The 55,627-nt window shown below is 73.3% G+C and carries 54 protein-coding genes and 1 pseudogene (2 of these 55 running past the window's edge); 32 read left to right on the forward strand and 23 right to left on the reverse strand.

The window, feature by feature from the left end; genetic code table 11:
- Positions 1-1,119, reverse strand: partial view of a GAF domain-containing protein gene (locus ACIQZN_RS20300; RefSeq protein WP_403995652.1) — the 5' portion only. Its footprint begins 96 nt before the window's first position; the window shows 1,119 of its 1,215 coding nt (coding positions 1-1,119); it begins with the start codon at positions 1,117-1,119; the stop codon falls past the left edge of the window.
- Positions 1,120-1,456: 337 nt separating this feature from the next.
- Entirely contained in the window at positions 1,457-3,097 is a 1,641-nt protein-coding gene (locus ACIQZN_RS20305; protein WP_403995496.1) for an acyl-CoA dehydrogenase family protein, read from the reverse strand.
- A gap of 74 nt (positions 3,098-3,171) precedes the next feature.
- Here ACIQZN_RS20305 and ACIQZN_RS20310 point away from each other — a divergent pair, with 74 nt between their 5' ends.
- Positions 3,172-4,299 (forward strand): YihY/virulence factor BrkB family protein, encoded by a 1,128-nt coding sequence (locus ACIQZN_RS20310; protein ID WP_403995655.1) that lies wholly within the window; start codon positions 3,172-3,174, stop codon positions 4,297-4,299.
- Between the two features lie 4 nt (positions 4,300-4,303).
- Here ACIQZN_RS20310 and ACIQZN_RS20315 read toward each other — a convergent pair whose 3' ends face one another.
- Positions 4,304-4,648 carry a CU044_2847 family protein gene (locus ACIQZN_RS20315; RefSeq protein ID WP_403995499.1) on the reverse strand — a complete coding sequence of 115 codons (345 nt, stop codon included), beginning with the start codon at positions 4,646-4,648 and terminating at the stop codon, positions 4,304-4,306.
- Positions 4,649-4,704: 56 nt separating this feature from the next.
- Here ACIQZN_RS20315 and ACIQZN_RS20320 point away from each other — a divergent pair, with 56 nt between their 5' ends.
- Positions 4,705-5,400 carry a helix-turn-helix domain-containing protein gene (locus ACIQZN_RS20320; RefSeq protein ID WP_403995501.1) on the forward strand — a complete coding sequence of 232 codons (696 nt, stop codon included), beginning with the start codon at positions 4,705-4,707 and terminating at the stop codon, positions 5,398-5,400.
- Here the strand turns inward: ACIQZN_RS20320 and ACIQZN_RS20325 are convergent.
- Positions 5,397-5,792 carry a VOC family protein gene (locus tag ACIQZN_RS20325; RefSeq protein ID WP_403995504.1) on the reverse strand — a complete coding sequence of 132 codons (396 nt, stop codon included), beginning with the start codon at positions 5,790-5,792 and terminating at the stop codon, positions 5,397-5,399. The genes ACIQZN_RS20320 and ACIQZN_RS20325 overlap by 4 nt on opposite strands.
- Before the next feature lie 80 nt (positions 5,793-5,872).
- Positions 5,873-7,426: a 3-hydroxyacyl-CoA dehydrogenase gene (locus ACIQZN_RS20330; protein ID WP_403995507.1), complete on the reverse strand. Its 1,554-nt coding sequence runs from the start codon at positions 7,424-7,426 to the stop codon at positions 5,873-5,875.
- Between the two features lie 146 nt (positions 7,427-7,572).
- Here ACIQZN_RS20330 and ACIQZN_RS20335 point away from each other — a divergent pair, with 146 nt between their 5' ends.
- The gene (locus ACIQZN_RS20335) at positions 7,573-8,511 is read left to right on the forward strand and encodes a LysR family transcriptional regulator (protein WP_403995510.1); all 939 of its coding nucleotides are present in this window, start codon (positions 7,573-7,575) and stop codon (positions 8,509-8,511) included.
- On the opposite strand, the gene ACIQZN_RS20340 is transcribed toward ACIQZN_RS20335, so the two are convergent.
- The 6 genes and pseudogenes from ACIQZN_RS20340 to ACIQZN_RS20365 all read right to left on the reverse strand — a co-directional run.
- Positions 8,471-9,457, reverse strand: coding sequence for a hypothetical protein (locus ACIQZN_RS20340; RefSeq protein WP_403995513.1), 987 nt, complete (start codon positions 9,455-9,457; stop codon positions 8,471-8,473). The genes ACIQZN_RS20335 and ACIQZN_RS20340 overlap by 41 nt on opposite strands.
- Entirely contained in the window at positions 9,450-9,974 is a 525-nt protein-coding gene (locus ACIQZN_RS20345) for a GAF domain-containing protein (RefSeq protein ID WP_403995658.1), read from the reverse strand. The genes ACIQZN_RS20340 and ACIQZN_RS20345 overlap by 8 nt, the downstream gene beginning before the upstream one ends.
- A 13-nt stretch (positions 9,975-9,987) precedes the next feature.
- The gene (locus ACIQZN_RS20350; protein WP_403995516.1) at positions 9,988-10,863 is read right to left on the reverse strand and encodes a S8 family serine peptidase; all 876 of its coding nucleotides are present in this window, start codon (positions 10,861-10,863) and stop codon (positions 9,988-9,990) included.
- Positions 10,860-13,973 (reverse strand): AAA family ATPase, encoded by a 3,114-nt coding sequence (locus tag ACIQZN_RS20355; RefSeq protein WP_403995519.1) that lies wholly within the window; start codon positions 13,971-13,973, stop codon positions 10,860-10,862. Before ACIQZN_RS20355 ends, ACIQZN_RS20350 begins: the two co-directional genes overlap by 4 nt.
- Positions 13,970-14,344, reverse strand: coding sequence for an aroma-sacti cluster domain-containing protein (locus ACIQZN_RS20360; protein ID WP_403995661.1), 375 nt, complete (start codon positions 14,342-14,344; stop codon positions 13,970-13,972). Before ACIQZN_RS20360 ends, ACIQZN_RS20355 begins: the two co-directional genes overlap by 4 nt.
- 6 nt (positions 14,345-14,350) lie before the next feature.
- A pseudogene (locus ACIQZN_RS20365) lies at positions 14,351-14,494 on the reverse strand (helix-turn-helix transcriptional regulator); the annotation flags it as partial.
- 221 nt (positions 14,495-14,715) lie between these two features.
- Here ACIQZN_RS20365 and ACIQZN_RS20370 point away from each other — a divergent pair.
- The 6 genes from ACIQZN_RS20370 to ACIQZN_RS20395 all read left to right on the forward strand — a co-directional run bounded on the left by ACIQZN_RS20370 (position 14,716) and on the right by ACIQZN_RS20395 (position 21,887).
- Positions 14,716-14,913, forward strand: coding sequence for an aroma-sacti cluster domain-containing protein (locus ACIQZN_RS20370; RefSeq protein WP_164403485.1), 198 nt, complete (start codon positions 14,716-14,718; stop codon positions 14,911-14,913).
- A 94-nt stretch (positions 14,914-15,007) separates the two neighbouring features.
- On the forward strand, positions 15,008-16,375 hold the full coding sequence (locus ACIQZN_RS20375; RefSeq protein WP_403995522.1) for a radical SAM protein: 1,368 nt from the start codon (positions 15,008-15,010) through the stop codon (positions 16,373-16,375).
- Positions 16,375-16,968, forward strand: coding sequence for a flavoprotein (locus ACIQZN_RS20380; protein ID WP_403995525.1), 594 nt, complete (start codon positions 16,375-16,377; stop codon positions 16,966-16,968). Before ACIQZN_RS20375 ends, ACIQZN_RS20380 begins: the two co-directional genes overlap by 1 nt.
- A gap of 27 nt (positions 16,969-16,995) precedes the next feature.
- On the forward strand, positions 16,996-18,336 hold the full coding sequence (locus ACIQZN_RS20385) for an MFS transporter (protein WP_403995528.1): 1,341 nt from the start codon (positions 16,996-16,998) through the stop codon (positions 18,334-18,336).
- Entirely contained in the window at positions 18,333-20,531 is a 2,199-nt protein-coding gene (locus ACIQZN_RS20390; RefSeq protein ID WP_403995531.1) for a B12-binding domain-containing radical SAM protein, read from the forward strand. The genes ACIQZN_RS20385 and ACIQZN_RS20390 overlap by 4 nt, the downstream gene beginning before the upstream one ends.
- Before the next feature lie 129 nt (positions 20,532-20,660).
- Positions 20,661-21,887, forward strand: coding sequence for an acetyl-CoA C-acetyltransferase (locus tag ACIQZN_RS20395; protein WP_403995664.1), 1,227 nt, complete (start codon positions 20,661-20,663; stop codon positions 21,885-21,887).
- An 8-nt stretch (positions 21,888-21,895) separates the two neighbouring features.
- Here the strand turns inward: ACIQZN_RS20395 and ACIQZN_RS20400 are convergent, their stop codons facing one another.
- Positions 21,896-22,417 carry a cupin domain-containing protein gene (locus tag ACIQZN_RS20400; RefSeq protein WP_403995534.1) on the reverse strand — a complete coding sequence of 174 codons (522 nt, stop codon included), beginning with the start codon at positions 22,415-22,417 and terminating at the stop codon, positions 21,896-21,898.
- A 224-nt stretch (positions 22,418-22,641) separates the two neighbouring features.
- Positions 22,642-23,571: a chaplin gene (locus ACIQZN_RS20405; RefSeq protein ID WP_403995667.1), complete on the reverse strand. Its 930-nt coding sequence runs from the start codon at positions 23,569-23,571 to the stop codon at positions 22,642-22,644.
- Positions 23,572-23,953: 382 nt separating this feature from the next.
- On the opposite strand from ACIQZN_RS20405, the gene ACIQZN_RS20410 reads away from it, so the two are divergent.
- From ACIQZN_RS20410 to ACIQZN_RS20435, 6 genes are all read left to right on the forward strand, one after another.
- Positions 23,954-24,355 (forward strand): rodlin, encoded by a 402-nt coding sequence (locus ACIQZN_RS20410; RefSeq protein ID WP_403995537.1) that lies wholly within the window; start codon positions 23,954-23,956, stop codon positions 24,353-24,355.
- Positions 24,356-24,623: 268 nt separating this feature from the next.
- A complete protein-coding gene (locus tag ACIQZN_RS20415; protein ID WP_403995540.1) occupies positions 24,624-24,857 on the forward strand; it encodes a chaplin in 234 nt (77 codons plus the stop codon).
- Positions 24,858-25,111: 254 nt separating this feature from the next.
- A complete protein-coding gene (locus ACIQZN_RS20420) occupies positions 25,112-25,402 on the forward strand; it encodes a hypothetical protein (protein ID WP_403995543.1) in 291 nt (96 codons plus the stop codon).
- 103 nt (positions 25,403-25,505) lie between these two features.
- Entirely contained in the window at positions 25,506-25,916 is a 411-nt protein-coding gene (locus ACIQZN_RS20425; RefSeq protein ID WP_018100605.1) for a rodlin, read from the forward strand.
- Between the two features lie 114 nt (positions 25,917-26,030).
- Positions 26,031-26,201, forward strand: a complete 171-nt coding sequence (locus ACIQZN_RS20430; RefSeq protein WP_403995547.1) for a hypothetical protein — start codon at positions 26,031-26,033, stop codon at positions 26,199-26,201.
- A gap of 118 nt (positions 26,202-26,319) precedes the next feature.
- Positions 26,320-26,730: a rodlin gene (locus ACIQZN_RS20435; protein WP_018100603.1), complete on the forward strand. Its 411-nt coding sequence runs from the start codon at positions 26,320-26,322 to the stop codon at positions 26,728-26,730.
- 104 nt (positions 26,731-26,834) lie between these two features.
- On the opposite strand, the gene ACIQZN_RS20440 is transcribed toward ACIQZN_RS20435, so the two are convergent.
- Positions 26,835-27,335, reverse strand: a complete 501-nt coding sequence (locus ACIQZN_RS20440) for a DUF5949 family protein (RefSeq protein WP_403995551.1) — start codon at positions 27,333-27,335, stop codon at positions 26,835-26,837.
- A gap of 315 nt (positions 27,336-27,650) precedes the next feature.
- On the opposite strand from ACIQZN_RS20440, the gene rsgA reads away from it, so the two are divergent.
- Together rsgA and ACIQZN_RS20450 are read left to right on the forward strand one after the other, a co-directional pair.
- Positions 27,651-28,820, forward strand: coding sequence for a ribosome small subunit-dependent GTPase A (gene rsgA / locus ACIQZN_RS20445; RefSeq protein WP_403995554.1), 1,170 nt, complete (start codon positions 27,651-27,653; stop codon positions 28,818-28,820).
- 70 nt (positions 28,821-28,890) lie between these two features.
- Positions 28,891-30,318, forward strand: coding sequence for a DNA-3-methyladenine glycosylase 2 family protein (locus ACIQZN_RS20450; RefSeq protein ID WP_403995670.1), 1,428 nt, complete (start codon positions 28,891-28,893; stop codon positions 30,316-30,318).
- Here ACIQZN_RS20450 and ACIQZN_RS20455 read toward each other — a convergent pair.
- Both ACIQZN_RS20455 and ACIQZN_RS20460 read right to left on the reverse strand, forming a co-directional pair.
- A complete protein-coding gene (locus ACIQZN_RS20455) occupies positions 30,243-30,725 on the reverse strand; it encodes a DUF456 domain-containing protein (RefSeq protein ID WP_403995557.1) in 483 nt (160 codons plus the stop codon). The genes ACIQZN_RS20450 and ACIQZN_RS20455 overlap by 76 nt on opposite strands.
- Positions 30,726-30,775: 50 nt before the next feature.
- Entirely contained in the window at positions 30,776-31,753 is a 978-nt protein-coding gene (locus tag ACIQZN_RS20460) for a helix-turn-helix domain-containing protein (protein WP_403995560.1), read from the reverse strand.
- A 268-nt stretch (positions 31,754-32,021) separates the two neighbouring features.
- Between ACIQZN_RS20460 and ACIQZN_RS20465 the strand changes: the two genes are divergently transcribed.
- The 9 genes from ACIQZN_RS20465 (at position 32,022) to ACIQZN_RS20505 (ending at position 43,804) form a co-directional block, all read left to right on the forward strand.
- A complete protein-coding gene (locus ACIQZN_RS20465) occupies positions 32,022-33,554 on the forward strand; it encodes a protein phosphatase 2C domain-containing protein (RefSeq protein WP_403995563.1) in 1,533 nt (510 codons plus the stop codon).
- A 114-nt stretch (positions 33,555-33,668) separates the two neighbouring features.
- Positions 33,669-35,411, forward strand: coding sequence for a pyruvate dehydrogenase (locus tag ACIQZN_RS20470; RefSeq protein WP_403995566.1), 1,743 nt, complete (start codon positions 33,669-33,671; stop codon positions 35,409-35,411).
- A gap of 72 nt (positions 35,412-35,483) precedes the next feature.
- Positions 35,484-36,650, forward strand: coding sequence for an NAD(P)/FAD-dependent oxidoreductase (locus tag ACIQZN_RS20475; protein ID WP_403995569.1), 1,167 nt, complete (start codon positions 35,484-35,486; stop codon positions 36,648-36,650).
- Positions 36,651-36,706: 56 nt separating this feature from the next.
- Positions 36,707-37,045 (forward strand): (2Fe-2S)-binding protein, encoded by a 339-nt coding sequence (locus tag ACIQZN_RS20480; protein WP_403995572.1) that lies wholly within the window; start codon positions 36,707-36,709, stop codon positions 37,043-37,045.
- Positions 37,026-38,480, forward strand: a complete 1,455-nt coding sequence (locus ACIQZN_RS20485) for an NAD(P)/FAD-dependent oxidoreductase (RefSeq protein ID WP_403995575.1) — start codon at positions 37,026-37,028, stop codon at positions 38,478-38,480. Before ACIQZN_RS20480 ends, ACIQZN_RS20485 begins: the two co-directional genes overlap by 20 nt.
- A 50-nt stretch (positions 38,481-38,530) precedes the next feature.
- Entirely contained in the window at positions 38,531-39,439 is a 909-nt protein-coding gene (locus ACIQZN_RS20490) for a dihydrodipicolinate synthase family protein (RefSeq protein ID WP_403995578.1), read from the forward strand.
- Between the two features lie 14 nt (positions 39,440-39,453).
- Positions 39,454-40,455: a proline racemase family protein gene (locus ACIQZN_RS20495; RefSeq protein ID WP_403995580.1), complete on the forward strand. Its 1,002-nt coding sequence runs from the start codon at positions 39,454-39,456 to the stop codon at positions 40,453-40,455.
- A gap of 69 nt (positions 40,456-40,524) precedes the next feature.
- On the forward strand, positions 40,525-41,214 hold the full coding sequence (locus ACIQZN_RS20500; RefSeq protein ID WP_403995583.1) for a GntR family transcriptional regulator: 690 nt from the start codon (positions 40,525-40,527) through the stop codon (positions 41,212-41,214).
- A 232-nt stretch (positions 41,215-41,446) separates the two neighbouring features.
- Positions 41,447-43,804, forward strand: a complete 2,358-nt coding sequence (locus ACIQZN_RS20505; RefSeq protein ID WP_403995586.1) for a M9 family metallopeptidase — start codon at positions 41,447-41,449, stop codon at positions 43,802-43,804.
- Positions 43,805-43,816: 12 nt separating this feature from the next.
- On the opposite strand, the gene ACIQZN_RS20510 is transcribed toward ACIQZN_RS20505, so the two are convergent.
- The 3 genes from ACIQZN_RS20510 to ACIQZN_RS20520 all read right to left on the reverse strand — a co-directional run bounded on the left by ACIQZN_RS20510 (position 43,817) and on the right by ACIQZN_RS20520 (position 45,363).
- The gene (locus tag ACIQZN_RS20510) at positions 43,817-44,206 is read right to left on the reverse strand and encodes a barstar family protein (RefSeq protein ID WP_403995589.1); all 390 of its coding nucleotides are present in this window, start codon (positions 44,204-44,206) and stop codon (positions 43,817-43,819) included.
- A 23-nt stretch (positions 44,207-44,229) separates the two neighbouring features.
- The gene (locus ACIQZN_RS20515; protein ID WP_403995592.1) at positions 44,230-44,622 is read right to left on the reverse strand and encodes a ribonuclease domain-containing protein; all 393 of its coding nucleotides are present in this window, start codon (positions 44,620-44,622) and stop codon (positions 44,230-44,232) included.
- Positions 44,623-44,772: 150 nt separating this feature from the next.
- Positions 44,773-45,363, reverse strand: coding sequence for a TetR/AcrR family transcriptional regulator (locus ACIQZN_RS20520; RefSeq protein WP_403995595.1), 591 nt, complete (start codon positions 45,361-45,363; stop codon positions 44,773-44,775).
- Positions 45,364-45,537: 174 nt separating this feature from the next.
- Between ACIQZN_RS20520 and ACIQZN_RS20525 the strand changes: the two genes are divergently transcribed.
- Positions 45,538-47,415, forward strand: a complete 1,878-nt coding sequence (locus tag ACIQZN_RS20525) for a serine/threonine-protein kinase (RefSeq protein WP_403995598.1) — start codon at positions 45,538-45,540, stop codon at positions 47,413-47,415.
- A gap of 156 nt (positions 47,416-47,571) precedes the next feature.
- A complete protein-coding gene (locus ACIQZN_RS20530) occupies positions 47,572-47,937 on the forward strand; it encodes an ATP-binding protein (protein WP_328904513.1) in 366 nt (121 codons plus the stop codon).
- Positions 47,938-47,986: 49 nt separating this feature from the next.
- On the opposite strand, the gene ACIQZN_RS20535 is transcribed toward ACIQZN_RS20530, so the two are convergent.
- The gene (locus ACIQZN_RS20535; protein ID WP_403995601.1) at positions 47,987-49,066 is read right to left on the reverse strand and encodes a DUF2637 domain-containing protein; all 1,080 of its coding nucleotides are present in this window, start codon (positions 49,064-49,066) and stop codon (positions 47,987-47,989) included.
- Positions 49,067-49,270: 204 nt separating this feature from the next.
- A complete protein-coding gene (locus ACIQZN_RS20540) occupies positions 49,271-50,119 on the reverse strand; it encodes a (2Fe-2S)-binding protein (protein WP_403995604.1) in 849 nt (282 codons plus the stop codon).
- A gap of 145 nt (positions 50,120-50,264) precedes the next feature.
- Here ACIQZN_RS20540 and ACIQZN_RS20545 point away from each other — a divergent pair, with 145 nt between their 5' ends.
- Positions 50,265-51,014: a GntR family transcriptional regulator gene (locus ACIQZN_RS20545; RefSeq protein WP_403995607.1), complete on the forward strand. Its 750-nt coding sequence runs from the start codon at positions 50,265-50,267 to the stop codon at positions 51,012-51,014.
- Positions 51,015-51,059: 45 nt separating this feature from the next.
- On the opposite strand, the gene ACIQZN_RS20550 is transcribed toward ACIQZN_RS20545, so the two are convergent.
- Both ACIQZN_RS20550 and ACIQZN_RS20555 read right to left on the reverse strand, forming a co-directional pair.
- Positions 51,060-51,845 (reverse strand): hypothetical protein, encoded by a 786-nt coding sequence (locus ACIQZN_RS20550; RefSeq protein WP_403995610.1) that lies wholly within the window; start codon positions 51,843-51,845, stop codon positions 51,060-51,062.
- Positions 51,846-52,020: 175 nt separating this feature from the next.
- Positions 52,021-53,739 carry a PucR family transcriptional regulator gene (locus ACIQZN_RS20555; RefSeq protein ID WP_403995613.1) on the reverse strand — a complete coding sequence of 573 codons (1,719 nt, stop codon included), beginning with the start codon at positions 53,737-53,739 and terminating at the stop codon, positions 52,021-52,023.
- A gap of 257 nt (positions 53,740-53,996) precedes the next feature.
- On the opposite strand from ACIQZN_RS20555, the gene ACIQZN_RS20560 reads away from it, so the two are divergent.
- The 3 genes in view from ACIQZN_RS20560 to ACIQZN_RS20570 are tightly spaced (at most 3 nt apart) and all read left to right on the forward strand, a layout consistent with a single transcriptional unit that may run on beyond the window.
- A complete protein-coding gene (locus ACIQZN_RS20560) occupies positions 53,997-54,887 on the forward strand; it encodes an FAD binding domain-containing protein (protein WP_403995616.1) in 891 nt (296 codons plus the stop codon).
- 2 nt (positions 54,888-54,889) lie between these two features.
- Complete coding sequence (locus tag ACIQZN_RS20565; RefSeq protein WP_403995619.1) at positions 54,890-55,486, forward strand: (2Fe-2S)-binding protein; 597 nt, start codon at positions 54,890-54,892, stop codon at positions 55,484-55,486.
- Between the two features lie 3 nt (positions 55,487-55,489).
- On the forward strand, positions 55,490-55,627 hold the 5' portion of the coding sequence (locus tag ACIQZN_RS20570) for a xanthine dehydrogenase family protein molybdopterin-binding subunit (protein ID WP_403995622.1). Its footprint extends 2,247 nt past the window's final position; 138 of the gene's 2,385 nt are visible here — the first part of the coding sequence; the start codon lies at positions 55,490-55,492; its stop codon lies off the right edge, out of view.

A 55,627-nucleotide genomic window follows, 5' to 3' on the forward strand; every position in this document is an offset into this window, starting at 1 on the left:
GTGGATCACCTCCACCTCCACGCCCTCGCCGAACCGGTACGGGCGGTGCGCGAGGACCTCGGCCAGATGGCGCCGCAGCCGCGATATCTCCGCCCGCACCGTCACCGTCCTGGTCGCGTCACCGAACAGGTCCTGCGCGAGCTCGGAGGCCGTCCGCCCCTCGCGGTGCAGTGCCAGCGCGTACAGCAGCTCGGCGTGGCGCGGGGAGAGGCGCTGGGTCCAGGTGCCCACCGGGCTCACCACGTTCACCGCGAGCGCGCGCGGCCGGGTCAGATCGAGGACCACCCGGCGCGGCGGGCTGTCCATCGTCCCGTCCGCGACCTGGACCAGCCAGCCGCCCGGCAGCGGTTCCACCCGGCACATCCCCAGCGACGGCAGCCACACCCGGCCCGGCCCCACCGACTTCGGCAGCGGCAGCCGGTCCACCGGGGGCATCCCCGTCACCGCCGCCGTCCAGCCGTGGCCGTCCACCGCCACCGCCCGGCCGCCGATCCGGCTCAGGACCGGGGCGGCGACCGCCCGCAGTCGGTCCACCGCCTCCAGGTGCCGCACCCGGATCTCGCTCTCCGCCAGCCGCGCCACCGACCGCACCAGGGCCAGCGTCGTCGGGTGGAAGGTGGACGCGGGTCCGCTGATGTCCACGATCCCCATCAGCCGGCCGTCCCGGGGATCGCGCACCGGGGCCGCCGCGCACGTCCAGCCGTGCAGCGTGCGCACGAAGTGCTCCGCCGAGTGCACCTGGACCGGGGCGCGCGAGGCGAGCGCCGTACCGATCGCGTTGGTGCCGGTGATCTCCTCGGACCAGGCCGCGCCCTCCGCGAGGCAGATGTCGTCGGCGCGGCGCAGCACCCCCGTGTTGCCCTCGCGCCACAGCACCCGGCCCTCGACATCGGTGACGACCATGATCTGCTGCGAGGCGTCCGCGATGCTCGTCAGCCCGTCACTGAGCAGCGGCATCACCTCGCCCAGCGCCGAGCTGCGGCGCCGGTGCTCGATCTCGTCCGCCTCCAGCAGCCTGCTGTGCGTCGTCTGCTCGGGATCGATGCCGCTGCGCAGCACCCGGTCCCAGGAGGCGCCGATCTCCGCCCGGGGCACGGCGGGCATCCGGTCGCCCGCCATCCGCGCCTCCCGGGACCGGTGCACCTGCCGTCTGGCCTGCGGGCTCTCCTGAACAATCGGCCGCAGCACGTCCGCCGGAGTCGTCTCCACGCCGGTTCCCCCTCACCCCACTGCCGGCCCGGTGCGCGGGCCGGTCCCCCATCCTGCCGCCGCCCGGGCCGCGATGTCGCAACTCCACACAATGGTTGCAACCCTCTGCAACTCTGGCGAGGGCCCCCGGACCGTACAAGAGTGGCGGCACACCGCACCGCGGGGCCCCCGGCCCCCACGTGCGGTGTGTACAGCATGGGGGGTGGTGCCGTGTCGGCGCAGCACCACCCCCCGTCGCTGCGCCCGGTCAGGAATCCTCCACCGGCCGGGCCCGGGCCACGACCGACGCCAGATCCAGGGTGTGCGGAAGGGTCCCGAAGGCCGCGCCCCCGTCCCCGCCCAGGCGCGAAGAGCAGAAGGCGTCCGCCACCTCGGGCGGCGCCCAGCGCACCAGCAGCGAGCCCTGGAGCACCAGCGCGATGCGCTCCACGACCCGGCGCGCCCGCGCCTCGATCCCTTCCAGGTCGGCCAGCTCCGTCAGCATGTCCCTGATCGCCGCGTCCAGCCGGTGATCGGCGCCCCGGGCCCGCCCGACCTCCTGGAGGAACGCGTTGAGCGCGAGCGGTTCGCGCCGCAGCACCCGCAGCACGTCCAGCGCCTGGACGTTCCCGGACCCCTCCCAGATGGAGTTGAGCGGCGCCTCCCGCAGCAGCCGGGGCATCCCCGACTCCTCCACATAGCCGTTGCCGCCCAGGCACTCCAGGGCCTCGCCCACCAGCGGCGTGCACCGCTTGGTCACCCAGTACTTCGCCGCCGGAACCGCGATCCGCAGGAACGCCGCCTCGCTCTCGCCGCCGTCGTCGTACGCCGCCGCCAGCCGCATCGCCAGCACGGTCGCAGCCTCCGACTCCACCGCCAGATCGGCCAGCACATTGCGCATCAGCGGCTTGTCCACGAGCGGCCCGCCGAACGCGGAGCGGTGCGTCGTGTGGTGGACCGCCTGCGCCACCGCCTGCCGCATCAGCGCCGCCGAACCGGTCACGCAGTCCAGCCGGGTCGCCGCCACCATCCCCATGATCGTGCGGACGCCCTGCCCCTCCGCACCGATCCGGCGCGCCCACGTCCCGTCGAACTCGACCTCCGCCGAGGCGTTGGACCGGTTGCCCAGCTTGTCCTTGAGCCGCTGGATCGCGAACGGGTTGCGGCTGCCGTCCGGCAGCACCCGGGGCAGCAGGAAGCAGGTGAGACCGTCCGGGGCCTGCGCGAGGACCAGGAAGCCGTCGGACATCGGCGCCGAGCAGAACCACTTGTGCCCGGTCAGCACATACGCGCCGTCCTCGGACAGCGGCTCGGCGCGCGTGGTGTTCGCGCGTACGTCCGAGCCGCCCTGCTTCTCCGTCATGCCCATCCCGAGCAGCGCACCGGCCTTCCGCCCGGGCGGCCGCAGCCCCTGCTCGTACACCCGCGAGGTCAGCAGCGGCTCCCACGCGGCGGCCACCTCCGGCTCGGCGCGCAGGGCCGGCACCGCCGCGTGCGTCATGGAGAGCGGGCAGCCGTGCCCCGCCTCCGCCTGCGTCCACACCAGGAAGCCCGCCGCCCGGCGCACATGGCCGCCCGGCCGGTCCCAGGCGCCGGTCAGCCCCGCGCCGACGGCGTGCCCGAGCAGCCGGTGCCAGGCCGGGTGGAAGTCGACCTCGTCGAGGCGGTGCCCGTAGCGGTCATGGGTGCGCAGCCTCGGCGGGTGCGCGTTCGCCTCGGTGCCCCAGGACGCGGCCTGCGCGGAGCCGGCCGACCGGCCGAGCGCGGTGAGCCCCTCCCGGGCCTCCTCCAGCACCTCCGCCGGAAGATGGCGTTCCACGGCCTCGCCGAGGACCCGGTCCGCGCCGAAGACGTCATAGCCGAGCAGGGGAGGGGCCTGGTTGGACACGGTGTGGGTGGTGGTCGCCATGCCGATACGGTAAGGACGTGCAGGCAGCAAATGAAACACCCGAGCGGCCACCGGGCCGGCTCCACCGGGCCCGAGTGCTCTACCGCAACGTCTCCAAACGGCAGCTCGCCTGGCAACTGCTCAAGGACACGGTCAACTCGTGCATGGAGTACCGCATCCTGGGACTCGCCGCCGAGGCCGCGTTCTTCACCCTGCTGTCCCTGCCCCCGCTGCTCCTCGGCCTGATCGGCCTGCTCGGCTACGTGGACGAGTGGACCAGCACCGCCACGGTCGCGTCCATCGAGCGCAACATCCTCAGCGCCGCCCACACCATGCTCTCCGAGCGCGGCGTCAACGACTTCGCGAAGCCGCTCCTGGCCGACGTCACGACCGGCGCCCGGCCCGACGTCATCTCCCTCGGCTTCGCGATCGCCCTGTGGTCCGGCTCCCGCGCGGTCAACGTCTTCATCGACACGATCACCGTCATGTACGGGCTCGACGGCCAGCGCGGCATCGTCAAGACCCGGATGCTCGCCTTCCTGCTGTACGTCGTGGCGCTCCTGCTCGGCGCGGTCGTGCTGCCGCTGCTCGTCGTCGGCCCGGACCGGGTCGTGGAGCTCATACCGTGGGGCACCGAGGTCATAAGCGTCCTGTACTGGCCGCTCGTCATCGTGCTCTCGGTCGCCTTCCTGACGACCCTCTACCACGTGTCCGTGCCGGTCCGTTCGCCGTGGATCGAGGACATGCCGGGCGCCCTGGTGGCCCTGGCGATGTGGGTGTTCGGCAGCTTCCTGCTCCGGATCTATCTGACCAGTACGGTCGAGGGCCCCACGATCTACGGATCGCTGGCCGCCCCCATCGCGGTGCTGCTGTGGATCGGCGTCTCCGCCTTCGCGGTGCTGGTGGGCGCCGCCGTCAACGCGGCCATCGACCGGGTCTGGCCCTCGGTGGCGACGGCCGCCGCCCGCGCCGCGAACGACCGGGTGCGCGCCGCCCAGGCCGCCGAGTTCGTGGCCCGCACCCAGGCGGAGAGCTGGCACGGCGGCCCGCCGGCCGACGAGGACGACGACGATGACGAGGGCGACGAGGGCGACAGCCCGTACATGCCCTCCGAGTTCCCCGAGCGCTGGTCGCGGTTCCTGCCCCCGGACGACGTGAAGTCCCGGCTCCAGAAGCCCGGCCGCGAGAAGGACCCGGACCGGTCCAACCCGTACGACGAGTGAGCGCTCAGTCGGCGGCCGGTACGCTCTCCGACCCCGGCGACCAGGACAGCTTCACCGTCAGATGACCCTCCAGCGCGCTCTTCGCGATCACCGCGCCCGCCTCCGAGGTGATCTTCACGCCGAATTCCAGCTCCACCCCGTCCGGCTTCAGCCGTCCGTCCCGGAACACGGCGAGCGCCGACTCGGCCGCCGACCGGATGCCTTCGAGCGCGCTGTCGAAGGTGCGCCCCGCGCGCGCCAGGGCGTGCTGCCCGTCCCGCGAGACCAGTTGTGCGCCCGGCGCGTGACGGTCGACCTCCACGGTCACCGTCGCCCCGTTGTCCGTGGTGAACTCCATCAGTGCCGCCATGACCGCCCCCGTAGCCGAGTACGTACGCTGCCGTGTCCGTCGACGACACTAGTGGCATGGGCGACAGCTATGCAGAGCGCACGTCGCGATTGGACGGCGCGAAGGTGTGGACCCTGACCGCCGAGCCGGGCACGGACCACCCGGTGCTGCCCGACGGCTGCATGGACCTGCTGTGGAACGGGGACCGGCTGCTCGTCGCCGGGCCGGACACCCACACCGCGCCGTCCACCGGAACCGGCGGCAGCTGGGCCGGAATCCGCTTCGCCCCCGGCACCGCCCCCGCCCTGCTCGGCGTCCCCGCCGACGAACTGCGCGACCTCCGGGTCCCGCTCGCGGCGCTGTGGCCCGGCGCCCCGGTCCGCCGCCTCACCGAACGCCTCGCCGAAGCGGCCGACCCGGCCGCCGCGCTGGAGGACATCGCTCTGGACCGGGCGGCCCGCACCGGGCCCCCGGACCTCGTGATGCGCGCGGTCGCCGCGCGCCTTGAGGCGGGCGGCAGCGTCGCGGAGGCCGCCCGGAGCGCCGGGCTCGGCCCCCGCCAGCTGCACCGGCGCTCGCTGACCGCGTTCGGCTACGGGCCCAAGACTCTGGCCCGGGTGCTGCGCCTCCAGCGGGCGCTGGCGCTCGTACGCGCGGGGCTGCCGTACGCCGACGCGGCACTCGCGGCGGGCTGCGCCGACCAGGCCCATCTGGCGCGGGACATGCGCGACCTGGCCGGCACCACCCTGACCGCGTACTTCGGCCGCCCCTAGGAAGCGAGCGGCGCGAACAGCGAGACCGCGCAGCCGTCCGGGTCGAGGACGACGGCGTACCGCTGCCCCCACACCGCGTCCCACGGCTTCAGGTGGCCCCGGTGGCCGGCGCCGGTCAGGTCCGCGTAGACCGCGTCGACCTCCGCCGGGCTGTCGCACAGGAACGCGAGGCCGAGCCGGTCCCCGCCGGCCGGCGGGTTCCAGTCGGGGTCGAAGGAGCGGACGACGTCCTCCGTGTCCCACATCAGGCGCCCGCCGCCCGGCAGGGTCACCTCCACATGGGGCGCGGACTCCGCACCGGCCGGGATGTCGAGCCCCAGCCGGCGGTAGAAGGCGAGGGATGCGGGCAGATCGGCGGCGGTGAGGGAGATCGCGTCGAGTCGTGGAGTCATGGACCGACCGTAGGCGGGACACGCGGCCGGGGTCTTGTACGAATCGGTCACGGTCCGGCCCGCGCCCGGGCGGACCTCCGTCACGAGGTCCCGAGTACGTCCCCCGGCGACGTCCCCGGGTCCGTCAGCGCGAGCCCCAGCGCCGCGCGCTCCGTGACCCAGCGCGTCGGGCGGTGGCGCGGGTCGCCCGTCGACGCGTGCAGCGCCCGGTGCAGCTCCAGCATCCGGACCGCGCCGATCCGGTCGCCCCAGGCCAGCGGGCCCACCGGATAGCCGAGCCCCGTCGTGACGGCGATGTCGATGTCGGCCGGGGCGGCGAGCGCGCGCTCCGCGATGGACGCCGCGACCGACACGACGGAGGCCAGCAGCCGCTGCGCGACCGAGCCCGCCGTGTCCCGGACCACCGACACCGCGAACGGCTCACCGCCGTCCGCCGCCCGGGCCAGCACCGCGCGGGCGTCCCGCGCCGCCCCCGCGTCCGCCGCCGGGGTCACCGCGAGCACGCGTCGCCGCCCCGCCGCAGGCAGCGGGTCGACGCCGAAGGTGCGCCCGGCGGGCAGCCCGTGCGCGGCGACCGCCGAGGAGACCGGGGTGCCCCAGACCGGGACCAGGACGACCGCCGCGTCCGACGGCCGGTCCCCGCTCTCCACGGCGGCGCCCGCCGAGGCCAGCGCCTCCCGGAGCGCGGCCGCTTCGGCCTCCCGCGCGGGGTCCGGGGCGAAGACGTGCACCGGGCGGGAGGCGTCCCCGGTGACCGGCGGCTCCGGCGCGGGCCCGGTCGCCTCGGGGCCGTACGCGTACCAGCCGCGTCCGGTCTTGCGGCCGTGCAGCCCGGCCGCCACCCGGTTCGGGGTGAGGAAGGAGGGGCGGAGCCGGTCCTCGTAACGGAAGCCCTCCCAGATGGAGTCGATGACGGCGGCGGTCACATCGAGCCCGGTGAGGTCCATCAGCTCGAACGGGCCCATCCGCAGGCCCAGCACATCGCGCGCGATCCGGTCGATGTCCGCGGGCTCCCCGACGTTCTCCTCCAGCAGCGCGAGCGCCTCCGTGACCAGGCCGCGCCCGGCGTGGTTGACCAGGAAGCCCGGGGTGTCCGCGACCGTCACCGCGCGGTGGCCGCAGCCCTCCACGAGCGAGGTGAGCAGCGGCGGGATCTCCGGCCGGGTCGCCGCGCCGGGCACCACCTCCACGATCCGCATCAGCGGCACCGGGTTGAAGAAGTGCAGCCCGGCCAGGCGCGTCGGGTCCTTCAGCGCGGCGGCGATCCGGGTCACCGACAGCGAGGAGGTGTTGGTCGCGAAGACGGCCGAGTCGGGCAGCGCCTGCTCCAGCCGCCCGAACACCTCGGTCTTGGTCGCCAGGTCCTCGCGTACGGCCTCGATCACCAGCTCCACGCCGGGGCCCGCCGCCCACGGATCGTCCAGCGGGACCAGCCGCTCCGCCGCCGACTCCGCGTCCGCCGCCGCCATCCGCCCCTTGGCCACGGCCCGGTCCAGCATGGAGCGTACGAAGGCGACGGCGTCCGCCACCGCCTCGGCGCGTACGTCGCACAGCTCGACGGTGTGTCCGGCCGATGCCGCCCACTGGGCGATGCCGCGGCCCATGGCTCCGGCGCCGACGATCCTGATACGCATGCGGGTCACGGTCCTCTCACTGGGCGGGCCGGGTGCCCGCGCTGCCGACGCTTTCAGTGGCTTTGATCGCCGTCCAATACCGAATTACGCTCGGACCGAGACGCCCGACGACTCAATGATGAGGGTGGGCCCGGGGGAGGAACGGTATGGAGTTGCGGTATCTGTCCGCGTTCCTCGCCGTGGCGGAGGAACTGCACTTCGGCCGCGCCGCCAGACGGCTCCGGATGGCGCAGCCGCCGCTGAGCCAGCAGATCCGCCGCCTGGAGAAGGAGCTCGGCGTCCAGCTCTTCGAGCGCAACACCCGCTCGGTGCGGCTGACCAGCGCCGGGGAGTCCTTCCTCCAACCGGTGCGGACCGTGCTGGACGATCTGGACACGGCGGTACGGGCCGCGAGGGCGGCCGGACAGGGCGCGTACGGGAGGGTCCGCATCGGATTCGCGGGCGCGTCCAGCCACGAGACGCTGCCGCTGCTGACCCGGGCGGTGCGGGCCGCCCACCCGGGCATCGAGCTGGTCATGACCGGCCAGACGTACGCCGATGTGGCGCTCGCCCGGGTCGCGGACGGCTCGCTCGACCTGGGGTTCGTCCGGCTGCCGGTGACCGCGCCGGGCGTGAGCTGCCGGGTGATCGACGAGGAGGAGCTGGTGTGCGCGCTGCCCCTCGACCATCCGCTCGCCGGCCGCCCGGAGATCCCGCTCGACGCGCTGGCCGGGGAGCCGTTCGTCGCGTTCCCCGCCAACACCGGCTCCACCGTGCGGGACGCGATGACCGAGGCGTGCGAGGCGGCGGGGTTCAGCCCGCGCGTGGTGCAGGAGGCGCCGGACTCGTACACCATCCTGGCGCTGGTCGCGGCGGGTGTCGGGGTGACCCTGACCGTCACCTCCGTGCAGCACATCCGGCTCAGCGGCCTGGTCTACCGCCCGCTGGCCGGGCCGCCAATCAGACGGCAGCCCGCGCTCGCCTGGCGGACGGACAATCCTTCGGCCGCCCTGCGCGCGGTGCTCGACGTCGCGGAGCGGGCGCTGCCCACGCCGGGCGGCCGGCTCACCGCCCCAGACCCGCCCCCAGAAAGGCGAGCAGGCTGACGGCCGCCGGGCGGGCGTCGCCGACGACGGTCCGGTGCAGATCGCGCACGGCCCGCACGACGGCCCGGGTTACCACGTCCACCCCGGCCTTGCGCTCGAACCAGAGCCAGTCGCCGTGCGCGTTCACCTCCAGGAACACCGGCTCGCCTCCGGCCCAGAGGAAGTCGAACGCCCCGTAGACCGCGCCGGTCCCCCCGGCCAGCGCGCGCACCGCCGACGCCACCGCGTCCGGCGGCCGGACCCGCCGTACGCGCACCTCGTCGGGGCGGGTCCAGATGTCCTCGGGGCGCTCCTTGGCCACCTCAAAGGCGTGCAACTCGTCCCCGGCGAGGTAGACCCGGTACTCGGCGTCGTGCTCGACGTACTCCTGGAGCACCACCGGTGTGCCGCGCGGGAGACCCGGCACACCGGTGAGCCGGTCGCGGTCCAGGACCCGGGGCAGGTACCAGTCGAACCGCCCGGGCACCGGCTCCACGTAATGCCGGTCGAGGACCTTGATCACGTACCGCTCGGCGGGGAGCAGCCCGGCCGCGTCCGCCGGGTCCGTGGTGACCAGCCCGCGCGGGACGCGCACCCCGAGCGCCCGCGCCCGGTCCCGCTGCGTCAACTGCCCCGGGTCGTGGGCGCCGATCGCGGCCGGCGAGGCGGCGGCCAGCTGCCGGGCCAGGGCGGCCCACGCGTCCCGGTACACCATCCGCCCGCCGGCCGCCCCGGCCGCCGACGGCGCGGCCCGCAGCGAGAAGTGCCGCAGCCAGGTCACCGTCGGGGCGAACCGGTGCCCGTCCAGGGCCAGTTCGCCCTCCGGTCCCAGGACGGCCCGCACGTCCGCCAGGCCGTCCGCGTCGAGCCGGTGCACCGGCACACCGATCCGCCGCAGCAGCGCCGCCGCCTCCGTGGCCTCCCCGTCGCCGCGTCTGCTGAGGAGCAGCACGCAGCGCTCAGCCATGGGTCGGGGCCAGCAGCGATTCCGCCATCTCCAGGAGCCGCAGCGCCTTGTCGGAACGGTCGCCGGGCTCGGCGGCGCGCAGCCGGGTGAGCAGTTCCAGGCCGATCGCCGCCTGGTCCGCCAGCAGGCCGAGCAGTTCGACGTCGGCCATCTCCCGTACGCCGCCCGCCCCCCGGTCCAGCACCTCCAGGACGCCGACGCACTCGTCGTCGCCGAACAGCGGGGCGGCCATGATGCTGTCGGGCACGTACCCGGTGGAGGCGGCGGCCTCGCCCGAGAAGTGCCGGGACTCGCGCAGGTCGTCGGCGAGCATCGACTGCCCCGAGGCGGCGACCCAGCCCGCGATGCCCGTACCGGCCGGGAAGCGCGTGCCGACGAGTTGGCCGTCCCCCTCCCCGGCCACCGCCTCGAAGACCAGGTCGCCGGTCTCCGGATCGATGAGGAAGATCGAGGAGGCCGCCGCGCCGAACGCATGGCGCGCGACTTCCACGATGGACTGCAACAGGCGGCGCTCCACGGGCGTCGCGGCGTCAACGGGTTTCGTCATGCGCACCTCCAAGTCGACCGGTGGTGTTCCCGGCGCAGAGGAACAGCACCGTCTTCAGCTGGAACGGCGTGAGCCAGGGGTGCTTGCCGAGGATCAGCGCGCACAGGCCCGAGATGTGCGGCGCGGCGAAGCTGTTGCCGGTCGAGCGGATGGTGCCGCCACCGGGCCACGCCACGGGCACGCGTACCCCGCGCGCGTGGAACTCCACGGGCGGCGCGGGGTTGTAGTAGTACGTCATCGGGTCGTCCTCGTCGTGGCTGGCGACGGAGATCACCGAGGAGAACGACCAGGGATAGCTGGGTACCGGACGGTTGTGCGCGGAGACGACGAGCGCGCACCGGCGGAAGTAGGCCCGGTCGGCGAGCTCGTGGAGCTGCGCGGTCAGGGCGGGCCGGGTCGTCGCCAGGCTCAGGTTGATGACGTCGAAGTTCTGCTCGACGGCCCACGAGAGCCCGGCGATCAGGGCCGGGCCGCTGCCGGTCTTCCCGTCGGTCAGCACTTGTACGGACGAGAGCGAGACCCCCGGCGCGAGGGACCGGATCACCCCGGCGCAGGCGGTGCCGTGGCCGGCGCGGTCGGTGGGCTCGCACGGCACCATCGTCACCTCGCCGTCCTCGTCCTGGACGGCTGTCATCGCGAGGTCGACCGGGCCGACCATCGGATGGCCGCCCTCGACCCCGCTGTCCACGACGCACACCCGGATCCCGGAACCGTCGGCGCCGCCCCAGGCCCACTCGGGCGAGACCGAGTCCATGGGGATGGACGAGAACTCCTCCGCCGCCTGCTCCCGGGTCGCGCCCCAGGCCGGGACGCCCGGTGTGTAGGCCCTCGCGGGTCGTCTCCAGGGCGGATCGCTCATCGCCTCTCCTCCAGCCCGGCCAGCCACACCCGCACCGTCCGGGCGGGGAGCACGGCCTCCTTCGCGGTCAGCGCGGCCAGCGCGCGCCCGGCCGCGTGCCGGGCCCGCACCGGTTCGCCCACGGCGTCCAGCACCCGGGCCGCCTCGGACCAGACCTCGCCGATGAGGCACGGGTCGTCGGTCCCGTCCAGGGCGGCGACGGCGCGTTCGGCGTCCCCGGCCGCCTCCCCGTACGCCCCGGCCCGCGCCCGCACCCGCGCCCGGAGGGCCAGCCGGACGGCCCGGGTCCGCGCCTCCGCCGGCGGCTCCCCGGCCGGCTCGGTGAGTTCGGGCGCGTCCAGCAGGGCGTCGGATCCGGCGCGGAACCGCTCGCGGGCCGCGTACAGCCGCAGGGTGGCCGCGGTCCGGGCCTGCCCCAGCGCGGCGAGCCCGTCCGCCGCCGCCGCGTAGTGGCCGGCCGCCGCCGGATGCGCACCGGCCAGCGACTCCACGAGCCCCGCCGTCTGATCGGCCGCCAGGGCGCCCAGGGCCAGCCCCAGTTCGTCGCAGTGGACGCGGACCAGCGCGATGTCCTCGCGGGCCGCGTCCACCCGGTCCGACAGGGCCAGATGCCGGGCCCGGGTCAGCAGGACCGGCACGAGCAGGCTCCGGTCGCCGTCGAACCGCCGGACCAGGTCCTCGCAGAGCGCGATGGCCTGGGAGAGCGGGGTCGGCGACCATTGCGTCAGCTCGCAGATCGACGCCAGGATGCGGTTCCCCTCATAGGTGTCGCCGAGCCCGTGCGCCCGGGACAGGGCGTCCCGCATGGCGGCCTCCGCCGCGCCGATCCGGCCCTCCGCGAAGCTCCGCAGCGAGGACAGCTGATGCAGCCGGCACCAGCTCAGGTCGTCCGCCGCGTCCGGCCCGCCGTCCCCGGCACCCGGTCCGTACGGAATACCGGCGGGCGCCGGTCCGCCCGAGCGCAGGGCGATCAGCTGCCGCAGGATCGCGCAGGTGTCCCGGGTCGGTACGTCGTCCGCGTTCCGGCGCTCCGCCTCGGCCACGGCCCGCCGGGCGCTGTCCCAACGGCCCAGCGCGGCATACGCGTCGGTGATGCGGGCGGCCAGCACCCGGTGCTGCGGATCGCCGTCCGGGGTGAGGGCACGGCCGCGCTCCATCAGCGAGACGGCGGCGGGCAGATCGCGGCGGTGCAGCGCCCGGTACCCGGTGGCCACCAGGGCGCGGGCCGCGCGGCCGGTCAGCGCGGGCAGCCCGGGATCACCCGGGTCCGCCTCGGACAGCAGCCGGCACGCGGACTCCAGGTGGTGGGCGAGGTCGCCCTCCGCGGCCGGGCCCGGCGCCCGCGCGTCGAGCCGGTCGGCGAGCACGGTGTGCCAGATCGCGCGCCGGGCCTTCGAGGTCATCTCGTACAGGGTGTCCCGGGCCAGCGCGCGGGTGAACCGGTAGGCGCCGGGCGGCCCGTACAGATGGAGCACCCGGGAGCGCAGGAGCCTGTTCAGCGCGTCGTCCAGGGCCTTGCCGGACAGGGCCGGTTCGTCCTCGGCCAGCGCGCGCACGTCCCCGGCGGTGAACGAGCCGCCCACCCCCGCCGCCCGCTCCAGCACCGCCCGGTCGGTGGCCGGCAGCCGGTCCAGCCAGGCGGTCAGCAGGACCCGGACCGACGTGGGGACACCCCGGTCCACCGACCGGGGACCGGACAGGTTCTCCAGCAGCAGTTCGGCGAAGAGCGGATTGCCGTCGCACTCCCGGACGACCCGGGACAGCTCGTCCTCGGTGGCGACAGCCTCCTGCGCCGCGACCTCCGCCCGGTCCGCGAGCAGCCCCACCAGCCGCTCGGTGTGGGTGCGGGGCAGCGGGTCGAGGTGCAGCACCAGGTCGCCGCCGGACGGTGCCGGCGCCTCGCTCCGGGCCACCCGGACGACCAGCACCTCCGCGTCCCGTATCCCCTCGCACAGATCGGCGACCATGCCGGCGAGTGTCGGCTGCGCCCACTGGAAGTCCTCCAGGACCAGGACCACGGCGGCGCGCCGGCCCAGGGCCTCCAGCAGCCGCCGGAACGCCCAGCCGATCTCCTCGACGCTCACCGGGAGTCCGTTCCTGGTGCGGATGCCCAGGGCGACGGCGAGGGCGGTGACGGCGCGGTCCGCGCTCGGGCGCAGCGTCTCCAGCGCGGACCGGGCCTGCTCCCAGCCGCCGGGCAGCGACCAGACCGCGTCGGCCAGCGGACGGTGGGCGAGCCCGGCACCGTACGCCTGGCAGCCGGCCCGCAGCACGACGGCCCCCTCCGCGCCGTGCCCCGCCAGGAACTCCCGTACCAGGCGGGACTTCCCGATGCCCGGGGGACCGGTGACCGTCACGGGACGGCTGCGGCGCTCGCGGCGGACCGCCTGGAACTCCCGCAGCAGCGCGGCCAGATCGGCGTCCCGCCCGACGAGGGGCACCAGATCCTCCTGGCCCGTGGACTCGGCCACCGAGAGCGCCCGCCAGGCGGCGACCGGTTCGCGCTTGCCCTTCACCCGCAGCGGTGCGACGGCCTCCATGCGGACCCGGCCGCCGACCAGCCCGGCGGTCTCCGCGCCGATCAGGATCTCGTGCGGCCCGGCGTGCGACTGGAGGCGGGCGGCGGTGTGCACGACGTCGCCGACCACCCGGGCCGCGCCGCCGAGGGCCCCCGCCACCACGGCCTCGCCCGAGGCGATCCCGCAGTGGATGTCGAGCCGCACCCCGGGGCCGGTCGCGATGGCCGCCACGGACTCGCGGACGGCGCACGCCGCGCGGACCGCGTGCAGCGCGTCGTCCTCATGGGTGACGAAGGCACCGAAGACGGCCATCACCGCGTCCCCGATGAACTTCTCGACCACACCCCCGTGTTCGGCGACCGCCGTGGTGCAGGCGCGGTAGTACCGGTCCATCGTGCGCCGCAGCGCCTCCGGGTCCAGGGTCTCGGCCAGCACGGTCGAGCCGACCAGGTCGATGAAGAGCGCCGTGACGATTCTGCGGCTGTCCGACGACGGTGCCCCCGCGACCACCGGTGTGCCGCACTCCGGGCAGAACCTGGCCCCGTCCGGCACCGCGGCCCGGCAGCCGCCGCACCGCGCGGCCCCGTTCACAGGAGCTTGATGTCCTGTCCCTCCACCTCACCGGAGACCGCTTCCAGCCGCTCCTTGACGGAGTTGAGGACCTGGACTTCCTGCTCACTGAGCCCCGAGAGGACCGAGCGCTGCTCGACCGCCAGGAGGTCCACCGGGTGTCCGGCCTCACGTAGTGCGTGCAGCGCGTCGAAGGTCATGGCTACCGGTACCTCGTTCCCGTAGTGCGGCCAGTCGAGCGTGACGCCGGCCGGTCCGATCGAGCACTCCGCGACCGCCGCCGCGAGGGCGCCCACGGTCTCGGGAGCCCCCTGCCGCTTCCGCTCGTCGGCGGGCAGCGGCGGCCAGATCCCCTGGACCAGAAGGCCCTGGGCGTACAGCCGCGCAATCATTTCCGTACGGTTCGACGCGCCCGTTCTTCGGAGCATGTTGCATAAGTGGGCCGCCACTGTGTGCGGGCTGATGCAGAGAGCTTCGGCGATATCCCGGTTCGAGGAGCCGGCGGCCACGAGCGAAGCGATCAGAATTTCACGCCTGGTCAAACCCTTTACCCCTCATTTCGGTGAGCAAAGCATGGGCCGGCAGGGGGATTTCCGCACTCCCGGGGGTCAGAGTAGCTGCGGGTCATGTTCCGGACAAGAACGCCTTGAGCGGGATCACCCGCCCACCGATTCATAGTCGATTGAGGGATGTGAAGCTGGTGGACGCCGGAGCAGCCTTGCCGTTGCACCAGCCCGTGACCGTCTCCCTGAAGGAGTGACCCATGTCGCAAGCACCCCTCGACGCACTGCGCAGCGCCGGCACCCCGGTCGACCTGCTGTCGGACTCCGAGCGCGAGGTCTTCAACGGCCTGAGCCCGGACGAGGTCGCGGTCCTCGGCTCGATCCAGGCCCGGCTGAACGCGGTGTCGGCCGCGGTCGAGGGCCAGGTCAACGACAACCAGGTCAACGTTCTCTGCTGATCCCGGCTCCGGCGGGTCCGGCGGCACCGGCCGCCGGACCCGCCGGAGAAGACGCGCCCGACCGCCGTGCGTCCGGACACCCAGTGGGAGCGTGATGATGGACCAAGTCAGCAGATACCTGGTGCTGAGCGACCGCGCGTACGCCGACACCAGCGGCGTCCCGGTACGGCTCGCCTACGGCACCCGCACCGCGAGCACCGTGGCGGTCGACCTCCCCACCGCACGGGCCCTGGAGGCCGGCGACGCCGCCGCGATCAGCCCGGCCTGGACCGGCGCCCTGCGCGCGGCCCGGCTGCTCGTCCCGGCCGGCGAGGACGAGCTCACCACCGTGCTCGACCGCAACCGGCGCGCCTCGGCGGACCGTTCGGCGGTGCACATCGCCCTGTTGCCGACCTCCTACTGCAACATGGGCTGCGCCTACTGCGGCCAGGAGCACACCAAGGGCGGCCTGACCCGCAACCACCGCAGCCGGGTGCACGACCGCGTGCTGCGCGCCGTGACCGCCCCGGAGACCCGCAGCGCCCGCATCGACTGGTTCGGGGCCGAGCCGATGATGGGGTACGCGGTCATCCGCGACCTGGCCCCGCGGTTCGTCGCCGCCGCGGCCGAGCGCGGGGTCGCCTACTCCTCGGTGATCGTCACCAACGGATCCCTCCTCAACCCCGCGAAAATCAACACCCTCATCCGTTCCTGCGGGATCACCCATTTCGAGATCACGATCGACGGGCCGCCGGATATCCACAATGAACACCGGCCGCTGAAAAGCGGACGCGGATCTTTCTGGAACATCGTGCGCGCCGTTCGTTCCGTACTCGACGAACCGGATCTTGGGCCCACCCATTTCTCGTTCCGGACGAATGTCGATGTGCACAACCAGGACTCCGTACCCCGCTATGTCGAGCTGATGGCGGAGCTGGGTTTCGGCCACCCCCGCGTATCCTTCTCGATCGCTCCCGTCCACTCGTGGGGAAACGACGTATCGGAGATCGAGGTCTCCAAGTACGAGTTCGCCGAACGCGAGACCGGGTGGCTCAAGCTGCTCACACGCCACGGGCTGCACACGCAGCTGCTGCCGACCACCGCGCGGAAGGTCCTCTGCCCCGCCACGACCCGCTCGTCCGAGATCATCAGCAGCACCGGCAACATCTTCTCGTGCAGCGAGTACCCCCTCGTCCCCGAGGCCGAGCGCACCCTCCCGCTCGTACACATCGACCGGGCGGGCACCGAACCACTCCGGCCGCTGGGCCCCTTCGACGGCTGGAACGACGAGATCGCCGCGGGTACCACCTGGTGCAAGAGCTGCGTCTTCATGCCCACCTGCGGCGGCTCCTGCCCCAAGGCGTGGCAGGAGGGCCACCCGCCCTGCCCCGGCTACAAGTACAACGTCCAGGACCGGCTGGATCTCATCGCCGCCCAGTGCGGCCTGCACGAGGTGGCCGGTGAGCCCGCCGGAGCCCGGTGATGACGGCGGAGACCGGCCCGGACACCCCGCGCCGGCTGCTCATCGGGGTCTGCGGCTCCGGCAACGTACTCGCCGTTCCGCAGTACCTCATGGCCCTGCGCACCGGCCTCGGACCCGGCGTCGAGATCCGGATGGCCATGACCCGCTCCGCCGCCGCGCTCATCCCGGCCGCGACCATGCGGCTGCTGTGCCGGGACGTCTACTGCGACGGCGAGGACGAACTGACGACCGGTCATGTCGCCCCCGCCGTCTGGGCGGACCGGTTCGTCGTCCTGCCCGCCACCGCCAACATGCTCGGCCAGGCCGCCAACGGACTCGCCTCCGGACTCCTCAGCTCCGCACTCCTCGCCCATGAACGCCCGGTGGTCTTCTTCCCGAGCATGAACAGCCTGATGTGGGAGCGCCCCGCCGTCCGCCGCAACGTGGACCGGCTGCGCGCGGACGGCCACGCCGTCGTCGACCCGGTGCCCGCCGCCGGCTGGCAGATCGCCGCCGGCGACGTACGCAAGAACCTCGGGCTGCCCCCGCCCGCCACCGTGACGGCGGTGATCGGCGAGTTCCTGGACATGCCGGTCGGCCCGCTCGGCGGCTGACCACCCCACCCAGCAGAAGGAGGACCCGTGGCAGCAGCCGGACAGAGGCTCCGTACGGCACTGACGGGCGGACCCATGTCCGTGCGCGGCTTCCGGCTGCTGCTCGCCGGACAGCTCTCCTCCACGGTCGGCGACTACTGCTACGCCGTCGCGCTGCCCTGGCTGATCCTCTCCGGCGACGGCGGCCCGGTCCTGCTCGGCACGGTCCTGGCCTGCTACGGCATCCCCCGCGTCGTCACCATTCCGCTGGGCGGGGTGGTGGCCGACCGGATCGGCGGCCGGCGCGTCATGCTCATCGCCGACGTGGTGCGCGCCGCGGCCGTCGGCATCCTCGCGGTGCTCGCCACGGCCGGTACGCCGACACTGGCCCAACTCGCCCCCATCGCCGTGGTCCTGGGCGCCTGCTCCGGCATGTTCATCCCCGCCTCGTACACCCTCCTGCCCGCCCTGCTGCGCAAGGAGGACCTGGGCCGGGGCAACGCCCTGTCGACCATGGTCAACCAGGTCGGCGGGCTCCTCGGCCCCACCGCGGGCGGCGCCCTGGTCGCCGCCTTCGACGCGGGCCCGGCGCTCACCGTCGACGCCGCGTCCTTCCTCGTGTCGGCGCTGGTCCTCGCCCGCATCCGCACCGGCGCGGACGCCCCGGAGCACGAGGGGACCGACGCCACCGACGAGACCCCCGCCCGCAAGGTGTCCTTCCCGGAACTGCTGCGCCACGGAAGGCTGCTGCACGTCGTGCTGGTGGTGGCCCTCGTCTGCAACCTGGCCTTCAACGGCACGATCGAGGTGGCCCTGCCGGAACTCGCCCACCAGGGCATGGGCGCCACCGGCTACGGCATCCTGCTGACCTGCCTGAGCCTGGGCGGTCTGGCCGGCTCCCTGGTCGCCGCCCGCAGCCGTCCGGTGCGGTCGCCCGCCTACCTGTTCGCCACGCTCGCCGTCGTCATGGGCATCGCCCTGGGCACCGTCCCGTACGCCGGGGGGCTCGCGGGCGCCGCGGTGTGCGTCTGCGTGTACGCCCTGGCCAGCGGCTGGCAGAACATCGTCGTGGTGACGATGCTCCAGGTCTGGGCGCCGTCCGCGCTCATCGGCCGGGTCATGAGCCTGGTCATGCTGGCCGTCATGGGCACCTTCCCGGTCTCCGTCGCAGTGGCCGGCTTCGGGGTACGGCACCTCGGCGCGGCCCCCTTCTTCCCGGTGGCGGGCGGGGCCATCGCCCTCACCGTGCTCGGCGCGCTCACCCAGCGGGTGTTCCGCGAGCACCGCGCCGACACCGAGTACGCCCCGCCGGTCCCCGTACCCGCCGGGGCCCCGGCCGCCCGCTCCACGCACGCGGGGCAGGACAACAGTCAGGAGTCACAGCGATGAGCGTGTTCGTCCCGTTGGGCATGCCACGGTTCGAGGGCGGACCGGACGGCCCCCGGCCCGGCCGGGGCACCGGCGACACCGCGTATCTGCTGATCAACCCGCCGGTGACCGACCCGACGACCGCCTACCACTCGATCCCGTACCTCGTGGGCGCGGCCCGGGCGGCCGGCCACACCGAGTACGCCTGCGTGGACGCCAATCTCGACGCCTTCACCTATCTCGCCGACCCCGCCCGCTTCGGCGCCACGCTCACCGCCGCCCGCGCCCTGCGCGCCGAGATCGAGGCCAGGTCCGGCGCCCCCCGCCGCCACGACGAGATCCGCTACCGGCAAGCGCTGGCCGCCGAGGGCCTGACCGCCACTTCGGCGCGCGACGCGATCCGCGTGTTCCAGGACCCCGAGCACTTCTACCACCCCCCGACGTACGCCCAGGCGGTCGCGGTGACGAGCCGGTGGTGGGAGCTGATCGCCCTGGAGATGCCGCCCGGCGCGGCGGACGGCTTCTCGATGCGGGTGAAGTCCGCGGTCAACCTGTGCAGCACGGCGGACCTGTCCGACCCGGCGGTCCCGGCGGCCGTGGCCCGCCCCTTCGAGGGCTACTTCGCCGACGCGTTCGTCCCGAAGCTGCGCGAACGCCCCTGGGCGGTGGTGGGGCTCTCCGTCAACTACACCAGTCAGCTGCCGGTCGCCCTGCGGATGGCCCGGCTGATCCGGACCGTGCTGCCCGACACGGTGATCGTCTTCGGCGGCACCGAGGTCGGCGACGTGATCAAGTACGCCACCGACCCGGCGACGGCGTGGCAGGTCTTCCAGGACGCCGACCTGATCGTCCCCGGCGAGGGCGAGACCGCCCTCATCGGCATCCTCGACGCCGTCGGGAACGGCGCGGTCCGGGGCGATGACGCCTTCGAGGGCATCGGCGGCGTGATGACCAGACGCCGTCCGGAGCCCGTCATCGCGTACAGCAGTGTGGCGACCCTCGACTCACCGGCGTACGACGTCTGGGACTGGGACCGTTACTGGGCGCCGGAACCGGTGATCCTCTACAGCCCGACCCGGGGCTGCTACTGGAACAAGTGCACCTTCTGCGACTACGGCCTCAACACCGACCGGCCGACCTCGCCCTCGCGCGAACGCCCCGTCGCCGCCGTCCTGGAGGACCTGCGGGAGGTGAGCCGCCACGGCAGGACCCTCTACTTCGCGGTCGACGCCATGTCCCCGCGCTATCTGCGCACCCTCGCCGCCGCCCTCGCCGAATCCTCCCTGGACCTGCGGTGGTCCGCCGAACTGCGGCTGGAACGGACGTTTCCCAAGCGCGCCGTCGGTGAACTCCTCGCGGCCTCAGGCTGCGTCGCGGTCTCCTTCGGCTACGAGTCGGGCAGCCAGCGGGTCCTCGACCTCATCGACAAGGGGGTGAAGATCGACGCCGTCCCGGACGTCCTGGCCGAGCTGGCGCGCAACGGCATCGCCGCGCAGATGATGGGCTTCACCGGCTTCCCCACCGAGACCCGGGACGAGGCGCTGGAGACGTACGACTTCCTCCAGCACCACGAGAAGCTCTGGACGACCGCCGGCATCGGCCTGTTCGCGCTGACCCCCGGCTCCATCGTCGCCAAGGACCCCGGCCGGTTCGGCATCGAGCTGCTGCCGACCTCCGCCTCCGACGACATCCGGCGCTACGTGCCCTGGCGCGACCGCCGGTCCGGCGAGGTGCACTGGCCGGAGGCCGAGGACCGCCGCATCCCGCGCGACCGCAGCGCCGGCTTCCGCAGGACCAGCTTCGACCGCCCCTTCGTCGGCGGCATCGACTCCGCGCACACCCTGCTGTACCACTCCCGCTTCGGCCGGGGACTGCTGCCCGAGGCCCCGGAGGGCCCCGGCCGCGAAGAGGAGCCCCGCGTCCGCCTGGTCGAGGAACCGGTCGTGACCGTCCCGTTCGCCTCCATCGAGGGGCTGACCGGCGTCGAGGACCTGATGGCGCAGGTCAGCCGCCGCAGCCGGGCGGACCTGGACACCACATCCGGCGGTTACGCGGAATGGCTCGACGGGACCGGCACGGCCCGGCCGGGTTCCTGCGGGGTCCTCGTCCTGGCCCACGGCGAACTGGTCGAGGTGCCCGCGGGCGTGGACTTCGGCGCGGACAACGCCGTGACCCGCGCCCTGCGCCTGATGCTCGCCACGCAGGCCCGCGCCTGAGGCGGTCCGGGGCGGCCGATTGAGACGCGGGGCGTCTCGGTTCCGGGCAAACCGGGTATTGGACCGGTCACGCCGCCGGGTGCGAGGCTCGTGCCGGACCCCGCACCCGTCTCCCGGAAAGGCCCCGCCGTGCCCGACGCCCTCGATGTCGTGATCTGCGAACCCCTGCGCACCCCCATCGGCCGCTTCGGCGGGGTGTTCGCCGGGGAGAGGCCGGCCGCCCTCGCGGCCCGGGTGATCGCCGAGGTCGTCGCCCGGACCGGCATCGACCCCGACCGGGTGGACGAGGTGATCCTCGGCCACTCCTATCCCTCGGCGGAGGCCCCCGCGATCGGCCGGGTCGCCGCCCTGGACGCCGGGCTCCCGCAGTCGGTGACCGGCCTCCAGACCGACCGCCGCTGCGGCTCCGGGCTCCAGGCGGTCCTGGACGCGGCGATGCAGATCCGGGCCGGGTTCAGCGAGGTGGTGATCGCGGGCGGCGTCGACGTGATGAGCGGCGCCCCGTACTACACGCACGACGGCCGCTGGGGCATCAAGGGCCCCGGCCTCCAGCTCCACGACGCGCTGGCCCGGGGCCGGGTCACCGCGGGGGGAGTCAACCACCCCGTGCCCGGCGGCATGATCGAGACCGCCGAGAACCTGCGCCGGGCTTACGGGATCAGCCGCGCGGACCAGGACGCGCTGGCCCTGCGCTCGCAGCAGCGGGCGGGTCTTGCCGCCTCCGAGGGCCGGTACGAGAAGGAGACGGTCCCGGTCACGGTGAAGACCAGGAAGGGCGAGACGGTGATCTCCGCCGACGAGCACCCCCGCCCCGACACCACCGCCGAACAGCTCGCCGCGCTCCGCCCGGTCATGCTCAAGTCCGACCCGGAGGCCACCGTCACCGCGGGCAACGCCAGCGGCCAGAACGACGCGGCCGCCGCCTGCCTGGTGACCAGCGCCGCCACCGCCGAACGCCTCGGCCTCACCCCGCTCGTCCGACTCGTCTCCTTCGCCCGGGCCGGGGTGCCCGCCGCGACCATGGGCCTCGGACCCGTCCCCGCGACGGAGGCCGCGCTCGGCCGCGCCGGACTCACGCTCGCCGACCTCGACCTGATCGAGCTGAACGAGGCGTTCGCCGCCCAGGTCCTGGCCTGCACCCGCGAGATGGGCCTCGGCGAGAAGGACCACGAGGAGCGGATCAACGTGAACGGCTCCGGCGTCTCGCTGGGCCACCCGGTCGGCGCGACCGGCGCCCGCATCCTCGCCACACTCACCCGCGAACTGCACCGCCGCGAGGCCCGCTACGGCCTGGAGACCATGTGCATCGGCGGCGGCCAGGGCCTCGCGGCGGTCTTCGAGCGCATCGCGCCCTGACACAGCGGCTACGGAGCTTCCGGCCCGAAGTCCTCCGTGAAGTAGCTGTCGTGGCGGACACGGAACCGCTTCAGCTCCTCGCCGCCGCGCTGCGACACCTCCGCGACCTGCTCGAAGTACTCCTCGCGCGGGGCGCCCGGCGAGAACAGCATGAGCATCGACATCGGCTCGTCGGTGACGTTCTTGAAGGCGTGCAGCCCGCCGACCGGTACGTACAGGAAGTCGCCGGTCCGGCCGGTGACCCACTTCTCGCCGTTGTAGAGCTCGATCTCGCCGGAGAGCACGTAGAACGACTCCGACATCGCCTTGTGGAAGTGGGTCTTCGCCCCTGCGGACCGGGCGGCCAGATCGACCTTGTACAGCCCGAACTCACCGCCGGTCGAGTCGTTGGTGGCGAGGTAGTGGGTGGCGCCGCCGCCCGGCGAGGAGATGTCCGGCGGGGTGTCGGCGGGCCGGAAGACGGCGTTCACCTCGCCCGTGGCGCCGAGGTAGCGGGGCTCCGGGTATTCCAGGTGCTCCGGGTACGACATGGTGCGCTCCTTCGATTGGCGTGCCCCCACCCTCGCCCCCGTCCCGGCCGGACTCCATCGGGCGCACGGACGATCTCGGGCCGGCCGGGGACCAGGCCCAAGGACCCATCCCCGGCCGACCATCGACCTACTGCCGTACGGCACGGGGCGCCGCACACAAAAGGTCCGGCCGGACAGCTCAGGGCTGTCGGGCCGGACCTCTTCGTGCTCGGGGAAGCGTCAGCTCACTTCTTCGCGGCGCGGGCGCGGCGCATCAGCAGGCCGCCGCCGAGCACCAGCGCGGCGCTGGCGCCACCGGCGATGCCCAGGTTCTCGTTGGCACCGGTGTGCGCCATCTGCGGCGGCTTGTGGTGCTTCGGAGGCGTGTGGTGCCAACCGGTGTGGGTCGGCGGGTTGTGCGTGGGCGGCTCCTCCGTGGGAGGGGTCGGCGGGTTGTGGTGGTGACTGGGCGGGCAGTCGTCGTTGTGGTGGTGCACCGGGGGCTTGTGGGGCTTCGGCGGCTTCGGGTGGTGCGGCTTCGGCGGGTTGTGGTGGTGGCTCGGCGGGCAGTCGTCGTCGTGGTGGTGCACCGGCGGCTTCGGGGGCTTCGGCGGCTTCGGGTGGTGCGGCTTCGGCGGGTTGTGCTCGTGGCCGCAGTTGCAGTCGTGGTCGTGGTGACCCTTCGGCGGCTTGTGGTGCGGGGGCTTGTGGTGGTGCGGCGGGTTGTGCGGCGGGTGCTCGGTCGGCGGCTCCTCGGTGGGCGGGTTGCCGCCACCCCCGTTCTCGCACTTGTTGCCGGCGGCCGGGTTCAGCAGGCCGACCACGTTGATGCTGTTGCCGCAGACGTTGACCGGGATGTCGACCGGGGCCTGGACCACGTTGCCCGAGAGCACGCCGGGGGAGCCGGCGGCCACGCCCTGGGCGCTCGCGCCCGAGCCGCCGTTCCCCGAGCCGCCGCCCTCGTTCTCGCACTCGTTGCCGAAGGCGGGGTTCAGCGCGCCGATCACGTTGACCGTGTTGCCGCACACGTTGACGGGCACGTGCACCGGGACCTGCACGACGTTGCCCGAAGCGACGCCGGGGGAGCCGACGGCCGCACCGTCGGCCGTGGCATCGGCGAAGGCATAGCCGCCGGAGGCGGTCAGGATGCCTGACGCCGCCGCCATGACGAGCATGCTTTTACTCAAGGCTTTTCGCATTGGTGCCCTTCCTTGGGACATTTCTCGCGGGCGCACGGCCCGCAGTTCGTTCATCAGGCGGTGCAGCAGCCGTCGGACCCGCCCATCCAGGGACGGCCCTCCTGGCGGAGCGGCTTGACGACACCCATAACGACGTCCGCGTGCATGGGAAACGTGAATGCGGTGAATTTTCTGTGCGCACGCGGCGGGGCTACGAGTGAACGTTTCGTCTCTCGATTTCCGACAGTATTACTCGATCACTTTCGTACGGACGTCCGTGTCTTCCAGGCATTCGGGTGAATGGCGATAACCAAACGTCGGCCCGGCAGTTGATCAGGGCGCTCCGGCTACGGGGTATCCAGTACGAGAAGGGTTCATCGTGATCAAGAAGGTCCTGGCTACGGGTGCCGTCGCCGCCTCCATCCTCGGGCTCGGCGCCACGCAGGCGATGGCCATCGGCAACGACGGCGGGACGACCTCGGTCAACGGCAACGGTGCCTCGCAGTCGTTCGGCAACGCCGTGACCCAGGGTGACGGCAGCCCCCAGTTCGACCTGGTCCAGGGCTCGCTGAACAAGCCCTGCGTCGGCCTGCCGCTCAAGGCGAACGTCGGTTCGCTCATCGGCCTCGTCCCGATCGCGGTCCAGGACGTCAACGTCCTGTCCAACCCGCAGAACCAGCAGTGCACCGAGAACTCCACCCAGGCCAAGGGCGACGAGCCGCTGTCGCACATCCTGGACGGCATCCCGGTCCTCTCGGGCAACGGCGCCGGCAACAGCTGATCCGGCCCCGCCCCGGCCCGGGCCATCGGCGTTCCTCCTCCGAGCGGCCAGGGCCCGCCGCCTCCTCGCGCGCGTAGGGCGGGAACACGGTCGGCTGACCGAAACTGCATCATTCGGGCGGTATTCGAGCAATCTGCTCGCTGAGCAGTGTCGCGTACCGTCCGAAATCGTTACGAATGAGAGTGGCGGAGTTACGAGCGATCAGGTCCGCGCTCGTGCGGCACGAAAGCCGTGGCCGCTCCGGACTCCGCACAAGAAAGGGTTCCAAGTGAAGTACACCAAGATCGCCGCTGTCGCCGCCGGTACGCTCATGGCCATGGGTGCCGCCGCCCCGGCCTTCGCCGACTCGGGCGCCGAGGGCGCGGCCGTCGCCTCCCCGGGTGTCATCTCCGGCAACACCATCCAGGTGCCGGTGCACATCCCGGTCAACGTCTGTGGCAACACCATCGACGTCATCGGCCTGCTGAACCCGGCCTTCGGCAACGCCTGCGTCAACGACTGATTCACCCCGCCGAATTCTCTCGGCTCGAAAAGCCCCGGCCCGCGCACACAGCGGTCCGGGGCTTTTCCCGTGCCCGGAACCCACCCGTGCCGGAGTTTTTCCGTACCCGCGCTCCGAGAAATCCGACGCCGCACAGTTTCCCCGCCGTATCCGCTTCGTTAGCCAGGGAAAGGGCGGCCGAGTACACGGCAAAGAAGGTCCGTGCGGCGCGGGGACGCGACCGGAACGGCCGCCGCTGAGAAGGGAACCCGAAAGTGAAGTACGCGAAGTCCGCCGCGCTCGTCGCCGGTTCCGTGGTCGCCCTCGGCACGGCTGCTCCCGCCTTCGCCGTCACCACGACCACGGCCCCCAACTTCAGCCTCGACGGAGGCGTCAACCAGGTGACGGCAGCCGCCCCGCAGGTGGTCGACCCGGTGGTCGACACCGTCAGCGGCGCTGCCGAACGCCTGCACGAGGACGGCACCGTCGCGAAGGTCGCCGGCCAGGCCACCGGCGCGGCCAAGGGTGCGGCCCCGCTCCTCGGCGGTCTGCCCCTCTCGAACTGATCCGCACCTTTCGGGTGATGTGCCAGAACCATTCCCGTCCCGCCGAGTTGATCAGTGCGCTCGGCACCGGCGGGCAACCAGAGAAAACCAGAAGGGCAGTTTCATGATCAAGAAGATGATGGCCTCGGCGGCCGTCGCCGCATCGATCGTCGGCGTCTCCGCCGCGGTCGCCCCGTCGGCCATGGCCATCGGCAACGACCAGGGCACCACCACCGTCAACGGCAACGGTGCCATGCAGGCGTACGGCAACTCCGCCACCCACGGTGACTGGAGCCCGCAGTTCGCGCTCATCCAGGGCTCGCTCAACAAGCCCTGCATCGCGCTGCCGGCCAAGGCCAACGTGGGCTCGCTGCTCGGCGTCGTGCCGATCTCGGTCCAGGACATCAACGTCCTGTCCTCCCCGCAGAACCAGCAGTGCACCGAGAACTCCACCCAGGCCAAGGGCGACGAGGCCCTGTCGCACATCCTGGACGACATCCCGATCCTCTCGGGCAACGGTGCCGGCAACAACTGACCGGTACTGACGGCGCACCACACGCGGCCCGGCGGTCGCCCGAAAGGGCGGCTCGCTGGGCCGTTCGCCGTAGTACGGGCGGCCGTTCCCCGTCGCAACGGGTAGGGCCTCCGCATGGACCAGCACCACAGCCGGCACCCCGACAGCGCAACCCCGATCTACGACCGGCTCCTCGCCGAGTGGCGGGCCGCCCACGCCGAACCGGCCCCGGACCCCGGCCCCGCCCACCTGGGCGGACTCGTGCCCCCGGCGCGCACCTCGGCCGAGACGGGCGGCCGGAGCTGACGCGAGGCCGTCGAACTCATGCGGGATCGAACCCATTTGGGTGGATCAGCGGAACCGAAGCGTCCGCACGGGGTTGATCAATACGTTCCAGACGGAACGCTCCGAAAGGTGAAGCGTGATGAAGAAGATGATGGCCGGCGCGGCAGTGGCCGTGTCCCTGGTCGGCCTGACGGCCGCCGCGGCCCCCTCGGCCATGGCGATCGGTAACGACGGGGGCACCACGACCCTCAACGGCAACGGCGCCGCCAGCTCGTACGGCAACGCCGAGACGCAGGGCGACGGAAGCCCGCAGGCCCAGCTCATCCAGGGCTCGCTCAACGACCTGTGCCTGGGTGTCCCGGTCAAGGCCAACGTCGGTTCGCTGGTGGGCCTGCTGGTGCCGGTCGCGGTCCAGGACGTCAACGTCCTGTCCAACCCGCAGAACCAGCAGTGCGCCGACAACTCCACCCAGGCCAAGGGCGACGAGCCCCTGTCGCACCTGGTGGACGACATCCCGGTCCTCTCCGGGAACGGCGTCGCCAACAACTGATCGCGTGCCGCGCCCGCGTCGTCCGTCCTGTGCGACGTGAGCGCGTACGGCGTGACGGAGGCCCACCACCCTCGCCGGGTGGTGGGCCTCTTCCGTGGACCGGGTCAGCCGAGGCTGCGCACCGGGAGCACACAGTGCGCCGAGGTCGCGAGGGTGTCCGGGTCGCCCGCGAAGGCCCGCAGCTCCGCCTCGCCGACGGGGAGCCCGGGCGCGCCCTGCGGCCAGGGGCGGGTGGCGAACATCGCGTGCACCTCGCCCTGTTCGTTCGCCGCGGCCAGCCACTCGGGCGGCACCGGGTACTGCGCCTTGAAGTGCGGCAGCGTCAGCACGGCCTGGCCGGCCTGGACGAGGAGCTTCACGGGGAGCCCCGGCGTCTCGTCGGCCCGCACCGGCTCGCCGCCGACGGCGAGCCCGCAACGTTGCAGCGCGAGCCGCATGGCGTGCTCGCCGGCCGCCGGTCCTTCCGATCCGTCGCCCAGCGAATAGGCGAGCAGGAAGGCGGCGTCGCGCCCGCTCTGCCGGTACTCGCCGCTCCAGCCGATCAGGATGAGGGTGCCCAACTGGGCCTGGGTGAACGTGCCGTTGGCTGTCTGGGGGGAGGTCATGTGCGGCACCCTAACCGTCCGCGACCGGTCGAACTCCATGCGTATCACCCGATCGGGGGACGACTGCCTCAACCGGGTCCGCGCGAAATAATCCGTTGAACCCCCGGACCGGCGGGGGCTATGGTGTGCGACGAGACGGACGGCGGACCCGCTGCCCGTACGGACCTGGACGAATGCGGAGGTGAGGACATTGACGACGGTCGTTGCGGTGGGCGCTGCCCACGAGTCGAAGTTCCTCTTTGTCACCTCCGTGGCCACCGGCTGACCTCTTCGCGCCTCACGCGCACCGCCGGGCCACCCTGTGAAGGGTTTCCCTTGTCTCTCCCGTCCTCCTCCGCTTTCTCCTCCTCCCTCTCCACCGCTTCGCACCCGCTCGCCGCGTACGGCTGGGACGACGACTGGGCCGCCGAGTTCGCCCCGTACGCCGCCCAGGGACTGGTGCCCGGACGCGTGGTCCGGGTGGACCGCGGGCGCTGCGACATCGTCACGCCCGAGGGCACCATCTGGGCGGACACCGCCTTCGTCGTGCCGCGCGACCCGATGCGGATCATCTGCACCGGCGACTGGGCGGCCGTCGACGCCGGCGGCGACCCGCGGTTCGTCCGTACGCTGCTGCCGCGGCGCACCGCCTTCGTACGCTCCACCTCGTCCAAGCGCTCCGAGGGCCAGGTGCTCGCCACCAACGTCGACCACATCGTCATCTGCGTCTCGCTGGCCGTGGAGCTGGACCTGGGCCGCGTCGAGCGGTTCCTGGCCCTCGCCATGTCCAGCTCCGCCGGTGACGCGCTGCTCGGCGACGCCGCCGGGGCGGGCGAGCGGGCCGCCGAACCGGTCGTCGTCCTCACCAAGGCCGACCTGGTCCCGGACGCGGTCACCCTCTCCCACCTCGTGCAGGACATCGAACACATCGCGCCCGGTGTGCAGGTGCTCCCGGTCAGCTCCGCCACCGGCGAGGGCGTCGACGTGTTCTCCGCCATCGTCTCCGGCGGTACGAGTGTGCTGCTCGGGGCGTCCGGCGCCGGCAAGTCCACCCTCGCCAACACGCTGCTCGGCCAGGACGTGATGGAGGTCCAGGCCGCCCGCGACGTGGACGGCAAGGGCCGGCACACCACCACCACCCGCAACCTCCTCGTGCTGCCCACCGGCGGGGTCCTCATCGACACCCCCGGACTGCGCGGGGTCGGCCTCTGGGACGCCGGGGTCGGCGTCGGCCAGGTCTTCTCCGAGATCGAGGAGCTGGCCGAAGGCTGCCGGTTCCACGACTGCGCCCACGAGACGGAGCCCGGCTGCGCCGTGCGGGAGGCGATCGAGGACGGCACCCTGCCCGAGCGCCGCTTCGACAGCTACCGCAAGCTCCAGCGCGAGAACCAGCGCATGGCCGCCAAGACCGACGCCCGGGTCCGGTCCGAGATCCTGCGCGACTGGAAGCGGAAGGGGGCCGAGGGCCGGGCCGCGATGGACGCCAAGCGCGGCCGCATCCGGTAGCCGGGCCCCCTGGTCGACGTCCGAAAACCGCGAGTGACGGGGCCCGGCGGGGCGCACACTGGACGGTGTGATGGACGAAGAGACCAGGTACGAGGCGGTCAGCAGCCGCGACGCCCGTTTCGACGGCGAGTTCTTCTTCGCCGTCGAGACGACCGGCATCTACTGCCGGCCCAGCTGCCCCGCCGTCACCCCCAAGCGGAAGAACGTCCGCTTCTATCCCACGGCGGCGGCCGCCCAGACCCAGGGCTTCCGGGCGTGCCGCCGCTGCCGCCCGGACGCCGTCCCCGGCTCCGCCGAGTGGAACGTCCGGGCCGATGTCGTCGGGCGCGCCATGCGGATGATCGGCGACGGCGTGGTGGACCGGGAAGGCGTCCCCGGCCTCGCCGGCCGGCTCGGCTACAGCTCCCGCCAGGTGCAGCGCCAGCTCAACGCGGAACTGGGCGCCGGACCCGTCGCCCTGGCCCGCGCCCAGCGCGCCCACACCGCCCGGATCCTGCTCCAGACCACGGCCCTGCCGGTCACCGAGATCGCCTTCGCGGCCGGGTTCGGCAGCCTGCGCCAGTTCAACGACACCGTCCGGCAGATCTACGCCCGCACCCCGAGCGCCCTGCGCGCCGAGGCCGGTACGGGGCTGGGCATCGCGGTCCGCCAGGCCGGCACCACCGGTATCCCGCTCCGGCTCGCCCACCGGGGGCCGTACGCCGCCGGTGACGTCTTCGACCTGCTCGCCGCCGGTCCGGTCGCCCGCGTCGAGGAGATCGCGGGGGAGCCCGGCCGCCGTACCTACCGGCGCACGCTGCGCCTCCCGTACGGCACCGCCGTCACCTCCGTGGACGAACGGTCCGGCGGGAACTGGCTGGACGCCCGCATCCACCTCACCGACCTGCGCGACCTGACCACCGCCGTCCAGCGGCTGCGCCGGCTCCTCGACCTGGACGCCGACCCGTACGCCGTGGACGAGCTGCTGTCCGCCGACCCCGCGCTCGCCCCGGACGTCGCGGCCCGGCCGGGCGTGCGCTCACCGGGCGCGGCCGACGCCGAGGAGTTCGCCGTGCGGGCGCTGGTGGGCGACGCGGCGGCGGAGGCGCTGGTCGAGACGTACGGCAAGGCGCTGGACGTGCCGTGCGGCGCGCTGACCCACGTCTTCCCCGAGGCGGCCGTGCTCGCCGAGGCGGCCGGTGACCCGGCCCTGCGGGCCCTGGCGACCGCGCTCGCCGACGGCACCGTACGCCTGGACGCGGGCGCCGACCGCGACGAGGCCGAACAGGCGCTCCGCCGGCTGCCCGGCATCGGCCCGGCCACCGCCGCGCTGATCCGGATGCGCGGCCTGGGCGACCCGGACGTGGACCCGTACGGCACCCCGGGCGCGAGCGGCTGGCGCCCCTGGCGCTCGTACGGGGTGCGGCGGGCGCGGCGCGCGGCTCAGCCCCAGATCAGCGCGGCCAGCCAGGCGCCCGTCACCAGCAGGCACGCGAAGAGCTCCACGAGCACCGAGTAGCCGGTCGCCCGCATCACCGAGCGGACCGACGCCCAGCCCGCGCCCCGGCTGCCGAGGCGCAGCCGTTCCGCTCCGAAGATCACCCCGACGTATCCCACGACCGCCCCGACGACGGGCAGCACGAAGAAGCCGACGATGGCACCGACCCCGCCCAGCAGCAGCGTCCGGCGCGGGGCCCCCGACTCACGGGGCCGGCGCGGCGGCAGCAGCGGTTTGAGCGCCTGGTTGAGCAGCAGCAGCGCGGTGGCGCCGATCAGTACGGCCCACGCGGTCGGGGTCGTGTCGGTGAACGCCCACCACAGGACGGCGGCCCAGACGATCGCCTGTCCCGGCACGCCCGGCACCAGCACACCGATCAGGCCGAGCAGCATCACCAGTCCGACGGCGACGAGCTGCCACACACTCATCTGACCAGCGTGCCGGAGTCCACCGGGTCCCGCCCGTTCTGACCAGGGGACTAACGCGCCACCCAGCCCCGTTCGTACGCGTGCCAGCCGAGCTGGAGGCGGGTGGAGACGCCGGTCAGCTCCATCAGGCCCTTGACCCGGCGCTGCACGGTCCGCAGGCCCAGGTCCAGCTGCTTGGCGACGCTCGCGTCGGTCAGGCCGGCCAGCAGCAGCGACAGGATCTCCAGATCCGTCGGGTCCGGGCCGCCCGGCTCCTCCAGGACCGCGCCGCTCTCGCCGAGCCGCAACGGCATGGCCTCCCGCCACACCGCCTCGAAGAGCCCGGTCAGCGATTCCAGCAGACCCGAGGCGTGTACGACCAGCGCGGCCGGCTCCGCGCCCCGGCCGGTCAGCGGCACCATGGCCAGCGCCCGGTCGGCGATCACCAGCTTCGTCGGGACCCGGGGGACCACCCGGCACTGCTCGTTGCGGCTGAGCGCCGCCGACAGCTCCACGATCCCGGACTCCAGGCCCAGCACCTCGCGCTCCACGACCACCCGGAACGAGACACCGCGCGTGGCGGCCTCCTCCTCCGACTCGTTGTCCAGGCCGCTGACCGCGATCGGCTTCCCGGTGACCAGCGCGCACACCTCGCTCGTCGCGCCCAGCTGGAGCTGATGGAAGCGGTGGGCGACCGCGCTCGCCCCGGTGACGACCTCGACCAAGTCGTGGACGGCCGGTTCGGCGGCGTCGGCCCGGTACTCCTCGGCGAGCAGCACCGCCGCCAGCTCGGCCTGCTCCAGCTGATGGCGCTGCTGGGTGAGCAGGGCCCCGAGCGCGACGCCGGGCGGGGCCGCGACCCAGCGGCCCGTGCGCGCGGAGGACTGGGCGGCCAGGCCGTGCTGCTCCAGCCGGCGCAGCGCCCGTTCGGTGTCCGGCTCGGGGAGCGCCAGCCGGTGCGAGAGGTCGGACACCTCGGCGGCCCCCAGCGCCACCAGTGCGCGGTAGGCCGATTCCTGCCGCTCGTCGAGACCTATGGCTGCCAGCATCCCCGACCCCTCCCCGGACCAGTGCGTACGCGTACGGCGCACCCCGTGTGGCGAAAAGGCGCCACGGCGTGATCTCGCCACGGCACATCATCGCCGTACCGTGCGCCACTCTGCCAATGTGGCGGCACAGCGGGACCGGCGGCCCTGTCCGGCAACCGCTTCCCGTACCGGTCAGCCGGGCGTCCTTCCCGTGGGGGGTGGGGCCGCCCGGCCGACCCATTTTCCGGATGCCCGTTTTCGTACGGCCCCCGCGGTCGACAATAAGGACATGAGTCAGCAGGGGGAGAGGCCCGCGGCCCACGAGGACGACTGGTGGCGCAGGCTGTACGACGATTCCGCCCCGGACACGGGGGCGGCCCAGGCCGCCGACAGTCTGGACGACCGCTTCGACTCGGCGTCCGGCACGGTGGCGTCCGAGAAGAGCGCGGCCGCCAGGACGCCGGTGGAGATACCCGAGCCCAGGGAGGAGCCGTGGCCGGTGGGGCCGGCGGCGGTCACCCGGGGTGCGGACACGGGGCCGGACGCCTCGCCGGGCGTGGTCGCGCGGCCGCCGGGGAAGACACCGCCGGAGCCGGCCGCCCGCGCGCCGTGGGAGCCGATGACCGGGCCCGCGCTCCCGCGCACCTTTCCGGGCCCACCGGCCCCCGAGCCCCCGCCGCCGGACCCCGAGCCGCCCGCCCCGGAGGACCCCCGTGTCCACGCCGGGCGCGAAGCGCCTCCGCTGCCCGGGCGGCCCGTCGGCGAGCGGGCCGAGGCGGACGAACCCGCCCCGGACGAGGCGCCGGAGGAGCCGGCCGGTGTGCCCCGGCCCCGGGTCGCCCACGTCGGGGCCCGGCCGCCCACCTACGACGCCGAGCCCACGGCGCTGCCCGCCACCGACCCGTACGAACTCGACCGTGTCGTCCCGGACACGGTGCTGGACGGTGCCACCTACGGCACGTACACGCTGCGCGCCACGTCCGTACGCGGTGACTCGGCCCGGTTCCGGGGCGAGCCGCGCCGGGACGCGCTGCTGACGGCGCGCTTCGGCGGCGGGGAGAGCGCGCTGGTGCTGGTGGCCGTCGCGGGCGCGTCCCGGGGCGCGGAGGGGGCGCACACGGCGGCGGCGGACGCCTGCCACTGGATCGGCGAGGCGGTCGGGCGCAGCCACGCCCGGCTCTCCGACGACATAAGGGCGGGCCGCCGCGCCGATCTGAAGTCCGGGCTCCACCGGCTCACCGACCGCGCCTTCGGCAAGCTGCGCGCCCGCGCCGCCGAACGGGGCCTGGAACCGGACGCGTACACCGCGAGCCTGCGCTGCCTGCTGCTGTCCGCCGACCCGGACTGCCGCACCCGGGTCTTCTTCGGCATCGGCGCCGGCGGCCTCTTCCGGCTGCGCGACGGCAGCTGGCACGACCTGGAACCGGCGCTGCCGCCGCCCGCCGCGCTGAGCGGGGAGCCCGTGGTCGGCTTCGGCTCCTCCGCGCCGGGGAGCCCGCCCGAGAGCGGGCCCGACGGGGACCGGCTGACCATGGACCTGGACATCGTCACGGGCCCCGCCCCGTATGTCGAGGACCCGCTCCCGCCCCCTGCCGAACCGTTCCGCTTCCGCGCCTCCGTCGCCCGGCCGGGGGACACCCTGCTGCTGTGCGGGGCCGGCCTCGCCGAACCGCTGCGCGGCGAACCGGAGCTGGCCGCCGAGCTGGCCACGCGCTGGTCGCCGGTGGAGGCACCGGGGCTCGGGGCGTTCCTCGCGGACACCCAGATCCGCGTGAAGGGGTACGCGGACGACCGGACGGCGGTCGGTGTCTGGGAGGCGTAACCGCGCACGCCATGGGTTGATGGATTCCGGAAACCGTCCTGGCCCGGGGTTTGACGCCCCGCGTCCCGGACAGCCGGACGTGCACGGAGCACAGGCAGAGGGAGTGCGTCACCCATGGCCAAGCAGAACGTGTCGGAGCAGTTCGTCGACATCCTCGCCCGCGCGGGCGTCAAACGCCTGTACGGAGTCGTCGGGGACAGCCTCAACCCGGTCGTCGACGCCGTGCGGCGGCGCTCGGACATGGAGTGGATCCAGGTCAGGCACGAGGAGACGGCGGCGTTCGCGGCCGGCGCGGAGGCGCAGATCACCGGCGACCTGGCGGCCTGCGCCGGGTCGTGCGGGCCCGGCAACCTGCACCTCATCAACGGGCTGTACGACGCCCACCGCTCCATGGCCCCGGTGCTCGCGCTGGCCTCGCACATCCCGTCCAGCGAGATCGGCCTCAATTACTTCCAGGCGACCCACCCCGAGCTGCTCTTCCAGGAGTGCAGCCACTACAACGAGATGATCTCCAACCCGCAGCAGATGCCCCGGCTGCTCCAGACCGCCATCCAGCACGCGGTCGGCCAGGGCGGGGTCAGCGTCGTGACCATGCCGGGCGACATCGCCGGGCAGCCCGCGCCGGAACGGTCTCCCGAACACGCCCTGGTCACCTCGCGCCCCACCGTGCGGCCCGGTGACGCCGAGATCGAGAAGCTGTGCCGGATGGTGGACGAGGCCAAACGGGTGACGCTGTTCTGCGGCAGCGGCACGGCGGGCGCGCACGCCGAGGTCATGGAGTTCGCCGAGCGGATCAAGTCCCCGGTGGGGCACGCCCTGCGCGGCAAGGAGTGGATCCAGTACGACAACCCGTACGACGTCGGCATGAGCGGGCTGCTCGGCTACGGCGCCGCCTACGAGGCCACCCACGAGTGCGATCTGCTGATCCTGCTCGGCACCGACTTCCCGTACAACGCCTTCCTGCCCGACGACGTGAAGATCGTGCAGGTCGATGTGCGGCCGGAGCACCTCGGCCGGCGCACCAAGCTGGACCTGGCGGTCTGGGGCGACGTCCGTGAGACGCTGCGCTGTCTGACGCCCCGGGTGAAGGCGAAGACCGACCGCAAGTTCCTCGACCGGATGCTCAAGAAGCACGCCGACGCCCTGGAGGGCGTGGTCAAGGCGTACACCCGCAAGGTCGAGAAGCACGTCCCGATCCATCCCGAGTACGTGGCCTCGGTGCTGGACGAACTCGCGGACGACGACGCCGTGTTCACCGTCGACACCGGCATGTGCAACGTCTGGGCGGCCCGCTATCTGACGCCCAACGGCAAGCGCCGGGTGATCGGTTCGTTCAGCCACGGCTCGATGGCCAACGCGCTGCCGCAGGCCATCGGCGCCCAGTTCACCGACCGCAACCGGCAGGTCGTCTCGATGTCGGGCGACGGTGGATTCACCATGCTCATGGGCGACTTCCTGACCCTCGTCCAGTACAACCTGCCGGTCAAGGTCGTCCTCTTCAACAACTCCTCTCTGGGAATGGTCGAGTTGGAGATGCTGGTCGGCGGTCTGCCGTCGTTCGGGACGACCTACAAGAACCCGGACTTCGCGGCCGTGGCGCGCGCGGCGGGGGCGTACGGCGTACGCGTCGAGAAGCCGAAGGAACTGACGAGCGCGCTCAAGGACGCCTTCAAGCACAAGGGTCCGGCGCTGGTCGATGTCGTCACCGACCCCAACGCGCTCTCCATCCCGCCGAAGATCAGCGCGGACATGGTGACCGGCTTCGCCCTGTCCGCCAGCAAGATCGTGCTCGACGGTGGAGTCGGCCGGATGCTCCAGATGGCCCGCTCCAACCTCCGGAACATGCCCCGGCCGTGAACTGATCAGACGTCATAAAGGCTCGCACGACGCGCTCTTGGCACCCTCAGAGCCATGTGACATATTACTGGCGTGTTCACGAGACAGCCTCTGGATGTTGTCGTCGTCGGAGCCGGTGTCGTCGGCGCCGCCTGCGCGTACTACGCCACCCGGTCCGGCCTCTCGGTCGCCGTGGTGGACGGCGGACCGGTCGCCGGCGGCACCACCGGGGCGGGGGAGGGGAACCTCCTGGTCTCCGACAAGCCGCCCGGGCCCGAACTCGACCTCGCCCGGTTCTCCGCCGCCCTCTGGCGCGAGCTGTCCGAGGTGCTGCCCTCCGCGATCGAGTACGAGCGGAAGGGCGGCCTCGTCGTCGCGGCGGAAGAGCGGTCCCTCGCGACCCTGACCGCGACCGCCGCCGGACAGTCCGGGGCAGGGGTACGCACCACCGCCGTCGCCCCGCACGAACTGCCCGAACTGGAACCGCACCTGGCCCCCGGTCTCGCGGGCGGCGTCCTCTACCCGGAGGACGCCCAGGTCCAGCCCGCCCGCGCCGCCGCCCACCTGATCCGCGCCGCCCGCGACGCCGGGGCGGCCCTGCACGCCGGCCGCCAGGTCACCGCCGTGCTCACCGGCCCCACGGGCGCGGTGCGCGGCGTCCGCACCGGGGCCGGTGATCTGCTCGCCCCGGCCGTGGTCAACGCGACGGGCGTACGGGGCGGGGAGTTCGCCGCGCTGGCCGGGGTGGAGCTGCCCGTCCTGCCCCGGCGCGGGTTCGTCCTGGTGACCGAGCCGCTGCCGCCGCTGATCCGGCACAAGGTGTACGCCGCCGAGTACGTGGCCGATGTGTCCAGCGCGTCGGCCGCCCTTCAGACGTCACCGGTCGTGGAGGGCACCCCCGCCGGGCCCGTCCTCATCGGCGCCAGCCGCGAACGGGTCGGCTTCGACCGCACCCTGTCCGTGCCGGTGATCAGCAGGCTGGCCGAGGCGGCCGCCGCGCTGTTCCCGGTCCTCGGAACCGCCCGGGTGCTCCGCGCCTACCACGGCTTCCGCCCGTACCTCCCCGACCACCTCCCCGCCATCGGGCCCGACCGCCGGGTCCCCGGGCTCTTCCACGCCTGCGGCCACGAGGGCGCGGGCATCGGCCTCGCCCCGGCGACGGCGGCCCTGGTCACGGCGGCGATCCGGGGCGAGGAACCACCCCTGGACGCGGAGCCGTTCCGGCCGGACCGCTTCGGGGCGGACACCGGGGGCGGGTGACCCGCCGGACCCTCCCCGTACCGCCCGCCCGCCCGATCCACGAGACAGGAGACCCGGTGAGACGCGCACGCCGACGTGACCCCGCCCGCACCCCGTCCGGGCTTGCCGGGGCCGCACCCGGGCCCGCGTTCGACATCACCTTCGACGGGCGCCCGGTGCCCGCCCTGCCCGGACAGACCATCGCGGCCGCGCTGTGGGCCGCCTCCGTCCTCAGCTGGCGTACCACCCGGGTCAACGGGCGGCCCAGGGGCGCCTTCTGCGGGATCGGATCCTGCTTCGAGTGCCTGGCCACCGTCAACGGCCGGCCCAACCTGCGGGCCTGCCTGCTGCCCGCCCGACCCGGCGACGCCGTCACCACCCAGGAGGGCAACGGACATGCCGCACCCCGCCCCTGACCGCGCCGAGGTCGCCGTGGTGGGCGCGGGACCGGCCGGGCTCGCCGCCGCCGTCACCGCCGCCGACGCCGGGCTCGACGTGCTGCTGCTCGACGCGGCCGACGCCCCCGGCGGCCAGTACTACCGCGCACCCGCCCCCGGTCTCGGCGCCACCCGCCCCGAGGCCCTGCACCACGGCTGGGGCACGTTCACCGCGCTCACCGCCCGCCTCGACCGGCACCGGACCACCGGGCGGGTGCGCCATCTCACCGGCCACCAGGTCTGGGCGGTCACGCGGACCGGCGAGGACTGGACCCTGCACGCGGTCACCGGCCCCGACGGCGGCGAGGGGGCCGCCCCGCGCGCCCGCCGCCTCGTCCTCGCGACCGGTGCCGTCGAGCGCCAACTCCCCTTCCCCGGCTGGACCCTGCCCGGCGTGGTCGGCGCGGCCGGGGCGCAGGCCATGCTCAAGTCGGGGCTCGTGCTGCCCGGCCGGCGCGTCGTCGTCGCCGGGAGCGGTCCGCTGCTCCAGGCCGTCGCCCTCTCCCTCGCCAGGGCCGGGGCCCGGGTGCCCGCACTGGTGGAGGCCGCCGGCTACGGGGCGTACGCCCGCGCACCCCTGACCCTGGCCGCCAACCCCGACCGGCTCGCGGAGGGCGCCCGCCATCGGGCGGGCCTCGCCCGGCACGGGGTGCGGCTGCTGACGCACCGGGCCGTCACCGCCGTCCACGGCACCGAGCGCGTGGAAGGGGTCACGGTCAGCCGGATCGACCGCGACTGGCGCCCCGTGCCGGGGAGCGGGCGGCGCATCGACTGCGACGCGCTCGCCGTCGGCCACGGCCTCGTCCCGCAACTCGACCTCGCCCTCGGGCTGGGCTGCGCCACCCGCACCGGCACGGACGGCTCGGCGTTCCTGGAGGTCGACGCGCAGCTGCGCACCACCGTGCCCGGAGTCTGGGCCGCCGGTGAGACAGGGGGCATCGGCGGGGTGCGACTGTCCTTGGCCGAGGGGGAGTTGGCAGCCCTTTCGGTGATCGCCGACGCGCGGGGCGCGCGGGCCCGGGCCCGCGCGGGGGTGCTGCGCCGACGCCGGCGCCGGATGCGCGGGTTCGCCGGGCTGATGGGGGCCGTGCACCGGCCGGGACCCGCGTGGACCGCGTGGCTCGCCCCGGACACCGAGGTCTGCCGGTGCGAGGAGGTCACCGCCGGCACGGTCCGGGCCGCCGTCGCCGAGCTGGGCGCGGGCGACACCCGCACCGCCAAGCTGCTCACCCGGGCCGGCATGGGCTGGTGCCAGGGCCGCACCTGCGGCTTCGCCGTCCGGGCCCTGGCCGGCCCGCCGTCCGCAGACGCCACCTCCGACGCCCTCCCCGACGCCGGCCCGGACCGGCGCCCGCTCGCCTGCCCGGTTCCGCTCTCGACGCTCGCCCGCGCCGCGCGGTGCGAGGGCGAGTGACCCCGCGTACCACCGCGCCGCACGCCCGTACCCACCCAGAAGGAGCCCCTATGCCCGCCGACTCCACCCGCGCCCACGCCCCCTGGCGGGGTGTCATGGTCGCAACGCCTCTCACCCTGCGCGAGGACCGGTCCGTCGACTTCGACGCGTACGCCGCGCACGTCCGCGACCTCCTCGACGCGGGGTGCGACGGGGTGGTGCCCAACGGATCGCTGGGGGAGTACCAGACCCTCAGCGACCGGGAGCGCCGGGAGGTCGTGCGGGTCGCGGTCGAGGCGGCGGGGGACGGGGCCAGGGTGATGCCCGGGGTCTCCTCGTACGACAGCGCGCAGTCCCGGCGCCGCGCCGAGGAGGCCGCCGAGGCCGGGGCCGGCTCCGTGCTGCTGCTGCCGCCCAACGGCTACCTCTGCGAGGACGCGGCCGTCCGCGCGCACTACGCCGAGGTCGCGGCGGCCGGGCTGCCCGTCGTCGCGTACAACAACCCGTACGACACCAAGGTGGACCTGACGCCCCGGCTGCTCGGGCAGCTCCACGCGGAGGGGTCGGTCGTCGCGGTCAAGGAGTTCAGCGGCGATGTCCGCAGGGCGTACGAGATCGCGGAGGAGGTGCCCGGGCTCGATCTGCTCGTCGGTGCCGACGACGTGCTGCTCGAACTCGCCCTGGCGGGCGCCGTCGGCTGGATCGCCGGCTGCCCCAACATGCTTCCGCGCGGCTGTGTGGAGCTGTACCGGGCGGCCGTCTCCGGGGACCTGGAGCGCGCCCTGCCGCTCTACCGGCGGCTGCACCCGCTGCTGCGGTGGGACTCCAAGCCGGAGTTCGTGCAGGCCATCAAGGCGTCCATGGACATCGTCGGTCGGCACGGCGGGCCCACCCGGCCGCCCCGCCTGCCACTGGACGCCGATGCCCTGGCCGCCGTACGGGCCGCGACGGAGAAGGCCCTCGCCGAGGGCCTGGACTGAGAGGGGGAGGGAGGATGCGCAGCCGCCACGTCTTCCACGCCGTCGACTCGCACACCGAGGGCATGCCCACCCGCGTGATCACCGGCGGGATCGGCACGCTCCCCGGCGCCACCATGGCCGAGCGACGCGCGTACTTCATGGCGCACCGGGACGCGGTGCGCACCCTGCTGATGTACGAGCCGCGCGGCCACTCCGCGATGAGCGGGGCCGTCCTCCAGCCGCCGACCCGGCCCGACGCCGACTTCGGGGTGCTGTTCATGGAGGTCTCCGGCTGCCTGCCGATGTGCGGGCACGGCACGATCGGGGTGGCGACCGTGCTGGTGGAGACCGGCATGGTCCCGGTCACCGAACCGGTCACCACCGTACGGCTCGACACCCCCGCCGGGCTCGTCACCGTGGACGTACGCGTCGAGGGCGGGGCCGCCACCTCCGTCACCCTCACCAATGTGCCGGCCTTCAGCGCCGGGCTCGGCCTCACCGCGAAGGTGCCCGGGTTCGGTGAGGTGCCGTACGACCTGGCCTACGGCGGCAACTTCTACGCGATGGTGCGGCTGGCGGACCTGGGCCTGCCGTTCGACCGGGCGCGCAAGGACGAACTGCTCGCGGCGGGCCTGGCCTTGATGGAGGCCGTCAACGCCACCGACCGGCCGGTCCATCCGGTGGACCCGGACATCCACGGGCTCAAGCACGTCCAGCTGATCGCGCCCGGCTCCGACGCGGCGCACTCGCGGCACGCGATGGCCATCCACCCCGGCTGGTTCGACCGCTCGCCGTGCGGCACGGGCACCTCCGCGCGCATGGCCCAGCTGCACGCCCGGGGCGAACTCCCGCTGGACCGGGACTTCGTCAACGAGTCCTTCATCGGCACCCGGTTCACCGGCCGGCTGGTGGGCGAGACCACGGTGGGCGCGCTGCCCGCCGTCGTGCCGACGGTCACGGGGAGGGCCTGGATCACCGGGACCGCGCAGTACTTCCTGGACCCGGAGGACCCCTTCCCGGAGGGCTTTCTGCTGTGAGCCCGCGCCGGGTTCAGGTCCAACGTCACATTGTATTCTGGCCCTCCGCACGGTGCTGGAGGAACACACATGGCCCGCCTGACGTCGCTCAACGCCCTCTCGGCGCAGGAGCACCTGCGCGACCAGGTGGGGCACGCGCTGCGGGCGGCCCTCGTCTCCGGCGAACTGCGGCCCGGCACCGTCTACTCGGCGCCCGCGCTGGCCGCCCAGTTCGGCGTCTCCGCCACCCCAGTACGTGAGGCGATGCTCGACCTGGTCCGCGAGGGCCAGGTCGAGGCCGTCCGCAACAAGGGCTTCCGGATCACCGAGCTGACCGACCAGGACCTGGACGACTACACCGAGCTGCGCGCGATGATCGAGGTCCCCACCGTCGGCCGGATCGCGCGCATGGGCCTGACCCGGGAGCTGGAGGCGCTGCGGCCGGTCGCCGAGGAGATCGTCGAGGCCGCCCGCCGCCACGACATCCTGGGCTATCTGGAGGCGGACCGGCGCTTCCACCTCGCCCTGCTGGGGCTGGCCGGCAACCGGCGGCTGGTCGAGGAGGTCGGCGAACTCCGCAAGCGCTCGCGGCTCTTCGGGCTGAACCGGCTCGCCGAGTCCGGGCAGCTGGCCGCGTCGGCCGAGGAGCACATCGAACTGCTCGACCTGGTGGTCGCCGGGGACGCCGAGGGTGCCGAGGCCTGCATGCTCGGCCATATGTCGCACGTCCGCTCGCTGTGGGCGGACGGCCGCCGAGGTGAACCGGCGAGCCGGGCGTAACGCCTCAAGCTCGCCCGTAACCAAGGGCGTTGACCCTTCCAGGAATGTCGTCACGGCCGCTTCCTAAAGACATGTGACATGTGCCATTGTACTGACGGTCGCGCTTGAGGTCGTGTCCATGTCACTTCGCTGACCGTTCCGGTCGCCCGCCGTCCCCGTCCGGCCTCACCCGCGCGCCATCCCCCACGGCCGCGCAACGGCGCGCGGCCCTCACACCGCTGGGAGGCGGCACGTGAAGAAACGCACGGTCCGACAGAGAGTCACCGGACTCACCACCGCGGCCCTGGCGGCATGCCTGGGCATCGGCATGCTCGCCGCACCGGCCCCGGCCGCCGAGCCCCGGCCCTCCACCCCGGCCACCGCGGGTGCCACCGCGCACCGGACGACCGGGGAGCCGTCGCCCGAGCCCGGCGGCCCCGCCGCGCAGGCCGCCACCGCGCCCGCCCAGGACCCGGCCCACCTGGGCGAGACGGCCGTCAGTCCTGAGGACCGGGCCCCGCTCAGCGCCTCCAAGGACGCGCTGCGGCGCGACTACGACGACCCGCGCGCCACCGAGCCGAGCCACCCGGCCCCCTCCATGAAGGCGAAGTACCTCGCACGGGCGGCCGCATGCTCCGTGAGCGACTTCACCAGCCGCACCGGCAGCGCGCTCGTCCAGCGGATCAAGGCGTCCACCACCGACTGCGTCAACACCCTCTTCTCCGTGAAGGGCAACGACGGCTACCTCGCCTTCCGCGAGGCCCAGATGGTCACCGTGGCGAACGCCCTGCGCGACGGCTCGGCCGCCTACCCCGGCGACAGCAGCACCGGCATGCCCCAACTGGTGCTCTATCTGCGGGCCGGGTACTACGTGCAGTACTACGACCCCGGCACCGTGGGCTCCTACGGCACCGCCCTGCGCACCGCCATCCAGGGCGGCCTGGACGCCTTCTTCGCCTCGGCGCACTCCCGCGACGTCACTGACGCCAACGGCGAGACCCTGGCCGAGGCCGTCATCCTCATCGACAGCGCCGAGCAGAACGCCCGCTACCTGTCGGTCGTGAAGCGGCTGCTGGCCGGCTACGACTCCACGTACAACAGCTCGTGGTACATGCTCAACGCGGTCAACAACGTCTTCACCGTGACCTTCCGGGGCCACCAACTGCCCGCGTTCGTCAGCGCCGTGGAGGCCGATCCGAGCCTGCTCGACGCGCTCGCCGGATTCGCCCGCGACCATCTGGACCTGCTCGGCACCGACCAGTCCTACCTGACCTCAAACGCGGGCCGCGAGCTGGCCCGCTTCCTCCAGGAGGACACGCTCAGGCCCACGGCGAGGCCGCTGGTCATCGACCTCCTCGGCCGCTCCTCGATCACCGGGCCCACCGCGCCGCTCTGGGTCGGCCTCGCCGAGATGGCCGCCTTCTACGACGACGCGAACTGCTCCGCGTACGGCACCTGCGACCTGGCCGCCCGCCTCAAGAGCGCCGTCCTGCCCACCTCGTACACCTGCAGCGACAGCATCCGCATCCTGGCCCAGCAGATGTCCTCGGACGACCTGACCAAGGCGTGCACCAGCCTGCGCGGCCAGGACGCCTACTTCCATCAGGTGGCCAGGGACAACGGGCCCGTCGCCGGGGACCGCAACACCACCATCGAGGTCGTCGTCTTCGACTCCAGCACCGACTACCAGACCTACGCCGGCGCCATCTACGGCATCGACACCAACAACGGCGGGATGTACCTGGAGGGCGACCCCTTGGCGGCCGGCAACCAGCCGAGGTTCATCGCGTACGAGGCCGAGTGGGTCCGGCCCGACTTCCAGATCTGGAACCTCAACCACGAGTACACCCACTACCTCGACGGCCGGTTCGACATGGCGGGCGACTTCGACGCCGGAGTCACCACCCCGACCGTGTGGTGGATCGAGGGCTTCGCGGAGTACGTCTCCTACTCGTACCGCGAGGTCACCTACGACGACGCCCTCACCCAGGCCGCCGCGCACACCTACACCCTGCGCACCCTCTTCGACACCACCTACGAGAACGCCGACCAGACCCGCATCTACAACTGGGGCTACCTGGCCGTCCGTTACATGCTCCAGTCGCACCGCGCCGACCTGGACAAGCTCCTCGGCCTCTACCGCGCCGGTGACTGGAACGGCGCCCGCACCCTGCTCACCTCCACCATCGGCAGCCGTTACGACACCGACTGGGCGGCCTGGCTCACGGCCTGCGCGGCGGGCAGCTGCGGCAGCACCACCAACCCGCCGACCGATCCCACCACCCAGTGCACCGGCACCGACGCCCGCGAACTCGGCCAGGGCTGCGCCCGCTCCGGACAGCACGCCACCCGGGGCAACTACGCCTACCTGTACCTCTACATACCCGCCGGCACTGAACGGCTGACCATCACCACCAGCGGCGGCACCGGTGACGCCGACCTCTACTACAGCGCCAACGGCTGGGCGACCACCGGTTCGTACACCGCCAAGGCCATCGGCAGCGGCAACGCGCACACCCTCACCGTCGACCACCCGGCCGCCGGGGCCCACTACATCAGCCTGTACGGCGTGCAGGACTTCGGGCAGGTGAGCGTGGCGACGCGCTACTGACCGGGCACGCCCTCAGAGCAACCGCAGCGCGTCCGGCCCCGCCCGGTCCCGGATGATCTCCACCAGCCGGTCGAAGAGGGTCGGACCGCGCCCCGCAGCCGCCTGCGCAGACTCCTCGCGCAGGCGGCTGCGGTTGCTCTCATGGGCGCGGGCGGCCAGTCGCTCCAGCCGGCGGGCCGTCTCCGGATGCCCCAACGCCCTTGCGGAAACGGTGTGATCGCGCCACTCGAAGACGAAGTCCCCGTCGTCCGGCGTTCCCATGCCACCGCCGAGACAGTCCGCGAAGGCGTCGAGATTGCGGCCGAAGTAGCCACCCGGGCCGTTCACCGCCTCACCGACGACGGACCAGAAGCTGTCCAGGCCGGTGATCCGGGAACCCTCGATCACATAGGTCACGGTCATGGGGACGACCCTACGGGCAGGGGTCAGCAGCCGTGGTCCACCAGGTCGAACGTCTCGTAGTGGTCGGCGGTGTAGTAGTCCTCCTGGCTCTCCTCACCCGTGACGATGCGCCGCGCGCCACGCGTCGAGGAGCCAGGGGTGATGACGGTGTACTCGTGGTAATAGCCGGTGCTCTGCGACGGCAGCACGCCCTCGCGGTTCTGGAAGACGGTGCCGTCCTGGTCGTACGGGAAGGGGCCGCCGGAGTCGATGAGGTCCAGGGTGTCGTGGGCCTGGGACGGCAGGTCCGAGTAGCAGACGCTGCCGACCGAAGCGGCCGTCGCCGAGGCGGTCGCGGTGACCGGGCCGCCGACGATGAGGGCGGACAGGAGGGCGGCAGCGCCGCCGAGCGTGGTGATCCGTGGGGGGATTCGCATGCTCCATGATGACGCGCGTAGACAGCGGCCCGTCAACGCCAACTCGGGTGAATTCTTCGAGAGTTAACCGTGGAGAGGGAACACATCGGGCTCCGGGGGCCGCTGCAGTGCCACGGCCGTGCGGCGCTCGAACGGAAGTCCGTCGCCTGGTCAGGGGCTGACGGAACGCCAGATGTGATACGGGACGGTCCGGATGGCCTCTTCGATGTCGATGTCGCCCACCGCGAGCCAGCGCCGCGCGATGCTCGTCACCGGCCCCAGGATCAGCGACTCCAGGACGGGAATCGGCAGCGCGACCAGCTCGCCCGACTCCTGGTGGCCGTGGAGCCAGGCGGCGAGCGGGGCGATCCGTGCCTCCTGGGCGCCCCGGAGCTGGCGCGCGTTGGTGATGGCCTCACGGTCGGCGGTGACCGAGTGCATGAGCCGGGCCGCGTCCGGATGTTCCTGGATGAAGCGGAGATACGTCTCCGTCAGCGCCCGCACCCCGCCGCGCGCGTCCGTGACCTGTTGCAGCGCCCCGACCACCTCGCCGAGGAGGCGGCCCAGCCAGGACTGCGCGAGAGCGAGGACCACACCCTGGAGGCTGCCGAAGTGGTGGTAGATGCTGCCCGCGCTCACGCCGCTGGCCGAGGTGATCGCGTTGAGGGTGAGGCCGGCCTCGCCCTGGGCCGCGTACAGCTCCAGGGCGGTGTCGAGCACCTGGGCGGCCGTGGCCTCCCCGCGCTGCTGCTTCGGACTCATCTGTACGCCCCCGCTTCCGGAGTCTCTGGCTCCTCATGATGCCCTCCGGGGACAGCGTAGAAGAATATTCCGGAATTGTTTCCAGAAGTTGTTCCAATTGGTGCCCCCTTTGCCTCACACTGAACGCTTGCCGCGCCAAGTCGCGGCCGTACACGGGGATTTCAGGAGACGGGCGTGAACAACAACGACCACGCGGACAACGAGGACTACCTCGACGGAGGCATCAAACCGCTGACACCGACGGACCCGGTGCGCGTCGGTCCGTATCTGCTGCTGGGCCGCCTCGGCGCCGGCGGCATGGGCCGGGTCTACCTCGCCCGCTCGGACGGCGGCCGCACGGTCGCGGTCAAGGTGGTGCATGCGGAGCACGTCGCGGACCCGCAGTTCAGGGGCCGCTTCCGGCGCGAGGTCGAGGCTGCACGGCGCGTCGGCGAGCGCTGGACCGCGCCCGTCCTGGACGCGGCACCGGACGCCGAATTCCCCTGGGTGGCCACGGGTTACGTGCCCGGGCTCTCCCTGGAACAGGTGGTGCGGGGCCACGGCGCGCTGCCCGCCGCCTCGGTGACGGCGCTCGCCACGGGGCTGCTGCACGCGCTGAAGGACATCCACGCGGCGGGCATCGTCCACCGCGATCTCAAGCCGTCCAACGTGATGCTCACGATGGCGGGGCCCAAGGTCATCGACTTCGGGATCGCCCGCGCCGTCGGGACCGCCATCGAGTCCCTGCTCACCAGTACCAACATGGTGCTCGGCACACCCGGTTTCATGGCCCCGGAGCAGGTGCGCGGGGAGAGCGCGGTCCCCAAGAGCGACGTCTTCACCCTCGGCTGTGTGCTGACGTACGCGGCGACCGGCACCCTCCCCTTCGGGCACGGGGCGAGCAACCAGCACGCGATCATGTACCGGATCGCGGAGGCCGAGCCCGAGCTCAAGCGGGTCCGGGACGCGGATCTCAAGGCGCTGATCGCCCGGCTGCTGGTCAAGCCGATCGAGGACAGGCCCTCGGTGGACGAGCTGCTGGCCGAGCCGGAGCGCGCGGCGGAGCCCGCCGCCTCCTCGTGGCTGCCGGCCGCCGTCGTGAGTCATCTGGCCCGCCAGTCCGCGCAGTTGCTCGACGCGGAGGCGGCGCCGCTGCGGCAGGAGGGGGACCGCCCGACGGTCGACCTCCGGTCGGCGCCCGAGGTGGCGGCGGCGGTGGAGGGCCCGAAGACGGCGGAGAAGGAGAAGCCGAAGCGCCGCCGCCCCTGGCTGGTCACCGTGCCGCTGGTGGTCGTCCTCGGCGGCGGGGGCGGCACGCTGGTCATGCTCCAGCCGTTCAGCCACGACGGGGGCGACGCGCACGCCGCGCCCCCGGCCGCCACCTCCACCGGCCCGACCGCCCCGGAGCCCTCGCCGGCCGGCAGCGCGTCCCCGGCGGGCGGCAGGAGCCCGAAGGCGTCGCCCAGCAAGAAGAAAAAGAAGGCGGAGACCGGCAAGGACGGGAAGGACGGCAAGGACGGGCAGCCGGGCAAGGACGGCCGGAACACCGGAAGTTCGGGCGGCGGCTCGGGCTCCACGGGAAGCGGCTCGTCCTCGGGCGGTTCGTCCTCCACGGGCGGCGGCGGTTCGTCCACCACCACGACCAGCGGGGGCAGCTCGGGAGGCGGCAGCAAGGGAGGCTCCACAAGCACATCCGGCGGCGGGGGTTCCACCAGCACCTCGGGCGGCTCCTCCACCGGCGGCTCGGGCGGGGGCGGCTCCACGGTCCCGGCGTCGTTCGCCGGCACCTGGAAGGACGGTGGGATGTACCCGATGGGCCAGCCGAGCACCATCACCATCTCCAAGGCGGGCGTGGTGAAGCTGAGCGACTACCTGTTCAACCAATGCCCGTACGAGGCGAAGGTGACGTCCACCTCCAACGGGGGCAAGCGCCTCAACATCGGGACGGCCACGGTCACGGGTCCCAACGTTCCTTATTGCTACCCGACGATCGCCGCGTCCTACTTCGACATCAACGGCAGCGGCATCGATTACTACCTCAGTGGCACCAAGTATTACTACAAGCGCGCCTGAGCCCCGCACGATTCACTCCGGTCCGAAGGGCTCCGCAAGCGTGACAGCCGGTAGGCGGGGCATGCATTGCGTGAGCACCTTCGAGACAGGGGGCGAATGGTCGTGTGGGCGGGGGAAACGGTGGAGCGTCACGAAGAGACCCGGATGCATCGCAGGGTGGACCGGGCCGATCTGGCAGCCGTGGGAGAAGTCCGGGGCGCGGTCAGGGAGTTACTGCGCTACCGGTGGAAAGAGGAACCGGCGCAGGTCGCCGAACTGCTGCTCAGTGAGCTGGTGACCAACGCCCTGGTGCACACGGACGACGGCGCGGTCGTCGCCGTGAGCGTCGCACCCCGCCGGCTGCGCGTGGAGGTGCGGGACTTCGTCCCCGGAATGGACCCCGAGCCGCACGTACCGCCCGCCGACGACGGTACGCACGGCAGGGGGCTGATCCTGGTGGAGAGCCTGGCCGACTCCTGGGGGATCAGCCCTCGCTCGCTGGGCAAGGTGGTCTGGTTCGAACTGGACGGCGAACGGCCCTGACCGTCCTTCCGGACGGTCAGGGCCGTTCGCCCGCAACCGCTGTCCCGCGTCAGCCGAACTGCTGCTCCAGGTCCTTGAGTTTCTGCTCCAGCGAATCGAGCCGGGGCAGGGCCTGGGTGTCGTCGTCGGCGAGCGGATCGACCGGGGCCGATTCGCTCGCGCCCAGTTCAGGGACGCTCGCCGATTTCGAGTGGTTCACGGCTTGCAGGGATGGCCGGGGTCGCAGGGGCAGCTGACCCGGCTCGGATATGGCGGGCTCCGCGACGGACTGCGCGGAGCCCGTCGCCGGGGCCAGTGCGGCCACCTCGGCCGGGGGGCCACCCCGTCCGAGCCGGCCCCAGGCCCGGTTCTGCCGGTTCAGGGCCTTGATGTGCGCCCGGTCCAGCTTCTCCTGGTCTCTTCTGCGGAGACGGTTCTGCTCTTTCTCCCTGCGGTCCTCGCGTACCTCGTCGACCGCCTCGTCCAGCGTGCGTACGCCTTCGAGGAGCATCAGCGACCAGGCGCCGAAGGTCTCCCGGGGCGCGCGCAGCCAGCGCACGATCCGGATCTGCGGCAGCGGGCGGGGCACGAGGCCCTGCTCGCGCAGCGCGGCCCGGCGGGTCTGCTTCAGCGCGCGGTCGAACAGCACGGCGGCCGAGAGCGACATGCCCGCGAAGAAGTGCGGGGCACCCGCGTGGTTGATGCCGCGCGGCGCGTGCACCCAGTTGAACCAGGCGGCGGCACCGGCGAAGGTCCACACCAGGAGGCGCGAGCCGAGCGCCGCGTCCCCGTGGCTGGCCTCCCGTACGGCGAGGACCGAGCAGAACATCGCCGCCCCGTCCAGGCCGAAGGGCACCAGGTACTCCCAGCCGTCGGAAAGGCCGAGGTTCTGCTCGCCGAAGCCGACGAGCCCGTGGAAGGAGAGTGCGGCGGCGACCGCCGCGCAGCAGAACAGCAGCACGTACGAAGCGGTGGCGTACAGCGCTTCCTTGCGTCTGCGCCGCTCCTCGCTGCGTTCCCAGCTGTCGTCGGCCGAGGCTGTGTCCGAGGCGCGCCTTCCGCGCGCGACCACCGCCACCGCCGCCATGACCCCCACGAGCAGCACGGCGCCCGGAAGCAGCCAGTCAAGCGATATGTCGGTCAGTCTCATGCGCGGTCCCTTGCGTCACGTAGGGCGTTTCGGACGCCATCGTGGCGGAAACTCCCGCACGTCCAGGCCGTTTCGGGGCAAGAGAACGCCAATGGGGTGCAGGAGGCCGTCGATATGGACGTTCTGGTCGAACGCCCTTCAGCGGTGTGCGCATGACGTTCGAATACGTGCCACTCGTCCGGGCGGTGTGGAACGGCGTACGGATCAGGGGGCGGGCGTCAGCTTGCGGACGCGCTCCTCGTCGCACGTACGCGGGCACGTGACGCAGGTGTCCTCGGGGCGCAGCGTGTAGAACAGGCAGCAGCTCGCCCGGTCCCGGGTCGGCAGCGACTCCCCGTTCGGCCCGGTCAGCTCGCGGAAGCCCGCGGTGCCGACGTACGGCTTCGTGGTGCCCGGCAGCAGCGCCTCCAGCTCCGTCATGGCGCGCTGCTCCTCGCCCAGCAGATGGGCGACGTACCAGAGGCCCTCGACGATCTCGTCGGTCGCCATCCCCCACAGGGCCCGCTTGCCGCGCCGCATGCGCGGACGGAAGCCGTCGAGCACCGGGCCCAGGTGTTCGGTCACCGCGTCCAGCACCTCGGCCCGCAGCGCGGCCTCGTCGGCCACCACCCGGGCCCCCGGCAGCCCCGCCGCCGGGTCGTCGGGCAGGCAGGCGAACTCCCGCACCCGCAGCGTCAGATGGCCCAGCGCCCGCTGGAACGAGACGTCCTCGACCGGAACGCGGGGCACCCGGCGGTGCAGGAACCACGGAACGGTCACCAGCAGACAGGCCGGCCACGCGTACCGGTGCAGACCGAAGCTGGCGATCACATCGGGCCGGCCCTCCTGCCCGTAGTCCCGCCGGACCTGCTCGTCGTCGAAGGCGAGGAACGTGTCCAGCGCCTCGCCGCCGGCCGCCAGCTCGTGCGCGCCCACCCAGCCGGGGCCGCCGGGGGCGCTCTCGCCCTCGGCGAGGATCTCGGCGCGCACCCCGGGGAAGACCTCGGTCAGGCGCGCGTAGGCGTCGGCCACGGGCGAGGCCGTCACTGCGGGGAGCAGGGCGGGCATGGTCATACGGGGACCACCGATTCACGATCGTCAGCAGGTAAGCCTTACCTTACCCTGCCGGATCGATGTTTGAACTGGGGGCCCTTGCGCCTATCGTGCACTCAGGGCGCCCGACGCGCGAGCGCGCCCGTGACCGGCCGAGGAGGTCCCCGTGGAGCAGGGCGGAGCGCGCGAGGACGTGCGTCCCCCGTACGGCGCTGTCCCGGTCGTCCGGGTGCCCGAGCAGGCCCGCGGTGAGCACACCCACGGGGAGCACCCGCACGAGGCCCCCCGCGTCCAGGTGCGCCGGCACTCCGTGCGCGGCCAGATCCTGGAGGCCCTGCGCACCGCCCTGGTCGACGGCGAGCTGGTCCCCGGCCAGGTCTACTCGGCGCCCGCTCTCGGCGCCCGCTTCGGCGTCTCGGCCACCCCGGTGCGCGAGGCGATGCAGCGGCTGGCCACCGAGGGCGCCGTGGAGGTCGTGCCGAACCGGGGCTTCCGGGTCGCCGAGCGCGGACCGCGCGAGCTGGCGGAGCTGGCCGAGGTCCGCGCCCTGATCGAGGTCCCCGTCATGCTGCGGCTCGCCCGCACCGTCCCGCCCGCCCGCTGGTGCGCGCTGCGCCCGCTGGCCGACGCCACCGTGGCCGCGGCGGCCGTCGGCGACCGGGCGAGCTACGCCGACGCGGACCGGGCCTTCCACGGCGCGGTGCTCGGCCTCGCCGGGAACCACAGCCTGGTCGCCGTCGCCGACGACCTGCACCGCCGCTCCCAGTGGCCCCTGGTGGACAACCCGGTCACCCGGCGCGCCGACCTGCTGGCCGACGCCTCCGAGCACACCGCGCTGCTCGACGCCCTGATCGCCCAGGACGTGGCGGTCGTCCAGTCGCTGGTGCGCGAACACTTCGCGGGCGCCGACGGCTGACCCCCGTAAGCCCTGGTGCGTACGGGGACGGGCCGGCGCCCGCGCTCAGTTCGCCTCGACCGTCTCCGGCGGGGGCTGGTCCAGATGCGGGCCCAGCCAGGTCGGGACGCCGCCCAGCAGCCGGAAGAGGCGGGCCGCCTCGGCGCGCAGCCGGGTCGCCGCCTCCGGTTCGGGCTCGGCGTCGGCCAGCGCGATGAGGGCCGGGGCCGTACCGACCAGGTAGCCCAGCTCCTCCCTTATCCGCAGCGACTCCGCGAAACCGTGCCGGGCCTCCGCCAGCTCGCCCTCGCGCAGCGCGATCAGGGCCAGATGGCGCCAGGTCGACGAGAGCAGCAGCGCGTCGCCCTGCGCGGTGGCACCGGCGTGGGCCCTGCGGTACGCGGCCCGGGCGGCCTGCGGGGAGTTCGCGATGTTCTGCGCGATCAGGCCGCGCCGGAAGTCGAGCAGCGGCCGGCCCTGGGCGACGGGGGAGAGCAGCGCGGCGGCCCGGCCCAGCGCCACCCGGGCCTCGTCGGCCCGGTCCCGTACGCCGAGGAGGGTCGAGGCGTACGCGAGGTAGCCGCGCTCGCAGGCGGCCGCGCCGCGTTCCTCGTCGTCGTGGGCCATGGCCTCGGCGGTGCGCAGGGCGTCCTCGGCGTCCGTCCAGCCCTGCCCGGTGTACAGGCACCGCTCGGTCAGCAGGGCCGTCCGCTGGAGGGCCGCGGCCGGGTCGGTGGCGGCGTCGTGTTCCAGCAGGGCCGCGGCGTCCGTCCAGCAGGCGCGTGAGCGCAGCCGCCATACCGCGGTCTGGAGCGGAGGATCGTCATCTGCTGTCGTTCCGGAACCAGACATGGCGGTATGCGCCACATTGCCCTCCCCGAGCGCGCCGTCGAGCTGTTGAGTATGGGCCGCATCACAGCACGGAATGGCACGCCGGGCCAAGAGGTCGAGGCAATGTCAGGTGAAACTTTTCACAATCGGCGGCGCGGGGCCGGACATCCCCCGGGCCCTTGCCCGGCCCGGGATTTCAGCTCATCCGCAGGGCCAGGAAGAAATCGAGCTTGTCCTCCAGGCGCGCCAGATCACGCCCCGTCAACTGCTCGATTCGCCCGACCCGGTAGCGCAGCGTGTTGACGTGCAGATGCAGCCGGGCCGCGCAGCGGGTCCACGAACCGTCGCAGTCCAGGAACGCCTCCAGGGTCGGGATGAGCTCCGCGCGGTGGCGCCGGTCGTACTCGCGCAGCGGGTCCAGCAGCCGCGCGGTGAACGCCCGCCGCACGTCGTCCGGGACGAACGGCAGCAGCAGCACGTGCGAGGCCAGCTCGTGGTGACCGGCCGCGCAGACCCGGCCGGGCCGGGCCGCCGCCACCCGGCGCGCGTGCCGGGCCTCCTCAAGGGCGCCGCGCAGCCCCTCCGCCGAGTGCACCGAGGCGCTGACACCGAGTGTCAGGCGGCCGTCGTCCCCGAGCCCCGCCGAGAGCGGGGCGCGCACGGCGGCGAGCAGCGCGTCGGCGTGCAGGGCGGGGTCCTGGTCCTCCGTGCCGCCGTCGGGAGCCCCTTCGGCCGCCTCGCCGTCCGCCCGCTCCGGGGCGGCGGGCAGCGGCACCAGCGCGATCGCCTCGTCACCCGTGTGGGCGACGGCGATCCGGTCCGCCGAATCGGGCCCGGTCACCGCCGGGTCGACCAGGATCTCCTCCAGCAGCGCCTGGGCGACCGGGCCGCCCCGGACCGAGGAGGCGCCGTCCTCGTCCCACTCGACCCGGGCCACCACGACCTGCCAGTGCGGCGCGGTGCCGAGGCCGGGGAGCAGGACCGGCGTCGCCACGCGCAGCCTGGCCGCGATCTCGGCGGGCGCGGCGCCCGCCTGGACCAGCTCCAGGACCTCCTGGGCGAGCCGGCGGCGCACCGTGCGGGCCGCGTCGCGGCGGTCGCGCTCGACGGCGATCAGCTGGGTGACGCCCTGGAGGAGGTCGAGCCGCGCGGCCGGCCAGTCGCCCGCGTCGGCCTCCACGGCGAGCAGCCAGTCGGAGAGCACCGACTCCCGGACGTCGCGGGCGGGCGGCACCGCGCCGCCCCGGCCGTTGTTCCGGATCGGGAAGAGCGAATACGTCGTACCGCCGAGGGCGGCCCGGTGCGGGGCGCGGCGGCCCGAGCGGACGGCGGCCAGATGCAGCCCGGCCAGCTCGGCCCCGGCGGCGGCGGGCAGCGGGGCGCCCGCGCCCGCGATCTGCCGCCCGGTGGGGGAGAGCACCCAGGCGTGGAGGTCCAGGTCGGAGCCCAGGAGATCGAGGACCACCTCGGGGCCGCCGCCGGTCGGGCCCGAGGTCATCAGCCGGCGGTGGCGGTCCACCACGGCGGCCAGATCGCCCGCCCGCTCGCCGGACACCTGGCGCACCACGTACTCGGTGATCGTTGCGAACGCGACCGTCTCGTGGACCGCGAACAGGGGCAGCCGGTGGTGGCGGCACGCCTCGACGAGATCGTCCGGGATGTCGCCGAGCTCCGCCTCGCCCGCCGCGAGACCGGCCACCCCGGCGCCCGCCAGGATGCGCACGAACGGCTCCGAGTCCGCCGCGTCCCGGCGCCAGGCCAGACCGGTCAGGACCAGTTCGCCGCCGGTGAGGTAGCGGCTCGGGTCGCGCAGGTCGGTCGTCATCACCCCGCGGACCGACCGGTCCAGCTCGTCGTCGCCGCCGAGCAGCCGCAGGCCCAGCGCGTCGTTCTCCAGCAGTGCGCGCAGCCGCATCGGGTCGCCGCCGATCTCTCTCGTTGGTACGGGTGAAGTCTGGGTGTTGCGGTGAGGCTGCTGAGCCCCGCCATTCGTTCGAATCTACAAGACATGAGCGGAGACCGGCCAACCGCTTCATGGGTTCGGTGACTGCACCAGGTGGAGCAGGGCTTGTGTACTGGGCCACACACCGCGTGAACAAGACATGAACAAGTTCGAGGGCCGGCCGTCACCCAGCCCAGCGTGAAGACACGATTGAGAAGAAGAGAGCCACCATGGACTTCCTTCGCCCCGCAAGCTGGGAGGAGGCGCTCGCCGCCAAGGCCGAGCACCCGACGGCTGTGCCCATCGCCGGGGGCACCGATGTGATGGTCGAGATCAACTTCGACCACCGGCGCCCCGAATACCTCCTGGACCTCAACCGCATCGGTGAGCTCACCGAGTGGGAGGTGGGCCAGGAGAGCGTACGGCTCGGCGCCTCGGTCCCGTACAGCCAGATCATGGAGCACCTGCGGGCCGAGCTGCCCGGTCTCGCGCTCGCCTCGCACACCGTCGCATCGCCGCAGATCCGCAACCGGGGCGGTGTCGGCGGCAACCTCGGCACCGCGTCCCCGGCCGGTGACGCCCACCCCGCCCTCCTCGCGGCCGGCGCCGAGGTGGAGGCCGAGTCCGTACGCGGCACCCGGATGATCCCCATCGACGCCTTCTACACCGGCGTCAAGCGCAACGCCCTCGAACCGGACGAGCTGATCCGGGCCGTGCACATCAAGAAGGCCGACGGGCCCCAGCAGTACTCCAAGGTCGGCACCCGCAACGCGATGGTCATCGCCGTCTGCGCCTTCGGCCTCGCCCTGCACCCCGAGACCCGCACGGTCCGCACCGGCATCGGATCGGCCGCCCCGACACCCGTCCGGGCGAAGGCGGCCGAGGAATTCCTGAACGCCGCCCTTGAGGAGGGCGGGTTCTGGGACAGCCGCACGATCATCACGCCGTCCGTCGCCCAGCAGTTCGCCACGCTCGCCGCCGGCGCCTGCAACCCGATCGACGACGTGCGCGGCACCGCGAGCTACCGCCGCCACGCCGTCGGCATCATGGCCCGCCGCACCCTCGGCTGGGCCTGGGAGTCATACCGCGGCAACGGCCGCAGCACCGAAGGAGCCGCCTGATCATGCGCGTCAATTTCACGGTCAACGGCCGCCGCCACGAGGCCGACGACGTCTGGGAGGGCGAATCCCTCCTCTACGTCCTGCGCGAGCGCATGGGCCTGCCCGGCTCCAAGAACGCCTGCGAGCAGGGCGAGTGCGGCTCCTGCACGGTCCGCCTCGACGGCGTCCCCGTCTGCTCCTGCCTGGTCGCCGCCGGCCAGGTCGAGGGCCGCGACGTCGTCACCGTAGAAGGTCTGGCCGACTTCGCCGCCCACCGCGCCGAGGCCCACCCCGGCACCGGCTGCGCCTCCGGCGCCTGCGGCACCTCGCTGGACCGGGCCAAGCGCTGGCAGGCCGAGCCCGCCGCGGGCGACGAGACCCGCGACACCGGGGAGCTCTCCCCGATCCAGCAGGCGTTCATCGACGCCGGAGCCGTCCAGTGCGGCTTCTGCACCCCCGGCCTCCTGGTCGCGGCCGACGAGCTCCTGGAGCGCACCCCGCAGCCGTCCGACGCGGACATCCGCGAGGCGCTCTCCGGCAACCTCTGCCGCTGCACCGGCTACGAGAAGATCCTCGACGCGGTCCGCCTGGCGGCCGCCCGCGCGGAAGAGACGGTCTGAGCCATGGGCGTTACCGGTTCCCCCACCAACATCAACCAGGGCAGCCGCACCAAGGGCGGCATCGGCGAGTCCACGCTGCGCCCCGACGGCATCCTGAAGGTCACCGGCGAGTTCGCGTACTCCTCGGACATGTGGCACGAG

Source organism: Streptomyces sp. NPDC097595 (assembly GCF_044761525.1).
Lineage (GTDB): Bacteria > Actinomycetota > Actinomycetes > Streptomycetales > Streptomycetaceae > Streptomyces > Streptomyces drozdowiczii_A.

Bases quoted from the DNA above. Each gene is read 5' to 3' on its own strand.
- ACIQZN_RS20515 (WP_403995592.1), bottom strand. From the start codon at position 44,622: ATGCGAATCCCCCCACGGATCACCACGCTCGGCGGCGCTGCCGCCCTC.
- ACIQZN_RS20535 (WP_403995601.1), bottom strand. From the start codon at position 49,066: ATGAGACTGACCGACATATCGCTTGACTGGCTGCTTCCGGGCGCCGTG.
- ACIQZN_RS20430 (WP_403995547.1), top strand. From the start codon at position 26,031: ATGGACCAGCACCACAGCCGGCACCCCGACAGCGCAACCCCGATCTAC.
- ACIQZN_RS20560 (WP_403995616.1), top strand. From the start codon at position 53,997: ATGGACTTCCTTCGCCCCGCAAGCTGGGAGGAGGCGCTCGCCGCCAAG.
- ACIQZN_RS20550 (WP_403995610.1), bottom strand. From the start codon at position 51,845: ATGTCTGGTTCCGGAACGACAGCAGATGACGATCCTCCGCTCCAGACC.
- ACIQZN_RS20540 (WP_403995604.1), bottom strand. From the start codon at position 50,119: ATGACCATGCCCGCCCTGCTCCCCGCAGTGACGGCCTCGCCCGTGGCC.
- ACIQZN_RS20400 (WP_403995534.1), bottom strand. From the start codon at position 22,417: ATGTCGTACCCGGAGCACCTGGAATACCCGGAGCCCCGCTACCTCGGC.
- ACIQZN_RS20315 (WP_403995499.1), bottom strand. From the start codon at position 4,648: ATGGCGGCACTGATGGAGTTCACCACGGACAACGGGGCGACGGTGACC.
- ACIQZN_RS20370 (WP_164403485.1), top strand. From the start codon at position 14,716: ATGTCGCAAGCACCCCTCGACGCACTGCGCAGCGCCGGCACCCCGGTC.
- ACIQZN_RS20350 (WP_403995516.1), bottom strand. From the start codon at position 10,863: ATGAGCGATCCGCCCTGGAGACGACCCGCGAGGGCCTACACACCGGGC.
- ACIQZN_RS20460 (WP_403995560.1), bottom strand. From the start codon at position 31,753: ATGCTGGCAGCCATAGGTCTCGACGAGCGGCAGGAATCGGCCTACCGC.
- ACIQZN_RS20335 (WP_403995510.1), top strand. From the start codon at position 7,573: ATGGAGTTGCGGTATCTGTCCGCGTTCCTCGCCGTGGCGGAGGAACTG.
- ACIQZN_RS20495 (WP_403995580.1), top strand. From the start codon at position 39,454: ATGCGCAGCCGCCACGTCTTCCACGCCGTCGACTCGCACACCGAGGGC.
- ACIQZN_RS20455 (WP_403995557.1), bottom strand. From the start codon at position 30,725: ATGAGTGTGTGGCAGCTCGTCGCCGTCGGACTGGTGATGCTGCTCGGC.
- ACIQZN_RS20435 (WP_018100603.1), top strand. From the start codon at position 26,320: ATGAAGAAGATGATGGCCGGCGCGGCAGTGGCCGTGTCCCTGGTCGGC.
- ACIQZN_RS20470 (WP_403995566.1), top strand. From the start codon at position 33,669: ATGGCCAAGCAGAACGTGTCGGAGCAGTTCGTCGACATCCTCGCCCGC.
- ACIQZN_RS20500 (WP_403995583.1), top strand. From the start codon at position 40,525: ATGGCCCGCCTGACGTCGCTCAACGCCCTCTCGGCGCAGGAGCACCTG.
- ACIQZN_RS20565 (WP_403995619.1), top strand. From the start codon at position 54,890: ATGCGCGTCAATTTCACGGTCAACGGCCGCCGCCACGAGGCCGACGAC.
- ACIQZN_RS20375 (WP_403995522.1), top strand. From the start codon at position 15,008: ATGATGGACCAAGTCAGCAGATACCTGGTGCTGAGCGACCGCGCGTAC.
- ACIQZN_RS20490 (WP_403995578.1), top strand. From the start codon at position 38,531: ATGCCCGCCGACTCCACCCGCGCCCACGCCCCCTGGCGGGGTGTCATG.
- ACIQZN_RS20465 (WP_403995563.1), top strand. From the start codon at position 32,022: ATGAGTCAGCAGGGGGAGAGGCCCGCGGCCCACGAGGACGACTGGTGG.
- ACIQZN_RS20450 (WP_403995670.1), top strand. From the start codon at position 28,891: ATGGACGAAGAGACCAGGTACGAGGCGGTCAGCAGCCGCGACGCCCGT.
- ACIQZN_RS20425 (WP_018100605.1), top strand. From the start codon at position 25,506: ATGATCAAGAAGATGATGGCCTCGGCGGCCGTCGCCGCATCGATCGTC.
- ACIQZN_RS20510 (WP_403995589.1), bottom strand. From the start codon at position 44,206: ATGACCGTGACCTATGTGATCGAGGGTTCCCGGATCACCGGCCTGGAC.
- ACIQZN_RS20360 (WP_403995661.1), bottom strand. From the start codon at position 14,344: ATGATTGCGCGGCTGTACGCCCAGGGCCTTCTGGTCCAGGGGATCTGG.
- ACIQZN_RS20340 (WP_403995513.1), bottom strand. From the start codon at position 9,457: ATGGCTGAGCGCTGCGTGCTGCTCCTCAGCAGACGCGGCGACGGGGAG.
- ACIQZN_RS20485 (WP_403995575.1), top strand. From the start codon at position 37,026: ATGCCGCACCCCGCCCCTGACCGCGCCGAGGTCGCCGTGGTGGGCGCG.
- ACIQZN_RS20390 (WP_403995531.1), top strand. From the start codon at position 18,333: ATGAGCGTGTTCGTCCCGTTGGGCATGCCACGGTTCGAGGGCGGACCG.
- ACIQZN_RS20325 (WP_403995504.1), bottom strand. From the start codon at position 5,792: ATGACTCCACGACTCGACGCGATCTCCCTCACCGCCGCCGATCTGCCC.
- ACIQZN_RS20330 (WP_403995507.1), bottom strand. From the start codon at position 7,426: ATGCGTATCAGGATCGTCGGCGCCGGAGCCATGGGCCGCGGCATCGCC.
- ACIQZN_RS20520 (WP_403995595.1), bottom strand. From the start codon at position 45,363: ATGAGTCCGAAGCAGCAGCGCGGGGAGGCCACGGCCGCCCAGGTGCTC.
- ACIQZN_RS20380 (WP_403995525.1), top strand. From the start codon at position 16,375: ATGACGGCGGAGACCGGCCCGGACACCCCGCGCCGGCTGCTCATCGGG.
- ACIQZN_RS20305 (WP_403995496.1), bottom strand. From the start codon at position 3,097: ATGGCGACCACCACCCACACCGTGTCCAACCAGGCCCCTCCCCTGCTC.
- ACIQZN_RS20440 (WP_403995551.1), bottom strand. From the start codon at position 27,335: ATGACCTCCCCCCAGACAGCCAACGGCACGTTCACCCAGGCCCAGTTG.
- ACIQZN_RS20405 (WP_403995667.1), bottom strand. From the start codon at position 23,571: ATGCTCGTCATGGCGGCGGCGTCAGGCATCCTGACCGCCTCCGGCGGC.
- ACIQZN_RS20555 (WP_403995613.1), bottom strand. From the start codon at position 53,739: ATGCGGCTGCGCGCACTGCTGGAGAACGACGCGCTGGGCCTGCGGCTG.
- ACIQZN_RS20320 (WP_403995501.1), top strand. From the start codon at position 4,705: ATGGGCGACAGCTATGCAGAGCGCACGTCGCGATTGGACGGCGCGAAG.